Annotated in this window: 52 protein-coding genes, 2 pseudogenes, 1 riboswitch and 1 other annotated feature (1 of these 56 only partly in view); of the genes and pseudogenes, 40 read left to right on the plus strand and 14 right to left on the minus strand. The window is 30.4% G+C overall.

What is annotated here, in order from left to right:
• Positions 1 to 34 precede the first annotated feature (34 nt).
• On the plus strand, positions 35 to 748 hold the full coding sequence (locus K5V21_RS11015; protein WP_221861301.1) for a 2-phosphosulfolactate phosphatase family protein: 714 nt from the start codon (positions 35 to 37) through the stop codon (positions 746 to 748).
• Between the two features lie 43 nt (positions 749 to 791).
• The gene (locus K5V21_RS11020) at positions 792 to 1358 is read left to right on the plus strand and encodes a DUF1643 domain-containing protein (protein WP_221861302.1); all 567 of its coding nucleotides are present in this window, start codon (positions 792 to 794) and stop codon (positions 1356 to 1358) included.
• A 50-nt stretch (positions 1359 to 1408) separates the two neighbouring features.
• Here the strand turns inward: K5V21_RS11020 and rbr are convergent, their stop codons facing one another.
• Positions 1409 to 1999 carry a rubrerythrin gene (gene rbr, locus K5V21_RS11025; protein WP_221861303.1) on the minus strand — a complete coding sequence of 197 codons (591 nt, stop codon included), beginning with the start codon at positions 1997 to 1999 and terminating at the stop codon, positions 1409 to 1411.
• A 196-nt stretch (positions 2000 to 2195) separates the two neighbouring features.
• Positions 2196 to 3374, minus strand: coding sequence for a class I SAM-dependent rRNA methyltransferase (locus K5V21_RS11030; RefSeq protein WP_221861304.1), 1179 nt, complete (start codon positions 3372 to 3374; stop codon positions 2196 to 2198).
• 147 nt (positions 3375 to 3521) lie between these two features.
• On the opposite strand from K5V21_RS11030, the gene K5V21_RS11035 reads away from it, so the two are divergent.
• Positions 3522 to 4757, plus strand: a complete 1236-nt coding sequence (locus K5V21_RS11035) for an NAD(P)-dependent oxidoreductase (protein ID WP_221861305.1) — start codon at positions 3522 to 3524, stop codon at positions 4755 to 4757.
• 128 nt (positions 4758 to 4885) lie between these two features.
• Here the strand turns inward: K5V21_RS11035 and K5V21_RS11040 are convergent, their stop codons facing one another.
• On the minus strand, positions 4886 to 5041 hold the full coding sequence (locus K5V21_RS11040; protein WP_204594141.1) for a hypothetical protein: 156 nt from the start codon (positions 5039 to 5041) through the stop codon (positions 4886 to 4888).
• Positions 5042 to 5106: 65 nt separating this feature from the next.
• Complete coding sequence (locus K5V21_RS11045; protein ID WP_221861306.1) at positions 5107 to 5334, minus strand: (2Fe-2S)-binding protein; 228 nt, start codon at positions 5332 to 5334, stop codon at positions 5107 to 5109.
• Between the two features lie 661 nt (positions 5335 to 5995).
• On the opposite strand from K5V21_RS11045, the gene ileS reads away from it, so the two are divergent.
• From ileS to K5V21_RS11070, 5 genes are all read left to right on the plus strand, one after another.
• The gene (gene ileS, locus K5V21_RS11050) at positions 5996 to 9106 is read left to right on the plus strand and encodes an isoleucine--tRNA ligase (protein WP_221861307.1); all 3111 of its coding nucleotides are present in this window, start codon (positions 5996 to 5998) and stop codon (positions 9104 to 9106) included.
• Between the two features lie 164 nt (positions 9107 to 9270).
• Positions 9271 to 10269 (plus strand): LacI family DNA-binding transcriptional regulator, encoded by a 999-nt coding sequence (locus K5V21_RS11055; protein WP_204594138.1) that lies wholly within the window; start codon positions 9271 to 9273, stop codon positions 10267 to 10269.
• Positions 10270 to 10433: 164 nt separating this feature from the next.
• Entirely contained in the window at positions 10434 to 10895 is a 462-nt protein-coding gene (locus tag K5V21_RS11060) for a YbbN family protein (protein ID WP_204594137.1), read from the plus strand.
• A gap of 16 nt (positions 10896 to 10911) precedes the next feature.
• On the plus strand, positions 10912 to 12312 hold the full coding sequence (locus K5V21_RS11065) for an MATE family efflux transporter (protein ID WP_221861308.1): 1401 nt from the start codon (positions 10912 to 10914) through the stop codon (positions 12310 to 12312).
• Positions 12313 to 12480: 168 nt separating this feature from the next.
• On the plus strand, positions 12481 to 13176 hold the full coding sequence (locus K5V21_RS11070; protein ID WP_245000700.1) for a nitrite/sulfite reductase domain-containing protein: 696 nt from the start codon (positions 12481 to 12483) through the stop codon (positions 13174 to 13176).
• 80 nt (positions 13177 to 13256) lie between these two features.
• On the opposite strand, the gene K5V21_RS11075 is transcribed toward K5V21_RS11070, so the two are convergent.
• Both K5V21_RS11075 and K5V21_RS11080 read right to left on the minus strand, forming a co-directional pair.
• Positions 13257 to 13511 (minus strand): ATP cone domain-containing protein, encoded by a 255-nt coding sequence (locus K5V21_RS11075; RefSeq protein WP_221861309.1) that lies wholly within the window; start codon positions 13509 to 13511, stop codon positions 13257 to 13259.
• Between the two features lie 88 nt (positions 13512 to 13599).
• Positions 13600 to 13785: a hypothetical protein gene (locus K5V21_RS11080; protein WP_204594134.1), complete on the minus strand. Its 186-nt coding sequence runs from the start codon at positions 13783 to 13785 to the stop codon at positions 13600 to 13602.
• 124 nt (positions 13786 to 13909) lie between these two features.
• Here K5V21_RS11080 and K5V21_RS11085 point away from each other — a divergent pair, with 124 nt between their 5' ends.
• The 5 genes from K5V21_RS11085 (at position 13910) to K5V21_RS11105 (ending at position 18496) form a co-directional block, all read left to right on the plus strand.
• Positions 13910 to 14485, plus strand: a complete 576-nt coding sequence (locus K5V21_RS11085; protein WP_221861310.1) for a nucleoside recognition domain-containing protein — start codon at positions 13910 to 13912, stop codon at positions 14483 to 14485.
• Between the two features lie 12 nt (positions 14486 to 14497).
• The gene (locus K5V21_RS11090; protein ID WP_221861311.1) at positions 14498 to 15022 is read left to right on the plus strand and encodes a spore maturation protein; all 525 of its coding nucleotides are present in this window, start codon (positions 14498 to 14500) and stop codon (positions 15020 to 15022) included.
• Positions 15023 to 15069: 47 nt separating this feature from the next.
• Positions 15070 to 15795, plus strand: a complete 726-nt coding sequence (locus K5V21_RS11095; RefSeq protein ID WP_204594131.1) for an ABC transporter ATP-binding protein — start codon at positions 15070 to 15072, stop codon at positions 15793 to 15795.
• Positions 15788 to 17386: a putative ABC transporter permease subunit gene (locus tag K5V21_RS11100; RefSeq protein ID WP_221861312.1), complete on the plus strand. Its 1599-nt coding sequence runs from the start codon at positions 15788 to 15790 to the stop codon at positions 17384 to 17386. The genes K5V21_RS11095 and K5V21_RS11100 overlap by 8 nt, the downstream gene beginning before the upstream one ends.
• Positions 17387 to 17668: 282 nt before the next feature.
• Positions 17669 to 18496 (plus strand): hypothetical protein, encoded by an 828-nt coding sequence (locus K5V21_RS11105; protein WP_221861313.1) that lies wholly within the window; start codon positions 17669 to 17671, stop codon positions 18494 to 18496.
• A gap of 113 nt (positions 18497 to 18609) precedes the next feature.
• On the opposite strand, the gene K5V21_RS11110 is transcribed toward K5V21_RS11105, so the two are convergent.
• Positions 18610 to 19767 (minus strand): dicarboxylate/amino acid:cation symporter, encoded by a 1158-nt coding sequence (locus K5V21_RS11110; RefSeq protein WP_221861314.1) that lies wholly within the window; start codon positions 19765 to 19767, stop codon positions 18610 to 18612.
• 241 nt (positions 19768 to 20008) lie between these two features.
• On the opposite strand from K5V21_RS11110, the gene K5V21_RS11115 reads away from it, so the two are divergent.
• The 5 genes from K5V21_RS11115 to K5V21_RS11135 all read left to right on the plus strand — a co-directional run bounded on the left by K5V21_RS11115 (position 20009) and on the right by K5V21_RS11135 (position 26376).
• Positions 20009 to 20449, plus strand: coding sequence for an ACT domain-containing protein (locus K5V21_RS11115; protein WP_204594127.1), 441 nt, complete (start codon positions 20009 to 20011; stop codon positions 20447 to 20449).
• A gap of 18 nt (positions 20450 to 20467) precedes the next feature.
• On the plus strand, positions 20468 to 21718 hold the full coding sequence (locus K5V21_RS11120; protein ID WP_221861315.1) for an aminopeptidase P family protein: 1251 nt from the start codon (positions 20468 to 20470) through the stop codon (positions 21716 to 21718).
• 84 nt (positions 21719 to 21802) lie between these two features.
• Positions 21803 to 21976: riboswitch (Lysine riboswitch) on the plus strand.
• 119 nt (positions 21977 to 22095) lie between these two features.
• Complete coding sequence (locus K5V21_RS11125; RefSeq protein WP_221861316.1) at positions 22096 to 23808, plus strand: Na+/H+ antiporter NhaC family protein; 1713 nt, start codon at positions 22096 to 22098, stop codon at positions 23806 to 23808.
• 136 nt (positions 23809 to 23944) lie between these two features.
• Entirely contained in the window at positions 23945 to 24499 is a 555-nt protein-coding gene (locus tag K5V21_RS11130; protein ID WP_221861317.1) for an Hsp20 family protein, read from the plus strand.
• 101 nt (positions 24500 to 24600) lie between these two features.
• Positions 24601 to 26376 carry an aminopeptidase P family protein gene (locus K5V21_RS11135; RefSeq protein ID WP_221861318.1) on the plus strand — a complete coding sequence of 592 codons (1776 nt, stop codon included), beginning with the start codon at positions 24601 to 24603 and terminating at the stop codon, positions 26374 to 26376.
• 53 nt (positions 26377 to 26429) lie between these two features.
• On the opposite strand, the gene K5V21_RS11140 is transcribed toward K5V21_RS11135, so the two are convergent.
• Entirely contained in the window at positions 26430 to 26918 is a 489-nt protein-coding gene (locus K5V21_RS11140; protein WP_204594122.1) for an FUSC family protein, read from the minus strand.
• A gap of 123 nt (positions 26919 to 27041) precedes the next feature.
• Positions 27042 to 27281: a binding site (T-box leader), on the plus strand.
• A gap of 99 nt (positions 27282 to 27380) precedes the next feature.
• On the opposite strand from K5V21_RS11140, the gene metG reads away from it, so the two are divergent.
• Both metG and K5V21_RS11150 read left to right on the plus strand, forming a co-directional pair.
• Complete coding sequence (metG, locus tag K5V21_RS11145; RefSeq protein WP_221861319.1) at positions 27381 to 29327, plus strand: methionine--tRNA ligase; 1947 nt, start codon at positions 27381 to 27383, stop codon at positions 29325 to 29327.
• Between the two features lie 86 nt (positions 29328 to 29413).
• The gene (locus K5V21_RS11150) at positions 29414 to 30802 is read left to right on the plus strand and encodes a methionine--tRNA ligase (RefSeq protein ID WP_221861320.1); all 1389 of its coding nucleotides are present in this window, start codon (positions 29414 to 29416) and stop codon (positions 30800 to 30802) included.
• 205 nt (positions 30803 to 31007) lie between these two features.
• Here K5V21_RS11150 and K5V21_RS11155 read toward each other — a convergent pair whose 3' ends face one another.
• The gene (locus tag K5V21_RS11155) at positions 31008 to 31685 is read right to left on the minus strand and encodes a Crp/Fnr family transcriptional regulator (RefSeq protein WP_204594119.1); all 678 of its coding nucleotides are present in this window, start codon (positions 31683 to 31685) and stop codon (positions 31008 to 31010) included.
• A gap of 97 nt (positions 31686 to 31782) precedes the next feature.
• Between K5V21_RS11155 and K5V21_RS11160 the strand changes: the two genes are divergently transcribed.
• The 9 genes and pseudogenes from K5V21_RS11160 to K5V21_RS11200 all read left to right on the plus strand — a co-directional run bounded on the left by K5V21_RS11160 (position 31783) and on the right by K5V21_RS11200 (position 39942).
• Complete coding sequence (locus K5V21_RS11160) at positions 31783 to 32568, plus strand: TatD family hydrolase (RefSeq protein WP_221861321.1); 786 nt, start codon at positions 31783 to 31785, stop codon at positions 32566 to 32568.
• A gap of 250 nt (positions 32569 to 32818) precedes the next feature.
• The gene (locus K5V21_RS11165; RefSeq protein ID WP_221861322.1) at positions 32819 to 33874 is read left to right on the plus strand and encodes a G5 domain-containing protein; all 1056 of its coding nucleotides are present in this window, start codon (positions 32819 to 32821) and stop codon (positions 33872 to 33874) included.
• A 151-nt stretch (positions 33875 to 34025) separates the two neighbouring features.
• The gene (gene rnmV, locus K5V21_RS11170) at positions 34026 to 34586 is read left to right on the plus strand and encodes a ribonuclease M5 (protein WP_221861323.1); all 561 of its coding nucleotides are present in this window, start codon (positions 34026 to 34028) and stop codon (positions 34584 to 34586) included.
• Positions 34583 to 35434 (plus strand): 16S rRNA (adenine(1518)-N(6)/adenine(1519)-N(6))-dimethyltransferase RsmA, encoded by an 852-nt coding sequence (rsmA, locus tag K5V21_RS11175; protein ID WP_204594235.1) that lies wholly within the window; start codon positions 34583 to 34585, stop codon positions 35432 to 35434. Before rnmV ends, rsmA begins: the two co-directional genes overlap by 4 nt.
• A gap of 72 nt (positions 35435 to 35506) precedes the next feature.
• Positions 35507 to 37177, plus strand: coding sequence for a hypothetical protein (locus K5V21_RS19825; RefSeq protein ID WP_245000701.1), 1671 nt, complete (start codon positions 35507 to 35509; stop codon positions 37175 to 37177).
• Between the two features lie 114 nt (positions 37178 to 37291).
• Positions 37292 to 38044 (plus strand): prolipoprotein diacylglyceryl transferase, encoded by a 753-nt coding sequence (locus K5V21_RS11185; RefSeq protein WP_221861324.1) that lies wholly within the window; start codon positions 37292 to 37294, stop codon positions 38042 to 38044.
• An 8-nt stretch (positions 38045 to 38052) separates the two neighbouring features.
• The gene (locus K5V21_RS11190) at positions 38053 to 38892 is read left to right on the plus strand and encodes a hypothetical protein (protein WP_221861325.1); all 840 of its coding nucleotides are present in this window, start codon (positions 38053 to 38055) and stop codon (positions 38890 to 38892) included.
• 73 nt (positions 38893 to 38965) lie between these two features.
• Positions 38966 to 39718, plus strand: a pseudogene (locus K5V21_RS11195) (Mrp/NBP35 family ATP-binding protein); the annotation flags it as partial.
• Positions 39719 to 39753: 35 nt separating this feature from the next.
• The gene (locus tag K5V21_RS11200) at positions 39754 to 39942 is read left to right on the plus strand and encodes a ferredoxin (protein ID WP_204594112.1); all 189 of its coding nucleotides are present in this window, start codon (positions 39754 to 39756) and stop codon (positions 39940 to 39942) included.
• 47 nt (positions 39943 to 39989) lie between these two features.
• Here K5V21_RS11200 and K5V21_RS11205 read toward each other — a convergent pair whose 3' ends face one another.
• The 4 genes from K5V21_RS11205 to K5V21_RS11220 all read right to left on the minus strand — a co-directional run bounded on the left by K5V21_RS11205 (position 39990) and on the right by K5V21_RS11220 (position 42724).
• A complete protein-coding gene (locus tag K5V21_RS11205) occupies positions 39990 to 40190 on the minus strand; it encodes a hypothetical protein (protein ID WP_204594111.1) in 201 nt (66 codons plus the stop codon).
• An 87-nt stretch (positions 40191 to 40277) separates the two neighbouring features.
• The gene (locus K5V21_RS11210) at positions 40278 to 40730 is read right to left on the minus strand and encodes a PadR family transcriptional regulator (protein ID WP_221861326.1); all 453 of its coding nucleotides are present in this window, start codon (positions 40728 to 40730) and stop codon (positions 40278 to 40280) included.
• 6 nt (positions 40731 to 40736) lie between these two features.
• Complete coding sequence (locus K5V21_RS11215; RefSeq protein ID WP_204594109.1) at positions 40737 to 41582, minus strand: DegV family protein; 846 nt, start codon at positions 41580 to 41582, stop codon at positions 40737 to 40739.
• Positions 41583 to 41713: 131 nt separating this feature from the next.
• Positions 41714 to 42724: a DUF3048 domain-containing protein gene (locus K5V21_RS11220; protein ID WP_221861327.1), complete on the minus strand. Its 1011-nt coding sequence runs from the start codon at positions 42722 to 42724 to the stop codon at positions 41714 to 41716.
• 249 nt (positions 42725 to 42973) lie between these two features.
• Between K5V21_RS11220 and nrdD the strand changes: the two genes are divergently transcribed.
• From nrdD to K5V21_RS11270, 10 genes and pseudogenes are all read left to right on the plus strand, one after another.
• Positions 42974 to 45091 (plus strand): anaerobic ribonucleoside-triphosphate reductase, encoded by a 2118-nt coding sequence (nrdD, locus tag K5V21_RS11225; protein ID WP_221861328.1) that lies wholly within the window; start codon positions 42974 to 42976, stop codon positions 45089 to 45091.
• A gap of 286 nt (positions 45092 to 45377) precedes the next feature.
• A complete protein-coding gene (nifV, locus tag K5V21_RS11230) occupies positions 45378 to 46541 on the plus strand; it encodes a homocitrate synthase (RefSeq protein WP_221861329.1) in 1164 nt (387 codons plus the stop codon).
• Between the two features lie 13 nt (positions 46542 to 46554).
• Positions 46555 to 48477, plus strand: a complete 1923-nt coding sequence (locus K5V21_RS11235; protein ID WP_221861330.1) for an aconitate hydratase — start codon at positions 46555 to 46557, stop codon at positions 48475 to 48477.
• Between the two features lie 344 nt (positions 48478 to 48821).
• Complete coding sequence (nrdG, locus tag K5V21_RS11240; RefSeq protein WP_221861331.1) at positions 48822 to 49340, plus strand: anaerobic ribonucleoside-triphosphate reductase activating protein; 519 nt, start codon at positions 48822 to 48824, stop codon at positions 49338 to 49340.
• 29 nt (positions 49341 to 49369) lie between these two features.
• On the plus strand, positions 49370 to 49516 hold the full coding sequence (locus K5V21_RS11245) for a hypothetical protein (protein WP_221861332.1): 147 nt from the start codon (positions 49370 to 49372) through the stop codon (positions 49514 to 49516).
• Positions 49470 to 49718 (plus strand): annotated as a pseudogene (locus K5V21_RS19755) (4Fe-4S cluster-binding domain-containing protein); the annotation flags it as partial. The gene K5V21_RS11245 and the pseudogene K5V21_RS19755, both read left to right, overlap by 47 nt.
• Positions 49719 to 49747: 29 nt before the next feature.
• A complete protein-coding gene (locus K5V21_RS11255; RefSeq protein WP_221861333.1) occupies positions 49748 to 51235 on the plus strand; it encodes a leucyl aminopeptidase in 1488 nt (495 codons plus the stop codon).
• 142 nt (positions 51236 to 51377) lie between these two features.
• Positions 51378 to 52436, plus strand: a complete 1059-nt coding sequence (locus K5V21_RS11260) for a CdaR family transcriptional regulator (protein ID WP_221861334.1) — start codon at positions 51378 to 51380, stop codon at positions 52434 to 52436.
• Positions 52437 to 52546: 110 nt separating this feature from the next.
• Complete coding sequence (locus K5V21_RS11265) at positions 52547 to 53803, plus strand: GntP family permease (protein WP_221861335.1); 1257 nt, start codon at positions 52547 to 52549, stop codon at positions 53801 to 53803.
• Between the two features lie 30 nt (positions 53804 to 53833).
• Entirely contained in the window at positions 53834 to 54955 is a 1122-nt protein-coding gene (locus K5V21_RS11270; protein ID WP_221861336.1) for a glycerate kinase, read from the plus strand.
• Between the two features lie 127 nt (positions 54956 to 55082).
• Here the strand turns inward: K5V21_RS11270 and K5V21_RS11275 are convergent, their stop codons facing one another.
• Positions 55083 to 55916: an AraC family transcriptional regulator gene (locus K5V21_RS11275; RefSeq protein WP_221861337.1), complete on the minus strand. Its 834-nt coding sequence runs from the start codon at positions 55914 to 55916 to the stop codon at positions 55083 to 55085.
• A 274-nt stretch (positions 55917 to 56190) separates the two neighbouring features.
• On the opposite strand from K5V21_RS11275, the gene K5V21_RS11280 reads away from it, so the two are divergent.
• Positions 56191 to 57671 carry the 5' portion of an amino acid permease gene (locus K5V21_RS11280; RefSeq protein WP_221861338.1) on the plus strand. Its footprint extends 55 nt past the window's final position, so the window shows 1481 of its 1536 coding nt (coding positions 1-1481); it begins with the start codon at positions 56191 to 56193; its stop codon lies beyond the right edge, outside the window.

Consider the following 57671-nt stretch of genomic DNA (forward strand, 5'->3'; position numbering starts at 1 on the left):
TTTGTGTTATATAGATTTAAAGTGGAGGCGTTTTATGAATATAGATATTATTATTTCAGCAGATCATATAGAAGAGAATTTATTAAGGGATAAGGTCGTAGTTGTTATTGATATGCTTAGAGCAACAAGTGTTATAACAACTGCATTTATGAATGGATGTAAGGAAGTAATACCTTACTTAACTGTTGAAGAAGCAAGAGAGAAAAGCACAGAATTTAAAAGTGGACAATGTGTCCTTGGGGGGGAAAGAAAAGCAGTTAAAATAGAAGGCTTTGATTTATCAAACTCTCCTTTAGAATATACAGAGGACGTAGTTAAAGGTAAAACAGTAATAATGACAACAACAAATGGTACTAGAACACTAACAGAATGTTCTAAGGCTAAAAGAGTATTGGTTGGAGCTATGATTAATGGAAAAGCGGTAGCTAAAAAATTAATAGAGCTTGGAGATGATGTTGTTATAGTAAATGCAGGAACAAATGGACAATTTTCAATGGATGACTTCATATGTGCAGGATATATGATTAATAAGATGCTTAAGATGAGTTCTAAACTATATCTTACTGATATAGCTAAAACTGCAAATTATATATATGAAAATAATACCGGAATAGAGAGTTTTATAAAGAATGCAAGACATTATGGAGTAATGGAAGATTTAAACCTTATGGATGATATCTTATATTGTATGAAAAAAAATATTACTGATATTGTTCCAGAATATAAAGATGGACATATTATAGAATAAATTAACCCTATAAAGGGTAGTAAGAATTTTTGAGGGGAAAGGTATGGGTAGGTGTAAGTATCCTAAGTGTATCAAAAAAAATAATATAAAAGTGTTAGAAGACTCTTCTGAAAGCAATTGTTATAAAATAAGTATTGATGTTTCAAGTGAGGGGGATACCATACTTATAATTTCTAATTATCCTAAAAGAATAGATAGTAGAGGATGTAGTAAAACTTTTAAGAAAATATTGAAATACCTTAATGAAAAATCTTATAAAAGCTTTATAAATGGAGTAAATAAGATAGTTATAGCTAATTTATTTTCAGCATATGAAGTTGATATAAGGGATGAAAATTATACAGAAAACTTATATATAAACAATGATATTATTAAAGAATGTATAAGTGAGAGTGATATAATAATTGCTGCATGGGGAGAGCCTTGCATTACAAATAAAAAGGTTTACAGAGACAGAGTTAAAGATATATTAGAATTAATAAGAGATGGATTTTTAGATTCTAATTCTAAAAAACAATTTTTAAGAGTTGGGGATTTAACTAAGTTTGGATATCCAAAGAACTGTTTAGCATGGGAATTTAAAGAAGAGCTGAATCCTTTCTATAATTAAAAAAGCTACCCTAAATTAGGGTAGCTTCTTTAATTAAATATATTTATATTTTAGTAGTTTTCTACAAATAATTCAAAGTATGATTGAGGGTGTAAGCAAGCTGGACACTTAACTGGAGCTTCAGCACCTTCAAATATGAATCCACAGTTTCCACATTTCCATAAAGTTTCAGCTGAGTCTCTCTTAAATACTTTTCCATTTTCTATGTTTGCAGCTAATTTTCTGTATCTAGTTTCATGTGCTATTTCTGCTTTAGCAATCATTCTAAATGCAGCAGCAACTTCAGGGAATCCTTCTTCTTCAGCTACTTTAGCAAATGTAGGATAAAGATTTGAGTTTTCATCATGTTCACCTTCAGCTGCAAAGATTAAGTTTGTCTTTGTATCAGCAGGTAATTCTACTGGATATGATGCATTGATTTCAATTCCTTCTCCTTGGAAATCATCCTTTAAGAATTTATAGAATCTCTTAGCATGTTCTTTTTCATTTTCAGCAGTTTCCATGAAGATATTTGATATTTGGTGATAACCTTCTTTTAATGCTGCACTAGCAAAATAAGTATATCTTGTTCTAGCTTGACATTCCCCTGCGAAAGATTTCATTAAATTTTCAGCTGTTTTTGTTCCTTTTAAACTTTTCATAACTAACTCCTCCTTAAATATGTACAATTAATATTAACGGATAATCATTTTCCGAAAAAATCTTATGAATTAATTATACCCCGATAAAAGCCTATAATCAATTAACATACTGTTAACAAAATCGTTGTTATTATAATTATCTATTAAAAATATGTAATTATTAAAAATTGTAAATATTAATCATGAATATAATTTATTAAACTACTTGGAACACAAAGAATTTTAGATAATATGATTCATCAGAATTCCAAAGTATTGGGTGATCTGATGATTGAGTTCTAAACTCTATTTGTCTTAATGTTCTATGTGAATCATGCGCAGCTTCAGCAATTGTAGATTTTAGTAAATCTTCTGCCATGTAGTGAGAGCATGAGCATGTAACAAAATAACCACCCGGTTTAACCATTTTTAATCCTCTAAGGTTAATTTCCTTATAGCCTCTTTTTGCACCACTTATTGTATCTCTTGATTTTGTAAAGGCTGGAGGGTCCAATATTACAACATCAAATTTTCTTCCTTCTTTTGACCAAGAAGATAATACATCAAAAGCGTTATGACATTCAAATTTAACTGTATCTTGAAGTCCATTAAGTTCAGCATTTCTAGTTGCACAATCAACTGCATGCTGTGATACATCAATACCAAGTACTGACTTTGCTCCAGCTATTCCAGCATTTAATGCAAATGATCCAGTATGAGTAAAGCAATCTAGAACATCTTTTCCTTTGCAAATTCTATGTATTGCAGCTCTATTTTCTTTTTGGTCTAAGAAGAAACCAGTCTTTTGACCATTTTCTAAATCTACAATATATTTAACTCCGTTTTCTATAATTTGAATATTAGTATCAAAAGGTTCTGTTAAAAATCCTTTAGTCTGTTCTAACCCTTCTATTTCTCTAGTTTTAAGGTCGCTTCTTTCGTAAACACCTTTAGCATTATATTCTTCAACTAATATTTTTGTTACTATATCTCTGTATTTATCCATACCTAAAGTAGAAATTTGTATTACGTAATAGTCTTCAAATTTATCAACTGTAAGTCCTGGAAGGAAATCAGCCTCTCCAAATATAAATCTACAAGATGATGTATCAATTACAGTTTTTCTATAATCCCATGCAGCTTTAAATCTTTTTTTGAAGAATTCTTCATTTATTTCTTCGTCTATGTCTCTTGTCATTATTCTTATAGCAATTTTACTTGCATCATTTATGTATCCTTTACCTATAAAGAAATGTTTGTGGTTATAAACTTCAACTATGTCTCCATTTTGGTATTCACCATCATATTCTTTAATTTCATCTGTATATATCCATGGTCTGCCTTGTTCAGCTTTTGCCTTTTTGCTTAACTTTTCTAAGTAGAATTTACTAGCCATTTAATTGTAGCTCCCTTCAAATTAATTCTTTTAAGATTATAACACAACTTTTTTAATGTTATTCCAATAAAAATAACTTGTTTTTTTATCGTATTGATAATATATTATAAAAAAGATTTACTGAAGAATAGTTTTTAGGAGGACGTTATGAATTTATTTTTAAATGAAGAAGCAAATAGATGTTTATTATGTAAAAAACCAAGATGCAAAGAGTTTTGTCCTATAAGTACTCCGATTCCAGAAATTATAGAACTTTATAGAGAAGGCAAACTTAATGAGGCAGGAGAGATATTATTCCAAAATAATCCTCTTTCAGCTGTGTGCGCTATAGTTTGTCCACACGAAGATCAGTGTGCAGGACATTGTATAAGGGGGATTAAAGGTGAACCAATTCACTTTTATGAAATGGAAGAAGAAATATCAAAAGATTACTTAAATAATGTTAAGTTTGAGAAGCCGGTAGCTAATAGGGATAGAATTGCAATAATTGGTGGAGGGCCAGCTGGAATAACTATTGCATTTACATTAGCAAAGAGAGGGTTCAAAGTTACTATATTTGAAGCGCATGAAAAAATAGGTGGAGTTTTAAGATATGGGATACCTGAATATAGACTTCCAAATACAATGGTTGATAAAATCGCAGAAAAGCTACAGGAATTAGGAGTTCAAATAAGACCTAACATAATGATAGGACCAGTTATTACATTAGATAGATTATTTGAAGATGGATATAAATCAGTATTTATAGGAACTGGTGTATGGAATGCTAAGAAGTTAAATATAAAAGGTGAAACTCTTGGAAATGTTCATTATGCTATAGATTATTTAAAAGCACCAAATGTCTATAATCTAGGCGATACTGTATGTGTTATTGGCGCTGGAAATGTTGCTATGGATGCTGCTAGAACAGCTAAGAGAAATGGCGCAAAAAATGTATATGTAGTATATAGAAAGCATTTCGATCAAATGACAGCAACAAAGAAAGAAATAGAAGAAGCTAAAGAAGATAATGTAGAGTTTAAATTATTTAGAGCTCCAGTTGAGATATTAGAAGATGGTATTAAGGTAGTTAAAACTGAAAATATAGAAGTTGATGGAAGGATTCAAACTAAAACATTAGACGGTCAAGAAGAAATAATACCATGTGATTCAACAATAATAGCTGTAAGTCAGGAGCCAAGATCAGTTATTGTTTCAAGTACGACAAGATTAGAAACAAATAAGTGGGGACTTGTTATAACAGATGAAGAAGGTCATACAACAAGAGAAGGTGTATTCGCTTCAGGCGATGTTGTTACAGGGGCTAAAACTGTTGTTCAAGCGGTTGCTCATGCAAAGCATGTTGCAGATGCAATGGAAAGATATTGTGAAGAGAACAAATAAAAGTATATATAATAAGCTATGATAAGTTTAAGTTTTAATTTTAAATTATAGCAATAAATTATATTTAATATTTAAAAATATAATAATAAATAAAAGGATATAGCAAATGCTATATCCTTTTATAATTCTTATTTTTCAGTATTTTTAGCTGGATTTTTATTTGTAGAAGTCCACTCATTATTTCCTTCAGTTTTTTCTTTATGACAATCAGATGAAAAACCTTGAGATTCTACTGGAGTTGAAATCCATTGGTTATTAGTTGCAGTTTTTTCATTTTTATTCATAATAAACGCCTCCTTTTTTATAACACTATTAGTTTTAGCATTATAAAAAATTTAATCCGAGGAATTTATTTGTATTCACCATTTTCAAATTGCTCTATTAAACCTTGAATCTTAAATACACATCTAGCGCCGCCACAGCATCCAGTTCCAGCACCAGTTTCTTTTTTAACATCCTCCATATTTCTAGCACCATTTCTTATAGCATCCTTTATAGTAGCTCTATTAATAGCCTTACACACACATACTTTAGTTAATTTATCCATTATTTCTGGATTTGCATTGTTATTTTCCATAGTTACTCCTCCTAATATTAAGTAATTTATATCTTAAATTTTCAACTAAATTTCATATTTATTTTTCTATAAGACAATTTAATCATTCTTTAATATAAAAATCAATACTAAGTAATAAAAATTATTATTTAAATTGAGAAAATTTATAAATTTATGTTTAATTGACTTTTTTAGGGGCATAATATATAATGTTTTTAATAAAGACAATGATTAGGAAAAGTAGTTAATAGACTTGCTTAAAGAGAGTAGCTGTTTGGTGAGAAGCTATAGTAAATATTAATGAAAATCACCTAGGAGTCGGTAGCCTAACGGTAATAAATTTACTTACTAAGTTAACCCGTAATCTTGCGTTAAAAGATAGAGTATGTTAGTACTTGAATCTCACAATATCAAGTTAAATAGTAAAGGAGAAAATTTACTATTATAAAAGTGTTGGTGTTTTATTAATACTATTGATTATTGTATTACCATGGGTGGTATAGCGAGTTATTTACTTCGTCCTATAGTTTGGATGAGGTTTTTTTATATTTAAAAAGAAATTATAAAGTGTCATATATAGTATTAAATATTTTAATTAATAAAATACAAAAGATATTATAAGATGCTTATATATATAAATATTTTAACAAAAATAAATATATAGTAAGAAAGGAGTTTTGACATGTACAAAAAAGTAGAACTTACAAATGGATTTGTAGGTATGGAAAATGAAGTTGCTGACCTTTGGAAAGCAAGAAATGTAATCAAGAAAAATTTTGACATGAATCAAGATGGTGAATATTTCACATTTTATGATGGACCTCCAACAGCAAATGGAAGACCTCACGTAGGACATATCTTAACAAGAGTTATGAAGGATATTATCCCAAGATATAAAGTAATGAAGGGATATAAAGTTATAAGAAAAGCAGGTTGGGATACTCATGGATTACCAGTTGAACTTGAAATTGAAAAGAAACTTGGAATTTCAGGTAAAGAACAAATCGAAGAGTATGGTGTTGAAAAATTCGTTAAAGAATGTAAAGAAAGTGTTTTCACATATGTTAACATGTGGGAAAAAATGACTGATAAAATAGGATACTGGGTAGATATGGAAGATCCATATGTAACATACCATAATCCATATATTGAATCAGTATGGTGGGCATTAAAGCAAATGTGGAATAAAGATCTTTTATACAAAGGTCACAAAGTTATGCCATATTGCCCAAGATGTGGAACAGGACTTTCATCACATGAAGTATCTCAAGGATACAAAGATGTTAAAGACTTAACTGCAGTTGCTAAGTTTAAAGTTTCAGGAGAAGAGAACAAATACATACTTGCATGGACAACAACTCCTTGGACATTACCTTCAAATGTAGCTTTATGTTTAAATAAATCATATGATTACATCGAAGCTAAGGTAGGAGATGAAACTTATATTTTAGCTAAAGAATTAGCTCCAAAGGTTCTTGGAGAAGACTACGAAGTAGTTAAAGAATTTAAGGGTGCAGATCTTCTAGGAATGAAGTATGAGCAGTTATTACCATTCCATACTCCAGAAGGAAGGGCATTTGAAGTAATCCACGGAGACTTCGTAACACTTTCAGACGGTACTGGAATAGTTCATATAGCACCAGCTTATGGTGAAGATGATAGCTTAGTTGCAAAGAAAAATGGAATGGCATTTATAAACTTAGTTGATGCTGCTGGATGCTTTACTGAAGAAGTAACTCCATGGGCTGGCAAGTTTGTTAAGAAGTGCGACCAACAAATTTGTGATTACCTAGAAGCTGAAAATAAATTATTTAAATCAGAAAAACATACTCACTCATATCCACATTGTTGGAGATGTGATACACCACTTCTTTACTATCCAAAAGATAGCTGGTTTGTCGCTATGACAACTTTAAGAGATAAGTTATTAGAAAATAATGATAAGATTAACTGGTTACCGGATAACATTAGAACTGGTAGATTTGGTAAGTTCTTAGAGAATGTTATTGACTGGGGTATTTCAAGAGACAGATACTGGGGTACACCACTTCCAATATGGGAATGTGAATGCGGACATAGAGAATGTATTGGAAGCATATCAGAACTAAAAGAAAAGGGAATCGATGTTCCTGATGATATAGAATTACACAAACCATTTATAGATAAGATTGATTTAACTTGTGAACACTGTGGAAAGAAGATGAAGAGAACTCATGAAGTTATTGACTGTTGGTTCGATTCAGGATCAATGCCATTTGCTCAACTTCACTATCCATTTGAAAATAAAGAGTTATTCGATCAAAACTTCCCAGCTCAATTTATATCAGAAGCTGTTGATCAAACAAGAGGATGGTTCTATACATTACTTGCAATTTCAACTGCAATATTTGATAGAAATCCATTTGAGAATTGTATAGTTTTAGGTCACGTTCTTGATAAAAAGGGATTAAAGATGAGTAAGTCAAAGGGTAATGTTGTAGATCCATTTGATGTACTTGATTCACAAGGTGCTGATGCTACAAGATGGCATTTCTATACTGCAAGTGCACCATGGCTTCCAACTAGATTCTCAATAGATGATGTTGCAGAAGCTTCAAGAAAGTTCTTAAGCACATTATGGAATGTATATTCATTCTACGTGTTATATGCAGATTTAGATAAGTTCAATCCAAGCAAATATGCTGATTTTGAATCAGATAATGTAATGGATAAATGGATATTATCAAAATTAAATACATTAATTAAGACAGTAGAAGATGGATTAGATGAGTATGATATAACAAAATCAGCTCTTGCTATTGAAGATTTTACAGATGAGTTATCAAACTGGTATGTAAGAAGAAATAGATCAAGATTCTGGTCATCAGAATTAACTGATGATAAGATTGGAGCGTATGTAACACTAAACAAAGTACTTGTTACTTTAGCTAAAGTTGCTGCACCATTTGTTCCATTTATAACAGAAGAAATCTATCAAAATTTAGTAGTTAACTTAGATCCTGCTGCACCAGAAAGTATTCATTTATGTGGATGGCCAAAAGTTAATGAAAAAGCTATAGATAAAGATTTAGAAAAAGATATGGATTTAGCCTACACAATAGTTAAATTAGGAAGAAGTGCTAGAAATGGAGCTAATGTTAAGAATAGACAGCCACTTTCAAAGATACTTGTATCTACAACATCACTTCCAAACTATTATGGTGATATCATAGCAAATGAGCTTAACATCAAGGAAATAGAATTTGGAGCAGACCTTTCAAAGTATGTTAACTTTGAAATTAAGCCTAACCTACCTGTTTTAGGAAGAGCTTATGGTAAGTTAATACCAGGAATAAGAAAAGAAATTGCTTCAAGAAACCAAATGGAATTAGCTCAAAAGATTCAAAATGGTGGAGTTGAAGTTATAAACGTTCAAGGAACTGAAATAGAGCTTAACTCAGATAGTATCCTAGTAACAATGCAAGGTCTAGATGGATTTGCATTTGCAGGTGAAGGAGATACTGGAGTAGTTTTAGATACTCATATTACAGAAGAATTAAGAGAAGAAGGTCACGTAAGAGAAATTATATCAAAAATTCAAAATATGAGAAAAGAAAAAGGTTTCGAGGTTGCGGATAATATAACACTTTATGTTGCAAATAACGACATGTTAATTGATGTTATAAAGAAATTTGATGATACTATTAAGAAGGAAACTTTAACTAAGAATATAGTATTTAATGGCGAATTTGATTATACAGAAGTAACAATAAATGGCGAAACGTTAGATATGACAGTGGAAGTTGTTAGATAAAATTTTCTTAAGACTAGGAATCGTAAAGATTTCTAGTCTTTTTTAAGAATTAATATATATTTACATAAATTTTAGGAAAACTATAATTAAAGAAGGTATTTTATTGAAATAAGGCGAATATATTAGTATAATAAATTATCAAATATGATTAGGAGTGATAAATTATGGCTACTTCTATTAAAGATGTTGCTAGAGAAGCGGGCGTTTCAATTGCTACGGTTTCTAGAGTTTTAAATGACATAGATGTTGTAAACGAGGACACAAAGAAAAAAGTTTTAGATGCAATAAAGAAATTAGGATATAGACCAAACATAGTAGCAAGAAGTTTAAAGACACAAAGAACAAAGACAATCGGAATATTAATACCAGACATATCAAGCCAATTCTATCCAGAGATAGTTAGAGGAGCTGAAGACGTATCTAATATATATGATTATAATATAATACTTGGAAATTCAGATTTTGATGTAGAAAAAGAAAAAGAGTACTTAAGAGTATTAAAAGAAAAAATGGTAGATGGAGTTATTTACATGAGTAGCTCTCTTCAAGATGAAATTTTAGATTTAATAAATGAATTAGATTTAAAAACAATTCTTGTTGAAACTAAAGATAAGGAAGGAAAACTTCCAAGTGTAACTATAGATAACATAGATGCAGCTTATGAAGGAACAAAGTACTTATTAAATAAAGGTTTAAAGAACATAGCGTTTATCGGAGTTAAGAAAGATGAGATGAATGCATGGAGCGATAGATATGTAGGTTTCGAAAAAGCTATGAAAGAATCAGGTGTAGCTATTAATAACGAATTAATTCATTTAGCAGACCTTAAAGTTAGCAGTGGATATAAGGCAGCTGAAGGTTATGTGAAATTAGGCAAAAAAGTAGACGGTATAGTTTGTGCAACTGATGAGCTTGCAATGGGAGCAATAAACGGATTAAGAGATAATGGGGTAAGTGTACCAGAAGATGTTAGTGTTATTGGATTTAATAATAACTATGTTGGAGAAATATTCTATCCAAAACTTACTACTGTTGGTCAACCAAGTTATGATATGGGATCAGTTGCTATGAGAATGTTAATAAAACTTCTTAATAAGCAAGAGCTAGAGCAAGCACATTATGTATTACCACATAATATAATTGAAAGAAATAGCGTAAAATAACAGAAATTATAAAGATAGCTTCATTAGAAATTTTTAATGGAGCTATTTTTAATTTGGAATATTTATCCTTAGTTTGCAATGTATTTTTAATTTTTATAAGGCAACAATTATATTTTATTTATGATATAGTATATCTATGAAAAGACTATAAAGGAGGAGTATTTTTGAAGAAAAAACAAATAATAATTATTAGTATTATTATTGCTATTGTAGTTATAGCTGCGAGTACTTTCGCTATTATTCACATAAATAATAAAAATAAATATGATGCTATAAAATATGGTAGAGCTGAATTTGTAACAAGTATGAAGGATATAAATAAGGATTTGCCAACAATAATACTATTTAAAAGTTCACTTGTAGAAAATAGTGTTAAAGCTGAGAGAAATTTAAAGCTTCTACATGATGAATATGGTAGTCAATTTAATATAGTACATGCTAATTCAGATGCTTTAGATAATGAAGAAGCAGTAGAACTTGCAAAAAAGTATCAAGTTACAGGAGTACCAACATTAGTAGCATTAGATAGAGATGGTGATTTCATAGAGAAGAAATCAGATATTTCTTCAATGAATGGAATTAAAGGTATGCTCAAAGATATGGGCGTAGATATAGAGAATAAATAAATATAAGGGGTATAAAATGAATAAACAAAAAAGATTGGGAGAAGAAAAAATTTCAAAATTACTATTAACATTTTCAATACCTGCAATTGTAGGTATGATGGTTAATACTTTATACAATATAATTGATAGAATGTACATAGGTAATATTGAAGGTGTTGGACAATTGGCTATAACTGGTGTGGGAATAACTATGCCGATAATGACTATAATATTAGCCTTTGGGATGTTAGTTGGAATAGGAACAGCCGCTAGAGTATCATTAAAGCTTGGGCAGCATGATAAGAAAGCTGCAGAAAAACATTTAGGTAATGCATTTACTTTAATAATTATAATTAGTATTGTGATTACTATTGTTGGTCTTATATTTTTAGATCCAATACTTAATGTTTTTGGGGCAAGTGAAAATACAGAAATTTATGCAAGGCAATATATGCAAATAATATTTATTGGAACGATTGTAAATATGCTAAGCTTTGGGCTCAATCACTCAATTAGAAGTGATGGAAGTCCTAAAATTGCTATGTTATCAATGTTAATTGGAGCAATTACTAACATAATATTAGATCCAATATTCATATTTGCTCTAGATATGGGTGTTAGGGGAGCAGCTATTGCTACAGTAATTTCTCAAGTATTAACAACAATTTGGATACTTCAGTATTTTACTAGAGGTAAAAGTATTATAAAGCTTAGAGTAGAGAATTTAATGTTAGAGAAATCTACTATTATTAGTATATTCTCAATAGGTATGAGTCCTTTTAGTATGCAACTTGCAGCAAGTATTGTTCAGGTTCTTGCAAATAATTCATTAAAAGAATATGGCGGAGATTTAGCCATTGGTGCTATGACTATAATATCAAGTATTTCTATGATTTTCTTAATGCCTATCTTCGGTATAAACCAAGGGTCACAGCCTATAATAGGATATAATTATGGTGCTGGTAAATATCATAGAGTAAAAGAGACTGTTAAATATGGAGCAATAGCTGCGACGATAATCGTTGTTTTAGGATGGATTGCAATACAATTTGCACCTCATTTATTAATAAGAATATTTAATAATGATCCAGAGCTTGTTTCTATAGCGACTACAGGAATAAGAATATATCTATTTATGTTACCTGTTATTGGATTCCAAGTAATAAGTTCAAATTACTTCCAATCAGTAGGTAAGGCAAAAATATCAATGTTCTTAAGTTTATTAAGGCAAGTTATTCTTTTAATTCCATGCCTTGTAATCCTTCCAAATATTCCGGGATTAAATGGAGAAGTTCTTGGACTTACAGGAATATGGCTTTCAGGGGCAATAAGTGATGCACTTTCATCATTAATTACAGGGATTATATTCTATAATTCAGTAAAGAAATTAAAAGAAATAGTAACCGTGGATGGTAAAGAAGAATTAGAGCTATGTTAATATAAATTAGATATTAATTGCCATAGTAAATATATGGTGATTAATATCTTTTTTTTATTTTTGTAACTTTGGTTACAACTTAATTTAGAAGGGTAATATATAATAAGATTATAAAATGGAATTATTATAGTTTATTTAAATAGATATTTTAAAAGAGGAGGAGAACTTATGAGCGATATAAAAAATACAGTTCCTAATATGCCTACTATGGTAAGTGGAGCGCATCATGGCAATCTTCAAAAGATTAGAAATGGTAGAAGGACTTTTGGTATAACACCTCATATTCCAGGAGGGTTTATAACTATAGAAACTCTAGAGAAGATAACAAAAGTTGCAAAGAAGTATAATGGAGTAATTAAAATAACATCAGGGCAAAGATTATTAATAACAAATCTTGAAGGTGATGATTTGCCTAAGATTTGGGAAGAGCTTGGAATGGAACCGGCTGTAAAAAAGCAAAATACAGTTAAAAATGTTGAAATGTGTCCAGCTGGATATTGCAAAAGGTCTAAATTTAATACAATAGGAACAGGAATGAAGCTTTCAAAGAAGTATCAATATATGGAAGTCCCTTGTAGAACTAAAATTGGAGTAGCGGGATGTAGAAATGCATGTGGTGGTGTATATTCAAAAGATGTTGGAGTTATAGCTGATAAGACAGGGTTTCTTGTAACTGCTGGTGGATCAGCAGGACATAATCCGAGGATGGCAGATATAATCATACAAGATGTAGATGAAAAGGAAGCTATGAAAATAGTAGATAAAATTTTTGGAATCTATAAAGAAGAAGGTATGCCAGGAGAAAAACTTGGTGATTATATAGACAGGATTGGACTAAAAGAATTTAAAGATAAAGTATTATAAAAAAAGGACTATAGAAATATTTAAAAAATATAATTATTTCTATAGTCTTTTTTAAGATAAATTATAATTTATAGATCTTTTCATATGCTAAAAGCTATACTTTTAAACCCATTATTATTTAATGATTTAACTACAGAGTTAATTAATTCATCATAAGATGCAGATCTACAATCATTAGTAATCTCTTTTAATATATCTTCTGCACCTTTTGAAACTAAGTCTAAGTCTCCTTCAGTGTATGAGAAATTTGCATCTTCAAATGCGCCAAAGATACTCTTTCTTAATTTTTTAAAATCAAATGGGACAACCTCATTATGTTTATTTACTACTCTCATTTTAAATTCCTCCCTTGTATAAATATTAAAAATGCACAAAAGAAGCTTATAGGATAAGCTTCTTATATTTTCTAGATACTATTAAATTTTATAATATGCCTTCATTCTTTAAGATATCTTCTAATTGTTGAAGTCTATCGCTTAATGATATGAATTTTTCTTTTATATCATCTTTTGACATATTGTCATTATCGATTCCATTTTCTAAATCCTCTACAGTTTTTAATGCTTCTTCAATATCTTGTTGTGCTATTTTAAGATTTTCTTCTTTCATTCAAGCTTCTCCTTTAACATATCATATTTAACTTATGTTTATATATATTTATCCTATCACTACTAAAACCCTTACGCAAGGCATATATTTAAATGTTAACAGTACTTATTTTATGGAGGGTAATATGATTAATTACATTTGGTTTTTGATGATATTTTTTGGAGTGATATTTGCACTCTTTACTGGAAACGCAGATAAGATAACAGAGGCTATTGTAAATGGTAGTGGAAGTACGGTAACTTTTATTATTGAACTTGCTGGAATAATGTGCTTTTGGTGCGGAGTTATGAAGGTAGCGGAAAAGAGTGGACTTACAGCACAATTAGCTAAACTTTTAAGACCTGTCCTTAGGATGTTATTCAAAGATGCAGCCAAAGATGAAAAAGCCCTTGGTGCTATAGTTATGAATCTAACTGCAAATATGATGGGACTTTCTAATGCAGCGACTCCTTTTGGAATAAAAGCAATGGAGGAAATGGAGAGATTAAATAAAGGTAGTAGTATAGCGTCTAATGATATGTCATTATTTTTAGTGATGAATGCAGCTTGTATACAGTTACTTCCTACGACTATTATTTCAATAAGGGCGGCTGCAGGTTCTAGTAACCCTGGAATAATTATAATTCCAGCGATGATATCTACTGGAGTAGCAGCAATAGTTGGGATAACTTGCTGTAAGATATTACAACGATATTTTTAAGGGGGATGTATCATGTTTGATTATATGACAAAAAGTATAATCCCTGTAGTTGTTGCAATAATACTATTTTATGGGATGATAAAGGGAAGAAAGGTTTATGAATGGTTTATAGAAGGTGCTAAGGATGGTCTTGGAGTTTGTATGAGAATATTTCCGTGTCTACTGGCTATGATAGTTGCAGTTCAAATACTTAAGAGTTCAAATCTTTTAGATTTATTAAATAAAGGAATTTCACCACTTTCAGGGGCCATAGGACTACCTGAGGAAGTTGTGCCTTTAGTATTAATAAAGCCAATTTCAGGGAGTGGAGCAGTTGGAATGTTTACAGAGATAATTAAAACATATGGAGCAGATACATTTATTGGACTTGTTGCATCAGTAATTATGGGAACTACAGAGACTATATTTTATACAATAACAGTTTATTTTGGAGCAGCAAAAATTAAAAAGATAAGACATACCCTTTGGGCAGCTATAATAGCTGATATAACTGCCATAATAACAGCTATTATAGTGGTTAATTGGATGTTATTGTAATAGGTAATACATTATGGTAACATTTAACTAAAAAAGGGGGAATTAAGTTGATTTGTATTAAAGATGTAAGCAAAACGTACAATGGGACTTTTAAGGCGGTAGATAATATTAATCTACAGGTTAAAGATGGAGAAATATTTGGACTTTTAGGGCCAAATGGAGCAGGTAAAACAACTACTATAAAAATGATAACAGGTATATCAGAAATAACTGATGGTAATATTACAATCAATAATGTGGATATAAATAAAGAGCCAGTAAGGGCAAAGGAACAATTTGGATATGTGCCTGATAATCCAGATATGTTTTTAAGATTTACAGGGATTGAATACTTAAATTTTATGGGAGATGTATATGGAGTACCAAAGGAAGAGAGAAAGGATAGAATAGAAGAGCTATCAAAAAGATTTTCAATGGAAGGTGCTTTAGGAGATAAAATTCAAAGTTATTCTCATGGTATGAGACAAAAGATGATAATAATGGGAGTTTTACTTCATAAACCTAAAGTGTGGATATTGGACGAGCCGTTAACTGGACTAGATCCTAAATCATCATATATATTAAAAGAGATGATGAGGGAACATGCCGATGAAGGTAATACAGTATTATTTTCAACTCATGTATTAGAGGTAGCAGAAAAAGTTTGTGATAGAATTGCAATTATAAATAAGGGGAAATTACAGTTTGTTGGAACTTTAGATGAAATGAGAGAAGAGTTTAAAGAGAGTGAGTCATTAGAAAAAATGTTCTTGGAGATGACAGAACATGAATAGGATTAAGATGGCAACAAAATTCTTTTTAAAAAATGCTCTTGGAGAGATGTTTAATAACAAAACGTCAGGTAAATTAATGATGGCTCTTATGCTTGGATTAGTTCTTTTATTTTCAGCACCTATATGCATGATGGTTAGTACAAATTATGAGGGTTTTAAGGCAATAAATCAAGAAGGATATCTTATATCACTTATATTATTTATGGGAAGTGCAACAACATTTCTTATGGGTATTTACACTGTGCTTAATGTCTTTTTCTTCTCAGAAGATATAGAAGTACTTATGCCAATGCCATTTAAAGCTAGTGATATTATGATAGGTAAGTTTGCAGTTACTTTATTAAATATGTATGTTTATACATGTATAATAATTTTACCTCTTATAGCATATGGTATAGAGGCTAAGATGGGAGTGCTATATTACTTATTCGCAATTATAGTTATAATAGTAAATCCAATATTACCACTTATGTTATGTTTACTAATTTCATTAATAATTATGAGATTTACTAATATATCAAGACATAAGGATATGTTTAAAACAATTTCAGGTGTAATAGCACTAGCTTTTATTGTGGCAATTAATTTCTTTTCAAATAGAGGTGCTAGTGCTACAGGTACAATTGAAGGATTATTGAAGAAAAGTAATGGGCTCATGGAGACTATGAATGGGGTATTCTTTACAAATATATTTGGTGCAAATGCATTATTATATAGTAATGAAGGTAAAGGAATAATCAATTTAGTATTATTAATTGTAGCAACTTTAATACTTACTCTTATCCTATATTATATTGGAGATAAGTTATACTTTAAGAGTATCGTTGGAATGTCAGAGACTGTAGGTAAGAGAGAAAAGATATTAGAAAATAATAAAGAATATATAAAAGAAAAATCACCACTGATAACACTTGCTATTAAGGATGTAAAGATGATATTTAGAACACCAACATTTTTTATAAATTGTGTTGTTATGATTATATATATGCCAGCAATATTTTTTATTGCCTTTACAACTGAAGGATTGCCTTTTGGTAATGAAGCCTTAGGAAGCGCAGTTATAGTTGGAGGATCTGTTTTATTTATGGCATTAACAATAGCTGGTGGCAGTGCTGCCTCTACTTGTATAAGTAGAGAAGGCAAAAACCTGATGGTATTAAAATATATTCCTATTGATTATAAAACGCAAATAAAGTCTAAAATACTTTCATCAATAATGATAAATTGTATAGGATTTTTAATTGGAGTATTTATACTTATATATTTTGATGCTCCTATAATAGCATTTATTATGAGTTTAATATTACAAGCTTTAACTATAGTTATGGTTTCTGTAATAGGTGTATATATGGATTATAGCTCTCCAAAACTTAACTGGGAGGATGAAAAGGCTTTATTTAATAAGAATTTTAAGCCTCTTATAATGTTTTTAATCTTTATTCCTATTGGAGGAATACTAACATGGCTTGCATTTAAGATAGTAAATATATATTTAATATTTGCTTTAAATGTAGCTGTAATATTATTAGTTACTATAATTGCATATAAGATGTTGATGAAGAATGGTCCTAAAGTATATGATAAAATTTAGAGAATAAATCCATGCTTGTTGAGTTTATTAAAAGATAAAGTATAAAAGTAGAGATGGCAATTAAGCTATCTCTACTTTTGTTTTAATAAAATTTAATTTACTAAAAAAATAATAAGATATTATATACATATATACTTTATAAGCATTAGAAATAGTAAAAATATAGAATAATAACGTTAATATACTAAGGTTTTTTTTAGAAATATACATACAAAATTATACATAATATAAATATATTTCATGATAAACTATTTATAATAAGATGTATTAGGGGGATTAGAGATGAAAAAGAGAGGGATTATAATACTTACTGCAACTTTAGCTATGGCAGCCACATTATCATTAATGATTAAAGATGTAACTAGTAGTGCTAATGCAACTAGCCAAGTACATACTAGTTATGGGGGAGGTTTCGGGTTTGGACTAGTTAGAGATGGGGAGGGTGAATCTGATTTATATAGTTTTAGTGATGAAGAATTTAACTCTGGAAAGGTAAATATATCAATATTTTATGAAGGGGCAGGTGAGAGAGAATTTACTATAACGCCATTATTAAACGGAGAGCCTATAAGCGTTAATTTTAATAATGAAGGGTTTAGATATGAGTATAATATTGATATAAGAAATGGACAAAATATAGTAGAAATAGAAACAGATAATATAGGTGATGGTGTATTAAGTTTCATAGCAAAAGGTGATGATACTGTATTTGGAATATATGGGTATAGTAATTATGAAAATATAGATATGGGCATAAGAAAAATAAAATATGATAGGTTAAATGATGCTAATAGTAAATTCAATTATGATATTGTAGGATATAGAGGAGAAGAGACAGAATACTCTTTTAAGGTAAAATTAGATGAAGAGAGATTTAAAGGAGATAACTATGGGTATAAGGTATTTATAGATAATAAGCTTGTAAAGATAGATGGAAAGTGGGGCAAGATATTTAAAAGAAATAAAGATGTATTACAAGATACATTTAAATTTAATCTCCCAAAAGAGAGAGGACAATACGATTTATATATAGTAAGGACTATAAATCCAATTAGTAATGTTAATCCACATGAAGAAATAATTTTTAAGTCAAAAATTATTGTTAACTAGATGTAATAATAAAGCTTTATTTTTCATAAATTATATTAACTTATAAAGAAATACAAAAATATATATTAATATAGAAAAACAGTATCAATATTAAATATTGATACTGTTTTACTCTACTTAAATTTAAATCTATCGACTATTAGTGCAATTGCATTATCTCCTGATACATTACAAGCAGTTCCGAAGCTATCTTGTGTTATATATAGTGCTATCATTAAAGCAAGCTGTGCTTCACTAAAACCTAAATTAGCTTGAAGCACTCCAAGTGCTGCCATAACTGCACCTCCAGGAACACCAGGGGCAGCAACCATAGTTATACCAAGCATTGCTATAAATCCAGCAAATTGAGGAAAAGTAAAATTCATACCGTTTAGAAGCATTACTGCTATTGAACAGCAAGTAAGAGTTATAGTACTACCTGATAAGTGAATAGTTGCACAAAGTGGAACAACAAATTCTCTAACACCTTTTGATACACCATTTTTTTCAGCAACATCAAGATTCACAGGTATAGTTGCAGCTGATGATTGAGTACCAAGAGCAGTTAAATAACCAGCAACCTGATTTTTTAGGAGAACAAAAATGTTCTTTTTACTAGCAGCACCAGCTATTAAAAATTGGAATAGTATTATACAGAATTGAATAGCTAGTATAATTAAAAATACCTTCCAAAATACAGAGAAGATAGTTTGAACTTCGCCTGTATATGTCATATTTGCAAATATCCCTAAGATATGTAATGGGATTAATGGAATAATAATTACTTTAATAACTTTTTGAACTATTTCTTGAAATTCTAAAGCCATATTATAAAGAGTACGACCTTTTTTTAATGATGATATACCAAGCCCTAAAAGAAAAGCTAAAAGTAAAGCTGTCATAACAGGCATTATAGGTGGCATATCAACTATAAATAGAGATGGTAGAAGTCCTTTTTCTGGATTACTTGCACTAAAAGATTCAGCCGCAGTAATAAACTTTGGAAAAATATTTGAAGAAACAAAAAAAGCAAAGAATCCTGATAAAAGAGTTGATCCATAAGCTAATAATGTTGTAAATCCAAGCATTTTACCAGCAGAGCCACCAAGGTCTGCGATACCACAAACCACAAATCCTAATATGATAAGTGGAATTATAAATCCAAGAAAATTACCGAATAAGGAATTAAAAGTAGCTAATACTCTTATAAATCCTTCGGGCATAAAGTTTCCAATTAATAAACCTAATATAATTGCTATTATAAGCTTAGGAATTAAACCTAATTTTTTCATATGTATTCCTCCTATGGACAAGTGTATTTTATATGATATTATAAGAATATAGAAAAGATGTCTATTTATTTAACATAAAAGTATAATATAAGGAGGAAATAAGAATAAAAAGAAGAATAACAATAATTATATGTATATTAGGAGATAATATGCCTATAAATTAGAGTAATAAGCATAAATTAAATTATACTAAAAAACAGATTGTGGGATTTGTTTTTAAAAGTACAGGGGGACGATATATATGTCAGAAGAAAAATTCTACATAGTTAATGAGAATGTATTACCAAACGTATTTTATAAGGTTATTGAAGTAAAAGAATTATTACACACAGGAAAGGTCAAGGATATTTCAGAAGGGGTAAAGAAGGTTGGTATAAGTAGAAGTACTTATTATAAATATAAAGATGCCGTTTACCCAATGGCTGAAGGAGTTAATAGCAAAAAAATAACAATTGTACTATTGCTTTCTCATGAATCAGGAGTATTATCAAAGGTATTAGACTTTATTGCAACTAGAAAACTAAATATATTAACAATAAATCAAGATATACCAATAAACATGACAGCTAATGTTACTATAACTCTAGATGTTTCTAAGATAAAAGGCGATGTTAAAAGGTTTTTATATAAAATGAGTGAAATAGATGGAGTAATAAAGGTTAGGGTATTAGCTGTTGAATAAACATTTGGAGGGATCAATATGAAAAACGAAGTATTTGAATTAAATAGGAAAAGGTTAGCAGAAAAGCTAGAGGATAATGATTTAGTAATTCTTTTTGCTGGTAATGCACCAAAGAAAACAGCAGATGAAAAATATGATTTTACACCAAATAGAAATTTTTATTACTTAACAGGAATAGATGAAGAAGATCATATACTTGTCATGGAAAAGAGTAATGGAAGTATAACTGCAAAGATGTTTATAAAGGAAATTGATGAAGAAAAAGAAAAATGGCTAGGCAAAACTATAAGAAAAGAAGAAGTATATGAAATAAATAAGATTGAAGAAGTTTTATACTTAGGAGAGTTTAAGGGTTATTTGAATAAAATTTTAAATGAGAGTGTAGAAAAAACTATATACTTAGACTTAGAAAGAGATGGTTTTAATAGCCTTCCTTCAGTAAGCAATACTTTCTGCAATGAATTAAAGAATAGATATTCACAAGTAACTATAAAAAATATATTTCCTATATTAGCTCCTTTAAGATTAGTAAAGAGTCCTGGAGAAGTAATAGAAATGCAAAAAGCTATTGATATAACAATTAAAGGCGTTAAATCAATAATGAGAAATATAAAACCAGGTATGAAAGAATATGAGCTTGAAGCGTACTTTGAATTTGAATGTAAGAGAAGGGGAGTGCGTGATTATGCATTTAAGACTATTGCAGCAGCAGGTAAAAATGCCACAATTCTTCATTATGTAGATAATGATTCAGAGGCTAAGGATGGAGATTTAATATTATTTGATTTAGGAGCACAAGTTAATTATTATAATGGGGATATTTCAAGAACCTTCCCTGTAAACGGAAAATTTACAGCTAGACAAAAGGAAGTATATGAGGCTGTTTTAAGAGTTAATGAAAGAGTAATAGATGAATTAAAATCAGGTGTGAACTTCTTAGATATTAATAAGAAGTCAAGGGATTGGATTGCTGAAGAATGCATAAAACTTGGTCTTATAGAGGATAGGAAAGATGTATCAAAATACTACTGGCATAGTATAGGTCATAGTCTTGGACTAGATACTCATGATGTTGAAAATCCAGGAAGAAATACTACTCTAGAAGCAGGTATGGTATATACAGTAGAACCTGGAATATATATAGCTGAAGAAGGAATAGGAGTAAGAATAGAAGATGATGTATTAATAACAGATGGTGGACACGAGGTTCTTACTAGAGATATGATTAAGAGTGTAGAAGATATAGAAGCATTCATGAGCAGATGTTAATAAAATAAAGATAAAGTATTAATAAATTATTGACAATAATTTGAAAATAATGTATAATAGCATTAATTTAATAAGTGAATAATGAGAAGAGGTAGAGGCGCGATATTTAAGAGTACTATCATTGAGGTAAGCACTTAGAGATGATAGAAAAGGAGATGTCGCCGAAGGATATAGCTAATGCTTTAATGCTATAATCCTGGGCTTATGTAGAATATGCATAAGACTGTCACAATTATATTGTGGTGAGCTATCATTCAACGGATTTTTACGTATATAGTAGAACCTTGAGTGTTATCTCAAGGTTCTTTTTTGCATTAAAGAGCAATAAATGATGGGCCTCTAATATTCACAAAAATTATTTTGAGGGGGATTCAATCATGAAAAAAAGAAGTTATTTAGTATTTTTATTAACATTCATCTTAATGATGAGTATGTCAACAGTTGCTTTTGCAGCAGAGGTTGATCCTGGAACTATAAATGCAGATAAATTTGGTATCTGGACGATAATTCCACCATTAGTTGCAATTGTATTAGCATTTATAACTAAAAATGTTGTTATTTCGTTATTCGTTGGGGCATTAGCGGGGTGCTTTATGCTTCAAATAGTAGATAATAATGCATTTACGTCATTAATTCAAGCATTTCTAGACTTTATCCAAAGGGTTCTAAATTCACTTGCAGATCCTTGGAATGCTGGAATTATACTTCAAGTATTAGCTATAGGTGGTGTTATAAATCTAGTTTCTAAGATGGGTGGGGCAAGAGCCATAGCAGAGGCATTAGCTAAGAGAGCTAAGACGCCAAGAAGCGCTCAAATGACAACTTGGTTCTTAGGATTATTAGTATTTTTTGATGATTATGCAAATTCACTAATTGTTGGACCTATAATGAAACCTGTCGCAGATAAATTAAAAGTCTCAAGAGAGAGACTAGCTTTTATAATAGATGCTACAGCAGCTCCAATTGCTGGACTTGCTATTATATCAACGTGGATTGGGCTTGAAGTTGGACTTATAAATGATTCATTTACTCAAATAGGAGTAGAGGTAGATGCTTTTGGAGTGTTTTTAGACACTATACCATTTAGATTTTATAATATATTAATACTTGCTTTTGTTGTAATTACAACACTTATGCTTAGAGATTTTGGACCTATGAGAAAAGCAGAGATTAGAGCAAGAAAAGGAATTAAAGATAAAAAAGCAGAGCTTGAAAGCATAACTGTAAATGAAGAGATGGAAGTTAAAGCAGGGGTAAAGCTAAGTGTATGGAATGCAATAATTCCAATTGGAACATTAATAATTTCAGCGCTTGTAAGCTTTTACTATAGTGGATATTCATCAATAATGGCAGGAAATGATGTAGCTCTTCAAGGAGTACTTACTAATTCACCATTTTCATTCCAAGCTATTCAGCAAGCATTTAGTGCAGCAGATGCATCAACAGCACTTTTCCAATCAGCAGTATTTGCATCAATAGTTGCTATATTAATGGCTGTTTGCAAAAAGATATTTACAATTTCAGAAGCCATAGATGTATGGATTGATGGAATGAAAGGTCTTATAATCACTGGTGTAATACTTTTACTTGCTTGGTCATTAAGTTCAGTAATAAAAGATTTAGGCACAGCTAAATACTTAGTTACATTACTTTCAGATTCAATACCAGTTTTCTTACTTCCAAGTATTATATTTATTCTAGGTGCAGTAATATCATTTGCAACTGGAACTGCGTATGGAACAATGGGAATACTTATGCCACTTGCAATACCTCTTGCACATTCAATATCACCAGAAATGGGGTATATCGTAATAAGTACAAGTGCTGTACTTACTGGAGCGATCTTTGGAGATCATTGCTCACCTATATCAGATACAACCATTTTATCATCCATGGGAGCGGGATGTGATCACATAGAACACGTTAAGACACAAATGTGGTATGCATTATTTGTTGGAGGAGCGACGATTTTACTTGGGTACATTCCAGCAGGATTAAATATACCAGTGTATATTATCTTACCAGTTGCTATATTAGTACTTACAGTGGCAGTAAGGTTTATAGGAAAACCTGTTGATAATGTAGAATAAAATTATTTTTAATAATATAGAATCCCACGGAAGTAAAGCCTGTGGGATTTATTTATAATTTATAAATTATTTGTGTCATCATATGTGTAAATATAATAACTTATATAGAGGAAAAATTTATATTAGGAGACGTATAATGAATAGAAATATTATGAATGGTGGGAATGACCTGACTAATATATTTACTCAAACATTTAATGCGGTTATAAACAATACTGATTTAATTGATGGAATAGTTAATAGCTTATTTAATTCGAATTTTTTGGAAGAGGTTAATGAGACTTTTAGTGAAGGATTCAATGGAGGTTATAATAATGGGGATAGTATAATAAAAGTTAATATAAGAGACGAAAACGATAAATACTTAATAGAAGGAGAATTTCCAGGAATAGATAGACAAGATATAAAAATAGATTATAAAGATAACTATATATATTTAAATGTTAAAAGAAAACAAGTATTTTCTAACGGATGTAATATGGCCATGATGGTAATGCAATTTGGAGATGAATTTAGTAGAGAATTCTTTGTACCTAATGCTGATGCTACAAAGCTTAGAGCTTCATACAAGAATTATAGATTAAGGCTAGAACTTCCTAAGTATAGGAAAGAAATAGTGGGAAATAAGAATGATAACTTAACAGAGAATGAAGATAATATTATTGATGTTGTTGATTACGAAGAAGAATAAATCTGAGATGCTTTGCATTCTCAGATTTTTTTGTTTTGGATAAGCTTGATATAAAAGTATGTATATGGGAAAATATAGTATAAGAAAAAGGGGGCAATATTATGGATATATTAAAGAGAATAGAGTCATTAAGAAGTCTAATGAAAAAAAGAGGAATAGACTATTATATTATTCCAAGTGGTGATGCTCATCAAAGTGAATATGTATGTGAGCACTATAGAGGAAGGGAATATATGTCAGGGTTTACAGGGTCAGCAGGTACTTTATTAGTGGGGCTAGATAAAGCTATACTTTGGACTGATGGAAGATATTTTATTCAGGCTGAAAAAGAACTTAAAGGTTCTAATATAGAATTATTTAAAATGAGAATACCTGGATGGCCAAGTTTACAAGAATGGCTTATGGATAATATGAATTCTGATGAAGTGCTAGCTTTTGATGGAAAGGTGTTCTCAGTAACTGACTATAAGCAATTTAAAAATATAGAACATAAAAAATCAATAAAGATAGAGAGTGATTATGATTTATTAAATGATGTATGGATAGATAGACCTAAGCTACCTATGGAGAAGATATTTATACATGATATTAAGTACTGTGGGAAGAGTACAAAAGAGAAGGTTAGCGAAGTTAGAGAGAAGATGAAAAGCTTAGGAGTGTCAAATTATATAATAGCTTCATTAGATGATATAGCATGGGTTTATAATATTAGAGGAAATGATGTCGAATGTAATCCAGTTGTAATAGGCTATGCATTAATTAAGGAAGATGAAGCGATTCTTTATGTTGATAATTCTAAAGTGTTAGATGATGTAAGAAATAAGCTTAATGAAGAAGGCGTAATATTAAAAGAATATGATGATATAAAAGGGGATGTTAATGATATTAAAGGAAGTGTATTAATAGATCCAAATAAGATAAGTTCATTTATATATACTAATGTAAATGAAAATGTAGATATAATTGAAGGATTAAATATAACAACATCACTAAAGTCTATAAAAAATGATATTGAAATAGAGAATCTAAAAAGATGTCAAATAAGAGATGGTATAGCAATGGTTAGATTCACTAAATGGCTTAAAGAAAATATAGGTAAAATTGAAATAAGTGAGATATCAGCTTCTGATAAATTACAGGAGTTTAGGGCTTTAGGAGAATTATTTAAAGGAATAAGCTTTAACACAATTGCAGGACATAAAGATCATGGTGCAATGATGCATTATTTTGCAACAGAAAAGACTAATTATAAGTTAGAAGAAAAAGGATTTTTACTAGTAGATTCAGGTGGTCAATATTTAGATGGAACTACTGATATAACAAGAACCTTTGTACTTGGAAGGCTTACAGAGGAAGAAAAGAGAGATTTTACATTAGTTTTAAAAGCTCACATAAGTTTAATGAATACAAAATTCTTAAAGGGAACAACTGGATCAAACCTTGATATTAAAGCTAGGGGACCATTATGGGATGAAGGTATAGATTATAAATGCGGAACTGGCCATGGTGTAGGTTTTTTCTTAAATGTACATGAAGGCCCACAAAGTATAAGCCCAGTTCCAAATAAAGTTTCATTAGAGCCAGGAATGATTTTAACAAATGAGCCAGGAATTTATAGGGAAGGAAAACATGGTATAAGAACTGAAAATACTATGCTTGTAGTTAAAGATACATCATCAAAAGAATTTGGTGAATTCTATAAATTTGAAGTAATATCACTATGTCCAATAGATATACAGGGAATAGATATTAAATTACTAGATAATAAAGAAAAGGAATGGATAAATAATTATCATAAATGGGTGTATGATACACTTTCAGTTTATTTAAGTGATGATGAAAGAAAATTCTTAAAAAAAGAAACCAAAAGCATATAATAAAAAACCCGATTAAATAAATCAATTATTTAACCGGGCTTTTTTCTATATTTTTACTCTTTTTCTTCTGGTGGATTAAAATATTTATTAATTAAAATCGCTACTATAATTCCTATAGCAGTATCGACACTTCTACCAATTGCGTAAGCATATGATTGTGGACCACTATAGTTTATCATGATACCTATGAGCACTATACAAGCTATAGTTACAGAACCTGGTTTGTTGAAAAGATTACATACATATATAACCCCAACAATACCAAAACCAGTGACAAAAGCATTGTAATCATATAAGAAAGGTAGCTTAATCATAATAAATATAATTATTATCCCGAATAGTCCACCTAGTATAGTTCCTATCAGTCTATTTTTACCCATTGTAAAAGAGCTTGATACAGTATCTTTCATACAGATAACCGCAGCTATACAAGCATAAAAAGCATTTTCTCTTCCAATAAGCTGAAAAATAACCATACATACAGTAACTGCTAGAGCCGTCTTTATATTACGTAAACCCACTCTATGCACATTTAGCTTCATACTTATTCCCCTCTCTAATTAAGTATTTTAATATTATATCATATGAAATAATATTATGTTAAACTAATAAAAGTTAAAAGTAATTGACATATAAAACTATATGGAATATTATATACTTGAAATGTAAATGCTATGAAAAGAAGAGTAATAAAAGTAGATTTCTAAAGAGAGCTAACAATAGCTGAAAGTTAGCGTTATGGACTTTTATGAAGATGGACTTTGAGCATATCTTTTGAGCTTATAAGATTTAGTAAGGAAGATACGGGAGCAACCGTTATATTGCATGGTGATAATTCACCTAGTGAGTTTCTTATTGCGAGATAAGAATGAAGTAGAGTGGTACGCGTATATAACGCCTCTATGCAGTATATTGCATAGAGGATTTTTTATTAAAGGAAACTATAAAAATTTTAAAATAGTAGAAAATACATTTAATATGTAAATAAAAAGGAGGATTTTAGGATGTGTAAAAAACCATACTATATAACTACACCAATATATTATCCATCAACGAAACTGCATATAGGTAATACCTATACAACAGTTGCAGCAGATGCAATTGCAAGATTTAAGAGATTAACAGGATATGATGTTATGTTCTTAACAGGAACAGATGAGCATGGCCAAAAGATTCAAAGAATTGCAGAAGAAAAAGGAATAAAACCAATAGAGCATGTAGATGAAATCGTTGCAGGAATCAAAGAGCTTTGGAATATAATGGACGTAAGCTATGATAAATTCATAAGAACAACAGATGATTATCATGTAGAAGCTGTTCAAAAGATATTTAAGAGATTATATGATCAAGGCGACATATATAAGAGTTCATATGAAGGATTATACTGTACTCCATGTGAATCTTTCTGGACAGAAAGCCAACTAGTAGATGGAAAATGCCCAGACTGCGGAAGACCAGTTGAAACTTCAAAAGAAGAAGCATACTTCTTCAAGATGAGTAAATATGCTGATAGATTAATAAAGTATATTGAAGAACATCCACACTTCATTCAACCAGAATCAAGAAAGAATGAAATGCTAAATAACTTCTTAAGACCAGGACTTCAAGATCTTTGTGTTTCAAGAACTAGCTTTGATTGGGGTGTACCTGTAACATTTGATGAAAAGCACGTAGTATATGTTTGGATAGATGCATTATCAAACTATATAACTGCATTAGGCTATGGTAGTGATAATACAGAATTATTTGATAAATACTGGCCAGCAGATGTTCATTTAATAGGTAAAGATATATTAAGATTCCATACAATTTATTGGCCAATAATGTTAATGGCACTTGACTTACCATTACCAAAGCAAATATTTGGCCATGGATGGTTACTTGTTGATGGTGGTAAGATGAGTAAATCAAAAGGAAATGTAGTAGATCCAGTTGCACTTGTTGAAAACTTTGGTGTAGATGCTGTTAGATATTACTTATTAAGAGAAATACCTTTTGGAGCAGATGGATTATTCAATAATGAAATATTTATAAAGAAGATAAACTCAGATCTTTGTAATGACCTTGGAAACTTACTTTCAAGAACAGTTGCAATGGTAGAAAAATACTTCGATGGAGTAATACCTGCACCATTAGAAAAAGAAGAAGTTGATGATGAGTTAATAAATCTTGCATTAGATACTCCAAAGAATGTTGAAGAAGCTATAGGAGAACTTAGAATTCCAGAAGCTTTAGAATATATCTTTGATTTAGTTGGAAGAGCTAACAAGTATATTGATGAAACAACTCCTTGGATATTAGCTAAGGATGAAGATAAGAAAGGTAGACTTGGAACTGTACTTTATAACTTAGCAGAATCTTTAAGATTTGCATCAGTTTTAATATCATCATTCTTACCAACAACATCAGAAAAGATAAATGAACAATTAGCAGTAACAGCTAAAGATTGGAGTTCATTAGAAGGCTTTGATGGTACAGCGCCTGGAACAACAGTTAAAAAGGGAGATAGTTTATTCCCAAGAATAGATGTTGAAAAGAAGCTTGCTGAACTTGAAGAATTAAGAAAAGCTCAAGCTGAGGCTATTAAACCTCAAGAAGAAGTTAAAGAAATGAAGCCAATAAAAGAAGAAATTACAATAGATGATTTTGAAAAACTTGACCTAAGAGTGGTTAAAGTATTAGAATGTGAACCAATAAAGAAGGCAAATAAACTACTTAAATTAAAAGTAGATTTAGGTGGAGAAATTAGACAGGTTGTCTCAGGAATAGCAAAACATTTTAAACCAGAAGAATTAGTTGGGAAAAATGTTGTTCTTGTAGCAAACCTTAAGCCAGTTAAGTTAAGAGGAGAATTATCACAAGGTATGATACTTGCTGCATCAAATGATGATGATAGCGTATTAAACTTAGTGGATCCTGGTAAATTACCAACTGGAAGCGAAGTAAGATAGTAATATAAAATAAACACTAAAGAGGAAGTCAGCTTAGATTATAAGTTGACTTCCTTATTTATATCAATAATAGAGGGGGAGAATTTATGAATATAGTAATAGGAAATGCATGGCCTTATGCAAATGGAAAATTGCATTTAGGTAGAATAGCAGTATTCCTTCCAGGAGATATTCTAGCTAGATATCATAGAATGATGGGTGATAATGTCTTATTTATATCTGGAAGTGATGCACATGGTAGGCCAGTTAAGGTGAAGGCGGAAGATCTTAATATAACTCCAAAGGAAACTCTATTAAAGTATCATGAAGAATTTTTGGAATGCTTTAATAAGCTTAAATTTTCCTTTGATTTATTTACTAATACTGATACAGATTATCATAAGAAAATGGTAATGGATTTTATTATAAGCTTATATGATAAAGGATACATATATGAAAAAAAGTCTTTAGAGAGAGAAACAGGACGTGAAAGTAATCATCTATTTTTAGCTCTTTCAAGGTTCCAAAATGATGTTAAGAGGATATTTATAAAGCAACAAGGTTGGAGAGAAAATGCTCAAAGTATAACTAAAAAATATATAGATGAAGGACTAAGAGATAGAGCAGTAACTAAAGAAATTGATTGGGGCGTAGATGTACCCTTAGATGGATTTTCAGACAAAAAAATATTCGTATGGATTGAAGCTTTAATGGGCTATATTACAGCAACGGCAAAATGTCTTGAAGGTACCAATGAAGTTATAGAAGATTATTGGAATGATGAAGATAGTAGAATTTACTTAGTTCATGGAAAGGATAATATTCCATTTCATACAATAATATTTCCGGGATTATTATCAGCATTAGGTTTTAAAAATGTAAATTTAAGTATAATGTCTAGTGAACATTTAAGGCTAGAGGGTAAAGATTTTTCTACTAATAAAAATTGGGCTATTTGGGTTGATGAGATATTAGAAAAATATAATGTAGACTCTTTAAGATATTATTTAATATCTAATGGACCTGAAAATTCAAATACTGATTTTAAGTGGAGGAACTTTATAAACTCAAATAACTATGATTTAGTATTGGAATTTGATAAATTATATAAAAATATTATTATAAATGGAGATTTAAAAGAACTAGATTTAAGTGAAAAAAAGAAAATATTAGATTTATATTTTAGTGTAGGGGATAAGATTGAGGAAGGTGAATTTAAGGCTGCATTAAAAGATGTTTTTTCATATATAAAGGAAGAAAGTAAGAAGAAAGGCCCTTCTATTAATGTGCTAATAAATATAGCAAATATACTAGAGCCGTTCATGCCAAATACATCTTCGAAAATAAAGGAACAATTTAATATAAAAGAAAGTATATGGAACTTAATAGAGGTAAAAGAATTGCCTAAAAAGCTAAGGTATAAGCCTATTTTTGAAATGATAGATAAGAAAAATATAATGGAAGAAATAAAGAGGTTAAAAGATAATAAGGTTTAAAGACAAAAAAACCTAGAATATCTACAATAGGGGGACGAGATATTCTAGGTAACCAATCAATTAAGATGGTTATAAGGGGTAAATAATAATGCTTTAACTACTTTACAATTACATGATAACTTAGTAATATGTCAGTTATGTGTCAAAAAATATAATAAAGTATTAAGAGATAATACTTATCAAGTTAAATATCCTAAATAAGGAATTATTGTATATAAATCTTATCGAAATTTAGTATTTTTATTGTTTTTCTGTCATAATCTATCATTTTTTCCTGCTTCATATTGATTAACTCCCTAGAAAGAGATGGTCTTTGAACTCCAAATGAATCTGCTAATGATTGTTTTGTCATAGTCAATTTTATTGTGTCACTGTTTTGCTTCTTTGCTTCTTTTATTAAAAAATCGCAAATCATGTGCCTTAAAGATTTAGAACTTACTTGTCTTAATTTATTACTAAGTATCATGGCTTTATTTGATAATAGTTTCAAAAATGCTAATAAAAAGGTTTGGTTTGATTGAAGTAACTTAGTTACTTCTTTTTTGTTTATGTGGATTACTGTACTATTTTCTTTACTTACGACATCCATTGGATATGTATTTTTATCACCAAATAAAAGGTTTTCGCCAAACATATTTGCTCTATTTAAGGTGGTTACCACTAAAGTGTTTCCATTAGCATCATTTTGTTGTATTTCAACTTTACCTGAAATTAAAATGCTTAAATCATTACAAGTATCATTATGAAAGAAAATGGTTTCTTCTTTTGAATATTTTTTTATGTGAACTAATGGATTATTAATCATTGAATCTAAATCATCTTTAGAAAAGTTATTGAATAGAGATGATAAATTTAAAACATCAATTATTTCACTATTTGTCATATGTTTCACATCCTTCAATTTGTATTTATTTTTTGTCAGTTGTTTATAATGTATAATAATATATATTATTAATTATTTAAAGAGGGAGACAGAAGATATGGAGAAAAAATATAGAATTTTTGATACTCATGCACACTATGATTCAGAAGATTATGATATAGATAGAAATGAGGTATTTAAGGAGTTAAAAGAGAATGGAGTTATAGGAATATTAAATTGTGCATCATCATATGACAGTGTAAAACTAACTGATGAACTTACAAAAAAATATGACTTTATTTATGGTGCGTTAGGGGTTCATCCTGAGAATGCTGATGAACTTACAGATGAAAGATTAGAAATAATAAAAGAAATGATTAAAGCAAATGATAAAATAGTTGCTGTTGGAGAGATAGGACTTGATTATTACTGGGAAGAAAATCCTTCAAGAGAGATACAGAAAAATGCTTTAAGAGCTCAAATGAATTTAGCTAAAGAACTTAAAATGCCGGTAGTAATTCATGATAGAGATGCACATAAAGATACTCTTGATATATTAAAAGAATTTCCTGAGGTTAATGGAGTGGTGCATTGTTTTTCAGGTAGTGTTGAGTTTGCTAAAGAATGTATAAAACTTGGATATTATATAGGGTTCACAGGAGTAGTAACATTTAAAAATTCTAGAAAGATAGTAGAAGTTGCTAAAGAAATACCAGTTGACAGAATGCTTGTAGAGACTGATGCACCATTTATGGCGCCAGTTCCAAACAGAGGAAAAAGAAATAGATCTGATTACATAAAAGAGATTATAGAGAAAATCGCAGAAATAAGAAGTATAAATCCAGATGAATTAAATATTCAACTAAATACCAATTTTTTCAATTTGATTAAAAAAGATATTTAAGATAAAATGAAATGGAATTAATTGTATATTGAGAAATATCAATTGATTTAAGGAGACACTTCACTAAATATACCATGGACGCAAGGATACCCCATAAAGAACTGAAAATATACAATTTATAAATTTTGTTAATTATGCATAGAACTGCATTTATTGTATCAGTTCAAGCAAGCAAGAGGCTTTAAATTTGACAAAATGTCAAAAAGTAATATATAATGCAAAAGACACTCTTGCCAAAGGAGGGAATTAAATGGTAGAAAAATTTAAAACTTTTATTAAGAAAAGTTTTTCTAACGGTCCGAAGGCAAAAATAGTGATATTAGCCACGGCATGTGTTGTGGCAGTAGCAGCAACAACCGTTGCTACAATGAGAAAGACAGTAAATTTAAGCATCGACGGAAAAGAAGAAACATTTATCACATATAAAGGGACTGTTAAAGATGCGTTGCAAGAGAAAGGTATAGAAATATCTAATCACGATAAGGTGCAACCATCCTTAGAATCCAAAATTGAAGAAGCTGAGGAGATTACAGTTAAGAAGGCCGTGCCTATCAAAGTTAATTTTGCAAAGAAGGATGTTACAATTCTTTCAGCAGAAGATAACGTTGAAGATGCCTTATTAGCTAGTAATGATCAACTTAAAAAAGAAGGAGTGGAATATGTTCATGGTGTTGATGAAGTTCAGCCAGGACCAGAAACTCCAGTTAAAGAAAACATGGATGTTGACGTCACAAAGGTAGAGACTAAGAGTGTAACTGAACATAAAGTTATACCTTTTGACACTGTAACTAAGAGTGATGCAGAACTTGAAAAAGGGAAGAAAAAAGTTGAAGCTGAAGGTAAAAACGGAAAGCAAGAGGTTACTTACCAAGTAGTGTATAAAGATGGCAAGGAAGCTTCAAAGAAAGAAGTTAGCAGCAAAACTGTTGCTACCCCAGTAAATGCAATTGTTGTACAAGGTGCTAAGAATCCAGTTAAATATATACCAAATAGAGGGGATTCAGTACAGTATAAGAAACACTTAGTTATGGAAGCAACCGCATATTCAGGACATAATATTACTGCTACTGGAGTTAAGCCAGTGTACAACCCTGGTGGTACTAGTACTATAGCAGTTGACCCAAGAGTAATACCATTAGGTAGCCTAGTATACGTAGAAGGATACGGATATGCTAGAGCATCAGATACAGGTGGAGCAATAAAAGGAAACATTATAGACGTTTTCTTAAATAGTGCGGAAGCGTGTACTCAATGGGGAAGAAAATATGGCGTAGATGTTTATATAGTGTCTTATCCGGGAGAATGATAGAATTTTTTTTAAGAGATAACAATTTTGTTATCTCTATTTTTTTGTGATAAAATAAAACCTTGATATTTGACACAGGGTGTATATACAGGTAAATTATTTATATAGAAACTGATAAGGAAAAATAGAATTTGCGAAAGGATGTAGTCGCGTGAGTAAAAAAGTCATAAAAGAGGTCATAGTTGTAGAAGGTAGAGATGATATAGATGCAGTAAAAAAGGCAGTAGATGCTGAGCTTATTGCTGTTGGTGGATTTGGAATAAATAAGAGAGTTATAGATAGAATAAAAGAAGCTCAAAAGAGAAAGGGTGTTATAGTACTTACTGATCCAGATTTTGCTGGAGAAAAAATAAGAAGTATTATAAGAAAAAGAGTTAGTGGAATAAAACATGCATATATCGCTCAAGAAGATGGATTAAAAGATGGAGACATTGGTGTTGAGAATGCTTGTCCTGAAGTTATAATAAGAGCTCTAGAAGGAGCAAAAGTAACATTAGAAGAAAAGCAATCTACATATGGAATGGAAGATATGTTCTTTTTCAAATTAACAGCTGATAGTAAGGCTAGAGAAAGAAGAATGGCACTTGGAAAAGAACTAGGGATAGGATATGGCAATGCAAAGCAAATGGTATCTAGATTAAATAATTACGGAATAGATAAAGATGAGTTTGTAAAAGCTATACAAAAGGTAGAGAAAGAAGTAGGAGAATAATTATTATGGAAATAAAAGATTATAAAACACAAGAGCTTGTAAAGAAGTATAACTTCAGATTTTCAAAAAGTCTAGGACAAAACTTCCTTATAGATGACTCAGTACTTAATGATATAGTAAAGGGTGCTGACGTAAATAGTGAAGATTTAGTAATAGAAATTGGTCCAGGGGTTGGAACTTTAACAGCTCAATTATTAAATAAAGCAAAAAGAGTTGTTTCAATTGAGTTAGATAGTGACCTAATTCCTATATTGCAACAAGAACTTGGGGAACATCCAAATTTCTCACTTATACATAAAGATGCATTAAAGGTAGATTTTAATGAAGTAATTGGAGATGAAAAAAGCGTAAAATTAGTTGCTAACCTTCCATACTATGTTACAACTCCAATAATAGTTAATCTTTTAAAGGAAGGATATAATTTTAAGAGTTTAACTATTATGATTCAAAAAGAGGTTGCAGAGAGAATAGATGCTGAGCCAAACTGCAAAGAGTATGGTTCATTATCATTATTAGTACAATATTATTGCAATACTGAAATTATAAGGAAAGTTGCACCAAGTTCATTTATGCCAAGACCTAAGGTTGAATCTATAGTAATAAGATTAGATAGATTAGAGGAGCCAAAAGTTAAAGTTAAGGATGAGAAACTTATGTTTGAAATCATTAGAAGTTCATTCAATATGAGAAGAAAGACTTTATGGAATGGTGTAAAAAATATTGGATTAGATAAAGAGGATTTAAAGAAAGCTTTTGAAGAAGCCGAGATTGATCCTAAAAGAAGAGGGGAAACTCTATCATTAGAAGAGTTTGCAAGACTTAGCGATAAGATTTACGAATATAAATAAATTAATATTATCATAATAGTGACCTTCACGCATATACTATATGGAATAAATATATGTGGAGGTAATGGAGACTTGGCACATAATAAATTATATAGAAACTTTATAATATTACAGGAAGATGATAAGTCAAAATCTTCTTCAAATGATAAAGCTTTATCAGGATATGCAAAAATCGAGGCAAAGGGGGAAAAGTGTAAAATAACCTTTTATGCTCAGAACTTAAAAAAGGATGACGATTACGCCATAGTACTTATTTGTTATAAAAAAGATATGAAACAGATAATTGACATGGGACCACTAACTGTCAATGAAGTTGGTAAGGGAGAGGCTTGTATTGAGTACTATTCTGATAATATAGCGGGTCTAAGCTTAGGATACGATAAGATTTCAGGAGCTGGCATATGTAAAAAGAAAAGTGGAAACTTAGACTTTTCAATGTATGGTTTTATGAACGGAGAAAAGATCGATGATGGCTGGAAGAAGATGAAAGTAGTAAACTGTTATGATAAGAGTGGTAGTACAAAGTCAAAAGAGTACTACAAGAAAGATGATGTTAAAAAATACGAAAGTAAAAAAGATAAAGATAAGAAGTGCGAAGAGAAAAAATATGAAAAGAAGCATGAGGACGGGATGTATTGTGAAAAGATGCATGAAGAAAAGAAGTCTCATGATAAGGATGATCATAAACATAAGTGTGATGATAAGAAAAGGGATATAGATGAAGATGATACTATAAACGAGAATGATATTAGAGATGATGAAATTCAAGAGCATAATGGTGAAATTCAAGAGCATCATGATGAAGACCATGATAATGAGAATTACAGCATTGATGATGAGATTAGAGGTCATAAAAAATATTGCTCGGGTAAGAAAAGTTACAAAAAACATGATAAGAAGATGCATTGTGGAAAGATGCACGGAGAAAAGATGTATGATGATAAGATGCATTGTGAAATGATGCATGGAGAAAAGATGCATGACGATAAGATGCATTGTGGAATGATGCATGGAGAAAAGATGTATGATGATAAGATGCATTGTGGAATGATGCATGGAGAAAAGATGTATGATGATAAGATGCATTGTGGAAAGATGCACGGAGATAAGATGCATTGTGGAAAGATGCATGATAGAGATGAAGATTATACTTTAGAAGAAAATGATATTAAGGATTATGAAATCAAAGATTACCATAATGAAGACTATAACATTGATGATGAGATTAGAGATAATAAGTACTATTGTGGTAGAGATGACTTAGCAAATAATTTTGAAGAGTATGAAAGAAGAATAGAAGAACAAAAAATAGATCCTTATGATTTTAGTTTAAGAGGTGGAGTTGGAAACTTCTTTGAGAATTTAGTAAAAGAATTTGAAGAAGTAAAAGGTGGCTTTAAAGAAATATCTTACTGTAAGTGGTTTAAAATTCCTGTACGTGATATAGAAGATATGTGTAATTCAAAAGATTATAATAAATATTCAATTATATATTATCCAATGTTAAACTATTATCCATATATCAAGAAATATGGTTACTTTATGATGGGATATAAATGTGATTCAAAAGGTAACTTAAAGTACTTAGTTTATGCAATTCCAGGAAAAAGAGATAGAGAAGAACAACCTTATTGTGGAAAATCGGGCTTTGTAACATGGTGCAAGAGAGAGTGTGATCGTAATGGATTCTGGTTAATGTTCTATGATTACAAAAATTCAACAGTTGTAGTACCTTCAAAGTAATAAAATCGTAATATACAATTGTTTGCCAATGATAAGTTAAAGTATTATAATTTAGATATAATTAGGAGAAGCATATGCTTCTCCTAATTACTTATATAAGGTTTGGGAGGGCATATGAGATTAGTATTATTTCAAATAGGGGATTTTAAGGTTTATAGCTACGGGCTCATGATAGCTATAGGGATAATTGTAGCGGCTACATTATTCATAAGGAGAGCAAGGAATGCTGGATATAATGAAGATAAATTATTAAATTTAATAATAGTAACAGTTATATCAGGGATCTTAGGTGGAAAATTCCTATTTATATTAACAGAATTAAATAACATAATTAATGATCCGTCAATTCTTTTAAACTTTGGAAATGGATTTGTTATATATGGAGCTATAATGGGTGGTGCATTAGGTTTATATTTATATTGTAGAAAAAATAAATTTAATTCATTAAGAATATTAGATTTTGCAGCCCCTGGAGTTGCATTAGCTCAAGGATTTGGAAGAATTGGATGCTTTTTAGCGGGATGTTGCTATGGAAGAGAGACTACACTTCCTATAGGGAGTACATTTCCACAAGATTCATTAGCTCCAAGTGGAGTGAGTTTACTTCCAACACAGCTTTTTAGTTCAGGCTTTGATTTTATATTAGCTGGAATATTGCTCTGGTATAGCAGGAAAAATAGCAAAGATGGAAGAGTGTTTGCTTTATATGTAATAATATATAGTATAGGTAGATTTTTTATTGAGTTTTTTAGAAATGATCCTAGAGGTAATGTTTGGATTTTAAGTACATCTCAATTTATAGCTATTTTTACATTAATACTTGGAATTGTAGTATACAATTTAGATAAACTAAAAAAGGAGAGGTAAGCAGGTTTATGAAAAAAAGAATAACTAAACTATTAATGCTTGGCATTATGCTTATTATTGGATCATCTATGGTTGGATGTGCACCAGTAAATGATATTATGGTTAAACTTGGATTTAGAAATAATGATTTTGACTATATGAAAACAAATAAGGTAGATGAAATTACAATTGAAAGCACTAGAGATAGTGGTTTTAGGTTTAAAGTTACTGATCCAAAAGCCATTGATGAGATATACAATACTTTAGCAGCTGGTAATCCAGAGTCAGAGAAGAGTTCCTTAGATCCAGATTACATATTTGAGATTCACTGTGGAGATGAAATAAAAAAATATGAGTATGTTGTTGGAGTAGATGAAAGCGGCAAAGGGAACTTTTATGATGGAGAAAAATCATATAAGGTTCCTAAGAATTTAGATCAAACAATAATAAACAACTTATCATTTATAAGAAGACCTAGAGATTTTAATTCAATTTATTATGGAACAATAATGGATGTATTAAAAATGAATAAAGATCAATTAGGAGATGGAAAACATAAAGTTGGGATAGATATACTTGGAGATCTAGATTGTGTTAAATACTTATTCTCAGTTGAATTACAAGGGTTCCAAAATGAACTTCAAAAAATTATTCCAGGAGCCGAAATTATAAAGAATAATGCAGAAGATTATAATGTTATTGTAACAGTTCAAAATAAAGGATATGACAGTGATACATTTAGAACAATTATTACTATAGATAATAAAGTCGATAATGTTTATGAAAAGTATTATGTTGTAGGACATTATGAATTTAAGAAGTGGGAAATAACAGTTGGTAAAGATGGAAAGAAGCCAGAAAATTGGTAAGCGAGGAGGAGAAGGAATGAATGAATTAAAAACTAAAGGTACACCTATAGGAGAGTTTAAAAAGAAACCTAGATACGGAAAGATAAGAAATGTAATTGGTGTTATAAGTGGTAAAGGTGGAGTTGGTAAATCAACAGTAACTGGAATTATGGCAACTATGCTTAGAAAAAAGGGATATAAAGTAGGAGTTTTAGATGCTGATATAACAGGACCATCAATGCCAAGATTTTTTGGTATAAATAATGAAAGAGCGCAAATAATATCATTAGATGAACAAAATATAAAGTTCATCCCAGCTACTACTAAGAGTGGAATAAAGGTAATGTCAATGAATCTTTTAACAGATGTAGAGGACGATCCAGTTATATGGAGAGGTCCAGTTATAACTGGTGTATTAAATCAAATGTACTTTGATACTGAGTGGGAGGAGTTAGATTATCTATTAATAGATATGCCACCAGGTACAGGTGATATAGCACTTACAGTTATGAATGATTTCCATTTAAAAGAGCTAATAATAATTTCTACACCACAAGATATGGTTTCAATGATAGTTAAAAAAGTGGTTAAAATGGCTCAAAAGGTAGGGGTACCTATAAGAGGAGTCGTAGAGAATATGGCTTATATAGTTTGTGATGGATGCGATAAGAAGTTAAGAGTATTTAGTAAAAAGTCAGCTGAAGAGCATGCTGAATATCTTGGGTTACCACTTTTAGGAGAACTTCCAATCAATTTAGAGCTTACAGAAGCTTTAGAGGAAGGTAGAGCTGAGGAGTATGTATTAGATAATCCTCTGTACTCATTAATTTTTGAAGGGTTATACTAAGATATACTCTCTATAAAAGAGAGGAGTAACTTAATATGAAAGCACATGTAGATAAGGATACTTGCATAGGATGTGGATTATGTCCTTCAATTTGCCCAGATGTATTCTCAATGGATGATGATGGAAAGGCAGTAGCTATCGAAGGAGATGTACCATCAGAACATGAAGATGGAGCTAAAGAAGGCGAAGAGAGCTGTCCAGTTAATGCCATCGAAGTAGAATAATTAAGTAATTAATAAAAATAGCAAGCTTAAATTTAAGCTTGCTATTTTTATTGAAAGAAATCATTCATAAATGGGTTTACATTACATTCGGATAAATTATGATTATTGGGTGAAATAGAATTAGATAAATAAATACTATCACCTATAGAGGCACCAGATAATTGATGAGTAGGTACAGAAACTAGACTACCGCCATCAAGTTCAACAAATGCTTCTAGACCGTTTATATCGATTATTTGTCCATGCATACACTAACCTCCTTATTGTTTATTAGTTAGTGTTATCAAAATTAGCAATATCTATACAAAATTAGGCGCTAACATATGTTAGCGCCTTTAATAAATATCATTGTATATAATTTTAAATACTTCTAAAGCCTCTTCGATTTTAGATTTAAGTAGATGTTTTTTCCTTAAATATTCTTTTTTTCCATCTGGTGTAAGGGAGTAAATTTTTCTAAACTTTTTCTTAGGATCATCCCAAGTACCAATAACAAGACCATCTTTTTCTAAGCTTTTTAATAAAGGGTATATACCACCGGTACTAGGAACCCATTTGCCCTTTGTACGCTCTCCTATATCATGAGATATATAATTGCCTGTAGTTGGTCCTATATTGAGTATATGAAGGACGTAAATCGGTAAAAGTCCTTTAGTAAAAACTTGACCTACTGCATCATTTTCTTTTTTTACTTTTTTAAGTTCAGAAACCTTCTTTTTATACTCTTCATAAAGACGCTTTTCCTCAGCCCTTATATCATTTGAATTAGAGAAATTTAAATTATTCATCAGTTATTACACCTCTTGAACTACAACTCCTAATAAGCCAGGGCCAGTGTGTACACCAAGAGCTGGTCCGATTGTTGCAGGAGCTATTGATTCTATATTATCAAGCCCTGAAATTAATTTGTATAAAGAGTCAAATTCTTCACTAGAACTTCCTCCGTTTAGAACCCAAATTTTACACTTTGACTTTTCAAGATGCTCTTTTGCTATCTTATATATTCTATTCATTGATTGTTTTCTACCACGTACTTTTGCGTAAGTGTAATAAACACCTTCTTGATCAACAGAAATAATAGGTTTTAAGTTTAAAATTTCACCTATTGTACCTGCTACTTTTCCTATTCTGCCACCTTTTTTTAAATACTCTAATGTACTTATAGTAAAGTATCCATAAGTTTTTTCTCTAAGCTTTGGAAGTTTCTCAATAATTTCCTCAAAGCTTAGACCTTCTTTAACCATTTTGGCAGTATTTAATACTAAAGCACCTTCTGCCATACTAAGTATCTTAGTATCATATACATAAGAAATTAATTTCGGGTGATCTTCAAGAGCAAGTCGTATTGCGTTTCCAGTACCTGAAAGTCCACTTGAAATTGTTACTGCAATTAAATGAGTATAGCCTTCATCCTCTAATTTATTCAGAATATTTTCAATTCTAGCTGTACTAGGTAGTGATGTTTTTGGAATTTCTTTCTCTAAAGAATCGTAAACTTCTTGAGGACTTAAATCTATTTTATCTTCAAATTCACCATATGAATATATAATTTTAAATGGCGCAAATTCTAGGTTATTCTCTCTTAATTCTTCTAATGTTAAATCTGATCCACTATCAGTTAAAATAGCGATTTTTTGCATTAATGATTCCTCCTAATTTTAGATTGTAATTATGAAATCTTTATCACTTATGATAATATAAACTATATCACTGCTGATATAGTTTAGCAATAAAAAAAGAAATTATTGTAAATAATTTCTTTTTTTATTGATTAATATGTGATCACAGATTGAGAGTCTACTATATTCCATATAGTATTACCTTCTGATAAAGATATTTCTTTTCCATCTAAATCATAAAGCTTAGTATCACCATATTCTGAATCTTTAGACCATTTTATATCTAGTACTTTTCCGTTAGAGAATACATAACCCTCTCCACTGTTAACCAAGTCAATATCTAGATGAGAGTTATCAGTTTGGAGAGTTATATCAGTCTTTTGAATAACTATATTAGTAAATGTTAATGGAGAATTTGTTAAAGCGTCCTTAGCAATTTTGCCATCCATTAATTTAGTATAAACGCCGTTTTCGAATGCATAAGAAGTCTCATATATGTTATTTGGTTTAACAGTTATGTTTAAAGCTTCTCTTAAATCATTTTTATTGAAAAATTCTTTATCAAACTTTAATGATGACTCTGCTTTTAGGTTGTACTTCTTATCTTTTGTAGCTTGTATTATATTCTCACTAGAAGTATACAGATTATGAGGGGCTTTTCTATTTTTATCTCTATTATAATATTTCCCGTTAGTCATTTCATTAAGACTCATAATAGAATTATCTTTTTTTACTTCATTAAGAGCCTCTTTAGATCCACCACAATGAGCTATAGGAAGTGCATATTCTTTAGATATGGTCAAAAAGTAGGGTCTAATGCTTCTAACAGGACCAATTTTATTAGCTGTATTACTATGATACACTGCTATAAACCTTGGAATACCACCTTCAGCAGATGTTTCATATACTATATCAGCAAATGATAAACCGCTTTGTGGTCTTGCAGCTTTTGAATTTTCAACAACGACCATATATGGGATTTTATCTTCAGGATTTTCTTTAGTTTCAAGTCCTGTAAATGGATATTTATATATTTGTTCTGTTTCTTTAGAAATAGATTCTGTAGTTTCGGAATCTGGTTGCATAGATTCTAACGAATTGCAGGATACTAATGATGAAATAACAAAAATTAAAAGTATAGATAATAATATTTTTTTTCTCATAAATTCCTCCTAAAATTAAATGCTTTCTACTTAATATATATTAATGGTTTAGGAGAAATCATGCCTAATATAAAAATTATTTTAATAGCAAAAGTACAATAAAAACCAAAAAAGAGAGATAAATAGACATAGAGAGAATTATATCTAAAAATTTAAAAATAAAATGTAATTGCACTAGAATATCTTTTGAAGTATAATAATACGGTACGAAAAAACGGTACTATATATTGTGTAATGGGGGTAGTTTAAATGCTATATGTTGTAAAAAGGGACGGTAGAGAGGTAGAATTCAATGCCGAAAAAATTGGTAACGCTATAAAGAGTGCGGCAGCAGAAATAGGCGTAAATTTAAAGACAAGTAAGACTTTGGATATCGTTCAAAAAGTTATCAAATATATAGAAATGTCAGGAGACAGTAGAATTACAGTAGAGCAAGTTCAAAATCTTGTAGAAAAAGCATTAAAGGATTCAGAACTTAATGATGTAGTTCTAGCATACCAAAATTATAGAAAAGAAAGAACTAAGGTTAGAGAAATAAAATCAGATCTTATGAGAGCTATAAGTAAAATTGGAGTTGAAACTGATAGAGATAATGCTAATGTAGGTAATAATTTTAGTTCAAAATTATTAAGAATAGCATCAGAATCAAATAAGTGGCACAATTTAGCTTCAATGCCAAAGCATTTATCAAAAGGTCATGAAATAGGAGATCTTTACTATCATGATTTAGATAGTTATAATCTAACAACTAACTGTCTTCATATACCAACTAGAGAAATATTAGAAAATGGATTCAATACAGGATATGGAACAATCAATGCTCCAAGAAGAATAGAAACAGCAGCTGAATTATCATGTATATTATTACAATCAACTCAAAACGATATGTTTGGAGGACAATCACACCCAGACTTTGATAATGATATGGCTGTATTTGTAGCACCAACAAGAGAAGAAATAATAAGTGAATTAAAAGAGCTTGAAGTACCAGCAGAAAAAATAGAAGAATTAGCTGAAAAAAGACTAAGAAAGAGAATACATCAAGCAATGCAAGGAGTTGTATATAACTTAAACACAATGCATTCAAGAGCGGGTTCACAGGTTCCATTTAGTTCAATAAACCTTGGAATTCCTGAATCAGAAGATGCTGCATTAGTTTGTGAAATATTCCTATTAGAATATGAAAAGGGATTAGGAAAAGGTGAGCAACCAATATTCCCTAATATAATCTTTAGAGTTAAAGAAGGTGTAAATAGAGAGACAGAGGATCCATACTTCTATTTATATGAATTAGCTTGTAGAGTAGCAGCTAAGAGGATGAATCCTACATTTATGAATATAGATGCAGATTTCAATAAAAAATATTATGATATGGGCATAACTCCAGCAACAATGGGTTGTAGAACATACCTTATGAGTAATGTGAATGGAGAGCCAGGAGTTAAAGGTAGAGGTAATATAGCACCAACTACAATAAACTTACCTAGAATAGGAATACAAGCACAAGGTAATATAGATAAATTCTTTGAAATATTTGATACTAGATTAAATCTTGCAAAAGAGGCTTTAATGCATAGATATGGAGTATTAAAGAATTTAAGAGTTAAAGATCTACCATTTGTAGCAGGACAGCACTTAATGAAAGGTGCAGAAGGATTATCACCAGATGATTCAATTGAACCAGTATTAAAGCAAGGAACTTGGGGAATTGGATTTATAGGACTTGCTGAAACTTTAGTTGCTTTAACTGGTAAACATCATGGCGAAGATGAAGAAGCTAGAGCACTTGGTTTAAGAATAATTGAGCATTTAAGAGCTTATTGTGATAGATTAACAGAAGAAACAAAACTTAACTGGAGTGCATATGCAACACCAGCAGAAGGCTTATCAGGTAAATTTATAAAACAAGACCAAAAGGTATTTGGAATCATTGAAGGCGTAACTGATAAAGAATATTATACTAATAGTTATCATGTTCCGGTTGGATGTGCTATTTCAATAAAAAATAAGATAGAGATTGAAGCACCATACCATAAGTTATGTAATGGTGGTCATATAAGCTACTTAGAAGTTGATGACTGTCCATCAGGTGAAGCTATAATGGATATCTTAAATTTTGCATATAAGAAAACTAACATCAGCTATTTGGGAATTAACTTCCATATAAGATATTGTAAGGACTGTGGAACTTACCTACAAAATCACGAAAAGAGTTGCACTAATTGTGGAAGTACAGATATACAAGGAGTTTCAAGAGTTACTGGATACCTAAGCTTAGATGAAAGATTTGGACCAGGAAAATATCATGAAAGACAAGATAGAGTAACTCATACAGGAACAAAACTAAATCACTATCAAGAATGTTAGAAATATTAAAGGCCGCTATAATAGGAAACTAATTATAGCGGCCTTTTTTACTTGTAAATAAATTATGTAAATTAGGTATGTTAATAAGGTACTTAAATAGACCTGAAAGTTAAAATGAATAATATATAAAAAAACTTGCAAAAAAAGTCGATTAATAATAAAAAAATATAAAATATAGCTATAAAATGAATGGGGAATTTATATTAATTGCAAAAATACTTGTTCGGCAAGTTGGCTTGTGGTAAAATTAGGATATTGGGGAATTTGATATAAAGGGGGCTATAAAATGACTATTAGAAAGCTAGATAATGGAAAGCATATATATGTTGTAGATACAACCTTAAGAGATGGAGAGCAGACCGCAGGAGTTGTTTTTGCAAATGATGAGAAAGTAGCTATTGCAGAACTTTTGAATGATTTAGGAATTGATCAATTAGAAGTTGGCATTCCTACAATGGGTGGTGATGAAAAAGAAGCTATAAAAAAAATAGTGAAAAGAAATTTAAAAAGTAGCATAATGGCATGGAATAGAGCTGTAACTTCAGACATTGATCAATCAATTGATTGTGGAGTAGATGCAGTTGCAATCTCAATATCTGTATCAGATATTCATATAAAGCATAAGCTTAAGACATCGAGAGAATGGGTAATAGAGAATATGTGTAAGGCAGTTGAGTATGCAAAGAGAAGTGGTCTTTATGTATCAGTAAACGGGGAAGATGCATCAAGGGCAGATAGAGACTTTTTAGTTAAATTCATTGAATCTGCAAAAAACTCAGGTGCAGATAGATTTAGGTATTGCGATACAGTTGGTATAATGGATCCGTTTAAGATCTATACAGATATAAAGTACCTAGATGAAAAAACTAATTTTGATATAGAGATGCATACCCATAATGATTTTGGAATGGCAACAGCAAATGCGGTGGCTGGAGTAAAAGCTGGGGCAAGTTATGTTGGAGTAACTGTAAATGGTCTTGGGGAGAGAGCTGGTAATGCAGCACTTGAAGAGGTAATAATGACATTTAAATATCTATTTAATTATGATGTAGATATAGATACAAAGAAATTTAGAGAGGTTTCAGAGTATGTATCAAGAGCATCAGGAAGAGTACTTCCTGCATGGAAAGCAATAGTTGGAGATAATATGTTTGCTCATGAATCAGGAATACACGCAGATGGAGCTATAAAAAATCCTAAGAATTATGAAGCTTTTGATCCTGATGTTGTAGGTCTTGAAAGACAAATAGTAATAGGAAAACATTCAGGAAAGGCAGCTATAATAAATAAGTTTAAAGAGTATGGTATGGATCTTACTCAAGATGAATCTGATGGTATATTAAATCTTGTACGTGCCACATCAGTAAGACTTAAAAGAAGCCTTTTTGATAAAGAATTAGTTAAGCTTTATAAAGACTATAAAGAATCCTTAAAAGCAAGAGTTAATTAGGGGGCTTAAATAAATGGGAGATAATTTAGTAATTAAGATTTTAAGAAATCATCTAGTTAGTGGAATAATTGAGGAAAATGGATCTATTGGTATAAAAATAGATCAAACATTAACACAAGATTCAACAGGAACAATGGCATACCTTCAACTTGAGGCTATGGATATAGGTACTGTTAAAACAAAAAGATCTGTGGCTTTTGTTGATCATAATATGTTACAGCAAGGATTTGAAAATGCAGATGATCATAAATTTATTCAAACTGTTGCATCAAAATATGGGGTGTATTTTTCAAAGCCTGGTAATGGGATATGCCATCAAGTATTTTTAGAGAGATTTTCAAAACCAGGGGAGACTTTAATAGGATCTGATAGTCACACGCCAACGGCTGGTGGAGTAGGAATGCTTGCTATGGGTGCTGGAGGTTTTGATGTTGCGCTTGCCATGGCTGGTAGTGAGTATAATATCAATGTTCCAAAGGTATGCAAAATAAATCTTATTGGAAAGTTAAATAAAATGGTATCTGCAAAAGATATAATATTAGAAGTTTTAAGGAGATTATCTGTTAAAGGTGGAGTTAATAAAGTTTTTGAATATGGAGGAGAGGGTGTAAGAACTCTTTCAGTTCCAGAGAGAGCCACAATAACTAATATGGGGGCTGAACTTGGAGCAACTACATCAATATTTCCTAGTGATGAAAGAACATTAGAATTCTTTAAAGCTCAAGATAGAGAATCAGATTATATTGAGTTAAAGGCCGATGAATATGCTACGTATGATGAGGAGATTACAATAAATCTAAATGATCTTAAGCCTATGATAGCAAAACCTCATTCACCTGATAATGTTATAGAAGTTTTAGATATATCAAAAACTAAGGTGGATCAAGTAGCAATAGGCAGTTGTACTAATTCATCTTATGAAGATTTAATGAAAGTTAGCAAGATATTAAAGGGTAAAAAAGTTCATCCAGATGTTAGCTTAGTTATTGCACCAGGATCAAGGCAGGTAATGGAGATGTTAGCTAGAAATGGTGCTCTTGCCGATATTATAAGCTCTGGAGCTAGGATACTTGAAAATTCATGTGGACCATGCATTGGAATGGGTCAAGCACCTGGTACAGATGGTGTATCTCTTAGAACATTTAATAGAAATTTTTATGGAAGAAGTGGAACTTTATCTGCTAAAGTATATCTAGTAAGTCCAGAAACTGCTGCTGTTTCTGCAATAAATGGAGTACTTACAGATCCAAGAGAAATGAATGTTGATTTAAGTATTGATATGCCAAAGAAGTTTTTAATTGATGACTCTATGATATTAAAACCAGCAGAAAATAATTCAGATGTTATAGTATGTAGAGGACCCAATATTAAACCATTTCCTATTAATAAGCCATTAGGTAGAGATATAAAAGGGAAAGTTCTTATAAAGGTTCAAGATAATATTACAACTGATCATATAATGCCATCTAATTCAAAGCTTTTACCATTTAGGTCTAATATACCATATCTTTCAGAGTTCTGTTTTAATACAGTAGATGCAGAATTTCCTAAAAGAGCAAAAGAAAATGATGGAGGTATTATAGTCGCTGGAACAAATTATGGACAAGGATCAAGTAGAGAACATGCGGCACTTGCACCGTTATATCTTGGTGTAAAAGCAGTTTTAGCAAAATCATTCTCTAGAATTCATAAAGCAAACCTTATAAATAATGGAATATTACCATTAGAATTTAAGGATGAGGGGAGCTATAATAGTATAGAGTTAATGGATGAAATAATATGTGATAACATACAAGATGCCTTAATCAAAAGAATAGTTAAGTTTAAAAATATAACTAATAAGAGTGAATTTAATACTATTTTAGATTTGACAGATAAGGAAGTAGATATAATTAGAGCTGGTGGAAGGCTAAATTATGTAAAAAATAATAGTTAATATTTATATATTGAAGGGAGTAATAGAGACAATCTATTATTCCTTTTAATTTTAAAATGTAATCATACTAAATATGTAAATTCAAAAGAAATATAATTAATTCTAATAAGAGTATAAACAATATAAATTTATATATAGGTAAAATATATCTTAACATAGGAAACTTTAATTATATTTAATTTAGGTTTTAGCTTATAATATATTTAATGAAAAGAATAAATTATAAATACATAAGTAGTATGTGATAAATATATTAATAATTTAAATTAAGTAATAAAAAGTATCTATAAATATATGATAATAGTTATCATAGTGATATAATAATTAATTAAAGGAGTGAGCTTATGGGCAAAAAGATTAGACTTGCTGGCATAGCTTATGAGAGCTTAGTAAATGGACCAGGTATGAGAAGGGTATTTTTCTCACAAGGGTGTAAACATAATTGCAAAGGATGCTTCAATCCTGATACTCATGATTTCTCAGGTGGAGAAGAAAGAGATATGGATGAACTTATAGAGGATGTATTAGAAAATCCTATTATTAAGGGTGTTACATTTAGTGGTGGAGATCCAATGGAAAGAGCAGAAGAATTTGCTTATATGGCAAAGAAATTCAGAGAAAATGGATTAAATGTTTGGTCATTTACAGGCTATACCTTTGAGTATATCTTAGAGCATTTAGATGAAAGATTAGGATGGGGAGAGTTTATAAATAATATAGATGTTCTTATAGATGGTAGATTTGATGAAACGAAGATGGGTGATGGCATAAGATTTAGAGGTTCAAGTAATCAAAGAATTATAAATGTCAAAGAAAGCCTAGATAAAGGAGAAATAGTTTTAGTACATGAATACATGAACTAATTTATTTGTATATGAAGGGAGAGAATTATATGGACGTAAGTGCAAAGGCAAAAAAATGGACAGAAGTTCAAGGTGTAATCATTTCTTTATTTGAGGATAATTTAGAATTAAAAACTCCTGAAATAAATAAGAGAAAATGGATTAAATGTTTGGTCATTTACAGGCTATACCTTTGAGTATATCTTAGAGCATTTAGATGAAAGATTAGGATGGGGAGAGTTTATAAATAATATAGATGTTCTTATAGATGGTAGATTTGATGAAACGAAGATGGGTGATGGCATAAGATTTAGAGGTTCAAGTAATCAAAGAATTATAAATGTCAAAGAAAGCCTAGATAAAGGAGAAATAGTTTTAGTACATGAATACATGAACTAATTTATTTGTATATGAAGGGAGAGAATTATATGGACGTAAGTGCAAAGGCAAAAAAATGGACAGAAGTTCAAGGTGTAATCATTTCTTTATTTGAGGATAATTTAGAATTAAAAACTCCTGAAATAAATAAGATGATAAAGCATTTAGAAAAGAGTGGTAAGTTTAGCGGAAAAGAAGGAGAAGTTTATACTTTCACTCAAGAGGTTGAAGGAAATATAGAGGATATAGTTCTATTAGGTCTTGGAAAAGAAGAAGATATAAATTTAGAAAAGATAAAAGTTAACTTATCAAAAGCTTATAAAAAGATGAAAGAACTAAAAAATGATGATATTATTGTAAGAATGATAGAAACTGAGAATTTAGATTTAAAAGAAATGGCTAAAGCTATGACAATATCTTTAATGCTTTCAGATTATGAATTTGATAAGTATAAGAGCGATAAGAAAGAGGAACAAAAAGATGTATTTGTTTCAATTTCATGCGCTAAATTAAATGATTCAATGATAGAAGAAGTTGAGGAATATATAATTGAAGGAAAAGATATAGCAGAAGGAGTAACTATAGCTAGAAACTTAGTTAATGAACCTGCAAATGAAATGTATCCAGAAGTCTTAGCTGATGAAGCTAAAATATTAGGTAATAAGTTTGGATTTGAAGTTGATATCTTTGGAAGAGAAAAGATTGAAGAGCTTGGTATGGAAGCATTTATGTCAGTTGCGAAGGGATCAAGTAAAGAACCAAAGCTTATAGTTATGAGATACTTTGGAGATAAACACAATAAAAAAGATGTTCTAGGACTTGTTGGTAAGGGATTAACTTATGATTCAGGTGGATACTCAATCAAGCCAACTGCAAGCATGGATACAATGAAATCAGATATGGGTGGTGCAGCAGCTGTTATAGGTGCCATGGCGACTATCGCAAAAAGAAATTTAAGAATGAATGTAATAGCCGTGGTTGCAGCTTGTGAAAATATGATATCAGGAAATGCATATAAACCAGGTGATATTATAGGAAGTATGGCAGGTAAGACAATTGAAGTGTTAAATACAGATGCTGAAGGTAGATTAACTTTAGCAGATGCAGTAACTTATATAATAAGAAAAGAAAAGGTAAATGAAGTTATTGAAATGGCTACACTTACAGGGGCCGCTCTTGTTGCACTTGGAGAAACAACAACAGCTGTTATAACTAATGATGAAGAATTATATAAAGAGTTAGAAGGTGTATCAGAATATACAGGAGAGAAAGTATGGAAGTTACCAACATTTCCTGAATATAGAGAATTAATAAAATCTGATATAGCTGATATTAAAAATATAGGTGGAAGAAATGCAGGTACAATAACTGCTGGATTATTTATAGAAGAATTTGTAGATGATGGAGTATCATTCTTACATTTAGATATTGCAGGAACTGCTTGGACAGATTCAGCAAAACCTTATAAAGTAAAAGGTGGTACTGGAGTACCTGTTAATTCAATATATGAATTAGCCAAGGGAAGAGAAAACCTATAATAAATATTTTCCTATATTAAAAAGTAGCTTTTTAGCTACTTTTTTTTATGTAAGAAGATATAAGTGTATGATAAAATGTATTAAAGAAAATAATATTATAAAATATGTTAAGTTAATAAACTTATTATTAGGAGGAGTCTATATGCTTAGCAAAGAATTGGCTCAAAATATTTCAAAAAAGATGATGGAAGTAATTCCGTATAACGTTAATATAATGAATGAAAATGGCGTTATTATTGGAAGTGGAGATAATAATAGAATTGGTGATATTCATAAAGGTGCAGTTGAGACATTAGAGAAAAAATGTATTACTGAAATAGATAAAGAAGTAGGAGGCGTTAAACCTGGTGTTAACACTCCTATATTTTTTAGAGGTAAGGTAATAGGTGTTATAGGAATAACTGGAGATCCAGAAGAGGTTAGACAGTTTTCAAAACTTGTATCTGTTACAGCAGAACTTTTAATAAATCAAGAATATACATTAAATCAATATCTTATAAGGAAGCAATTGGAGGAAGAGTATATATATGAATTATTGTATTCAAATAAGGAATATGATAATGATTTTATACAAAGGGGAAAATCATTAGGTATAGATTTAAGTAAAAGGAGAGCTGTTATAATTTTAAATTACCAAAGGGAAAATGAAAGTGCAATAAAAACAAAGCTAGATAAAATTATAAATAGCAATGAGTATTTTATAAATATATCAAATAATAGATTTGCAATAATTACTGTAGTTGATGATAAGTTTAATGAAAAGGTAATCAGGATAGATAAGAGCTTAAGCAAATATAAAATATCAATTGGAGTTGGAAATCCCCATAAAATATTACAAAACTCTTTGATAGAAAGTATTGAAGCGCTAAATATTGGACAAAAAATATATGAAAAAGATAGAGTGAATTTTTATAGCAAAATAAAACTTTTTTATTATATGGACGACTTTTTCTTTCAAGATGAGAATAAAGAAGTAATGTATAAAATTAAAAATGAAGGAGAAGAATTATTTGAAACATTTATTACTTACTTTGATATGAATGGAGAAAAAAATAAAGTGGCAGATAAACTTCACATACACAGAAATACATTAAATTATAGATTAAATAAGATAGAGGAAGCAACCGAGTTAAATTTTGAAAATTATATTGATTTATTTCAATTTTTATCAAGTTATATAAGTTATAAACTTAAGAATTAATTGTGCATTTGAACAAAAATATTTAACGAAGTTTGTTTTAAGTAATAATGAAATTGATTACTAAAACATTTACAATAAGTAAATAACATAAGATGAAAGGAGAGATAGTGATGAATGTTACAGTTACGGCATTAGGAGCAGTAGTTGCATTGATAGTAGCTATCGTATTAATTGTAAAAAAAGTTCACCCAGCTTATGGATTAATTCTTGGAGCAATTGTTGGAGGATTAGTTGGAGGTGCAGGACTTACAGGAACAGTATCATTAATGATGGATGGCGCTAAGGGAATGATTCCTGCGATACTTAGAATATTAACAGCTGGAGTTTTAGCTGGTGTACTTATAGAATCAGGGGCCGCAGCTAAAATAGCAGAAACTATTGTTGAAAAAATAGGGGAATCAAGAGCACTTATGGCATTAACAATTGCCACAACAGTACTTACAATGGTTGGGGTATTTGTAGATGTAGCAGTAATAACTGTTTCACCTATAGCACTTGCTATAGCGCAAAAATCAAAATTAAGTAAAACAGCAATATTAATAGCAATGGTTGGTGGAGGAAAAGCAGGAAACATAATGTCACCAAATCCAAATACTATTGCAGCAGCAGATAATCTTGGAGTTCCATTAACTTCAGTAATGCTTGCAGGTATTATACCAGCTATTTTCGGAATTATAATAACATGTATTATTTCAAAAAGATTAAAACAAAAAGGAACCTTCGTAAATGAAGATGATAAATTAAAAGAAGTAGAGAATATGCCTAGTTTCTTTGCAGCTATTCTAGGACCTATAGTTGCAATAGTACTTTTAATGTTAAGACCAATAGCAGGAATAGCTATTGATCCATTAATAGCACTTCCAGTTGGAGGAGTATGTGGGATATTAGCAATGGGTAAAATAAGATATTTAAATAGATATGCCACATTTGGATTATCAAAGATGACAGGCGTTGCAGTTCTTTTAATAGGAACTGGGACATTAGCTGGAATAATAGCAAATTCAGGACTTAAAGATGTAATAATACAAGGAGTTAATGCACTAGGATTACCAAGTTTTGCATTAGCACCTATATCAGGTATATTAATGTCAGCTGCAACAGCTTCAACAACATCAGGTACAGCAGTTGCAGCATCGGTATTTGGACCTACAATCGTTGGACTTGGAGTAACACCACTTGCAACAGCTGCAATGATTCATGTTGGAGCAACAGTATTAGATCATTTGCCACACGGTAGTTTCTTCCATGCAACTGGAGGAAGTGTATCAATGGATATGAAAGAAAGATTAAAACTTATACCATATGAATCATTAGTTGGGTTGACAATGACAATTGTATCAACAATAATATTTGGATTCATACTTTAAGATATAGTTAAAGGAAGGAGAAAAGTTACCATGAAATTTGTATTAGCACCCGATTCTTTCAAAGAGAGCATGACTTCAAAGGAAGCGTGCGATGCGATGGAGCGAGGAATAAAAAAAGTAATAAAAGATGCAGAATGTATTAAGGTACCTATGGCAGATGGAGGAGAAGGAACAGTTGAAGCTTTAGTTTGGGCTACAAATGGATCAATTTCAAAAGTCATGGTAAAGGGTCCTTTAGGAAACGACGTTGAAGCTAAGTTTGGAATGCTTGGAAACTCAAAAACTGCAGTAATTGAAATGGCAGAAGCAAGTGGAATCGCACTTGTAGATAGAGATAAAAGAAATCCTATGATTTCAACAACATACGGTACTGGACAGATAATAAAAAGAGCATTAGATTTAGGTGCTGAAAGAATTGTTATTGGAATTGGAGGAAGTGCTACTAATGATGGTGGAGCTGGTATGATCCAAGCATTAGGAGTAAAATTACTTGATGAAGATGGTAATGAACTTTCTTTTGGAGGAGGAGAGCTCGGAAAACTTTCTAAAATAGATATATCAGAATTAGATAAAAGATTAAAGGATATAGATATAGAAGTTGCTTGTGATGTAACTAATCCACTTTGTGGAAAATTTGGAGCATCTCATATTTTTGGACCACAAAAAGGAGCAACAGAAGAGATGGTCTTACAACTTGATAAAAATCTAGAGCATTATGCAGAAAAAATTAAAGAATATTTAGGCAAAGATATAAAGGATGTAGAAGGAGCTGGAGCGGCTGGAGGCCTTGGAGCTGCACTTCTAGCATTTTTGGATGGCAAGCTTAAAAGAGGAATTGATATTGTAATAGAGCATACTAGATTAGAAGAAAAATTAGAAGGTGCAGACTTCTTGCTTACAGGTGAAGGTAGTATTGATGATCAAACTATTTATGGAAAGACTCCTATGGGCGTTTCAGTAGTTGCAAAGAAAAAATGTGTAAAGTCAATTGCTTTTGGCGGAAGGGTATTAGAAGGATCTGAAAATCTTTATAATATAGGAATAAGTTCTATATTCTCTATTACTCCTGGAGTTATAACATTAGATGAAGCACTAAAAGATGGAAGTAAGAATTTAGAGAAAACAGTTGAGAATGTTATAAGACTTTTATAAGATATCCATAGAAGTTATACACAAATATGTGGATAAATAGCCAATAGAATTTAATATTGTGGATAAAATATAAGCACCAGATTTTTGTATATAGCTTAATAAAGCTTGTATAAAAATCTGGTGTATTTTATTTATTTTTTATAAATTTATTTCTATAATTAATAGGTGATAATCCATTATACTTTGTAAATATACGTGAAAAATATGATGGACTACTAAAGCCAGTTAAGTATGCTATTTCATTTATAGAAGAAGTACTCTTTCTTAAAAGTTCACAAGCTTTATTTAATCTATAATTTATAAGATATTGCTGTGGACTCATTGTCATATTTGATTTGAAAAGTTTAAATAAGTGACTTCTATCGATATTTACTTCAGTAGCTATATCTGCAACAGATATTTCTTTATCATAATTTTTGTGAATGAAATCTAATGCCTCAGTAACGTAGGTAGCTGAATTACTAACGTTATAATTACTTGTCTTATTATCATATTCGCTTATAAGAGTGCCTAAAAATAAATAAAGATAACCTATAGCAAGAAATGGATCACCAGTATTACAATATTCAAATATTTTATCAAAATAAGAATTAATGGATTTGTCTTTCTGATAATTAAAAACATAGTTATCATTTGAAAAACCACATAATTTAAGCAATGACTTGCATTCAGTACCATTAAATCCTATCCATTTATATTTCCAAGGATTATCTTCACAAGGAAAGTATTTATTTTTAACTTGAGGTGGAATTAAAAAGCCATTACCTTTTTTTAAGTGATATTCTATTCCATCTATAGTTGCTATGCCTTCACCTTCTACAATATAGTGAATTAGATAGTAATCTATAGGTACATATTCAAAGGGCTTTGTGGCTTTACAATCTTCATAACCACACTCGTAAATAAATAGTTCTTTGCTAGGTCTGTTGTTAGTCTTAAATAATCCAACAAAATCTCCCATGATGAAAACCTCCTTAAAAGATGCAACAAAAGTGAAAATTAATACAACAAAATGTAATCGAAAAAATCTTTGATAGAATATAAAATTTAATTAGAAAAAATATTCAATACAATATAATTTTACCATCTAGTAAATATATTTACAAATAGATGCAAAATAGTATATACAGGATTCTATTATTTTTTACATCATTTGTAAAGGTTTACCGAAGTGGTTAGGATATTGACTTTGGATTATGGAATAATTAAAAGGTTATAAATAAGGAGGAATTAACATGGAGGATTCAAGAAGAAGGATGAGCTCTAAGGCATTAATGCTTATGACATTTACTGCTGTATTCTCATTCAACAGCATAATTAATAACAGTATAAATATAGGGCTTGCATCAATACCGACTTATGTATTTGCAACGATATTTTACTTTTTCCCATTTGCACTTATGATCGGGGAGTTTTCATCAGCAAATCAAGATTCAGAATCAGGGGTTTATAGTTGGATTAAAACAGCGTTAGGTGAAAAATGGGCATTCTTAGGATCTTGGGCATATTTCTTTGTTAACTTATTTTTCTTTACATCATTATTACCACAAACTTTAATATATGCTTCATACACATTCTTAGGAAGGAATATATTCCAAGGAAGTAATATGACAGTTATTATATCAATTGTATCAATAGTACTATTTTGGATTTCAACATATGTATCTACAAAAGGTGTAGATTGGATATCGAAAATAACTAATATATCAGGGATAGCTAGAATAGTAATTGGTATTGGATTTATAGTTTTAGCTTTTGGAGTGACTTTTGTATTAGGAGAAAGTCCAGCACAAGACTTTACAGCAACTACAGTAGCTCCAAAATTTAATTGGGCATACTTCATGACACTTGCATGGATACTTCAAGCAGTTGGAGGGGCCGAGAGTATTGGGGTATACGTCAAAGATGTTAAAGGTGGAACAAAAGCTTTTGTAAGAACTATGTTATTATCTACGGCTGCAATAGGATTAATTTATAGCTTAGGTTGTGTAGCTGTTGGTTTAATAGTTCCTGAATCAACTTTAAGTGGGAATTTCTCAAATGGATTATTTGATTCATTCGTGATTTTAGGTAAGTACTATGGAATAGGTAACTTCATTACTAATATAGTTGGTTTAATAATGCTGTTAAGTAGTATAGGATCACTTGTTATATGGACTGCTGCACCAGCTAAAATACTTTTCTCAGAGATTCCAGAAGGAATTCTTGGAAAGTGGATTGCAAAAACAGATAAGCAAGGAACTCCAGTAAATGCATTATATATGCAAGCTATTATAGTAACTATTCTTTTAATAATACCTGCACTTGGCATAGGTTCTATGGATACATTCTTAGAAACTTTAATAAATATGACAGCAGCAACATCATTAATACCAGTATTATTCTTACTTTTTGCTTATGTAGTTTTCAGAGTTAAGAAAGATCATATAAAGAGAGATTTTAGACTTGGAAGTAGGAATGTAGGTATAGGGATTGGGATAATGATATTTGTATTATTCACATTATCATTTGTAATTTCAACAATTCCGGAACCTTCAGTAATTATTGATTATTTAAAAGGAGTACCATTAGCAGAAGGTGTTGCAAATCCAATGTTTGTACTTGGTTACAACATATTAGGGATAGTAATATTTATGGGTGTCGCATTATTCTGTTGGAATAGATATGAAAAGAGTATAAATGTTTCAAATACTATGGAAAGAAGAGGTAGAAAATC

It is taken from the genome of Clostridium sardiniense (genome assembly GCF_019753795.1).
GTDB lineage: Bacteria > Bacillota > Clostridia > Clostridiales > Clostridiaceae > Clostridium > Clostridium sardiniense.

Excerpts from the sequence above, each read along its gene's own strand:
- K5V21_RS11055 (WP_204594138.1), top strand. The coding sequence starts at position 9,271 with ATGGCTACTTCTATTAAAGATGTTGCTAGAGAAGCGGGCGTTTCAATT.
- K5V21_RS11080 (WP_204594134.1), bottom strand. The coding sequence starts at position 13,785 with ATGAAAGAAGAAAATCTTAAAATAGCACAACAAGATATTGAAGAAGCA.
- K5V21_RS11120 (WP_221861315.1), top strand. The coding sequence starts at position 20,468 with ATGAAAAACGAAGTATTTGAATTAAATAGGAAAAGGTTAGCAGAAAAG.
- K5V21_RS11260 (WP_221861334.1), top strand. The coding sequence starts at position 51,378 with ATGCTTAGCAAAGAATTGGCTCAAAATATTTCAAAAAAGATGATGGAA.
- nifV (WP_221861329.1), top strand. The coding sequence starts at position 45,378 with ATGACTATTAGAAAGCTAGATAATGGAAAGCATATATATGTTGTAGAT.
- K5V21_RS11075 (WP_221861309.1), bottom strand. The coding sequence starts at position 13,511 with ATGAGAGTAGTAAATAAACATAATGAGGTTGTCCCATTTGATTTTAAA.
- K5V21_RS11090 (WP_221861311.1), top strand. The coding sequence starts at position 14,498 with ATGTTTGATTATATGACAAAAAGTATAATCCCTGTAGTTGTTGCAATA.
- K5V21_RS11085 (WP_221861310.1), top strand. The coding sequence starts at position 13,910 with ATGATTAATTACATTTGGTTTTTGATGATATTTTTTGGAGTGATATTT.
- K5V21_RS11020 (WP_221861302.1), top strand. The coding sequence starts at position 792 with ATGGGTAGGTGTAAGTATCCTAAGTGTATCAAAAAAAATAATATAAAA.
- K5V21_RS11115 (WP_204594127.1), top strand. The coding sequence starts at position 20,009 with ATGTCAGAAGAAAAATTCTACATAGTTAATGAGAATGTATTACCAAAC.
- K5V21_RS11245 (WP_221861332.1), top strand. The coding sequence starts at position 49,370 with ATGGACGTAAGTGCAAAGGCAAAAAAATGGACAGAAGTTCAAGGTGTA.
- metG (WP_221861319.1), top strand. The coding sequence starts at position 27,381 with ATGTGTAAAAAACCATACTATATAACTACACCAATATATTATCCATCA.
- K5V21_RS11220 (WP_221861327.1), bottom strand. The coding sequence starts at position 42,724 with ATGAGAAAAAAAATATTATTATCTATACTTTTAATTTTTGTTATTTCA.
- K5V21_RS11200 (WP_204594112.1), top strand. The coding sequence starts at position 39,754 with ATGAAAGCACATGTAGATAAGGATACTTGCATAGGATGTGGATTATGT.
- K5V21_RS11100 (WP_221861312.1), top strand. The coding sequence starts at position 15,788 with ATGAATAGGATTAAGATGGCAACAAAATTCTTTTTAAAAAATGCTCTT.
- ileS (WP_221861307.1), top strand. The coding sequence starts at position 5,996 with ATGTACAAAAAAGTAGAACTTACAAATGGATTTGTAGGTATGGAAAAT.
- K5V21_RS11110 (WP_221861314.1), bottom strand. The coding sequence starts at position 19,767 with ATGAAAAAATTAGGTTTAATTCCTAAGCTTATAATAGCAATTATATTA.
- K5V21_RS11190 (WP_221861325.1), top strand. The coding sequence starts at position 38,053 with ATGAAAAAAAGAATAACTAAACTATTAATGCTTGGCATTATGCTTATT.
- K5V21_RS11160 (WP_221861321.1), top strand. The coding sequence starts at position 31,783 with ATGGAGAAAAAATATAGAATTTTTGATACTCATGCACACTATGATTCA.
- K5V21_RS11265 (WP_221861335.1), top strand. The coding sequence starts at position 52,547 with ATGAATGTTACAGTTACGGCATTAGGAGCAGTAGTTGCATTGATAGTA.
- K5V21_RS11070 (WP_245000700.1), top strand. The coding sequence starts at position 12,481 with ATGAGCGATATAAAAAATACAGTTCCTAATATGCCTACTATGGTAAGT.
- K5V21_RS11255 (WP_221861333.1), top strand. The coding sequence starts at position 49,748 with ATGGACGTAAGTGCAAAGGCAAAAAAATGGACAGAAGTTCAAGGTGTA.
- K5V21_RS11125 (WP_221861316.1), top strand. The coding sequence starts at position 22,096 with ATGAAAAAAAGAAGTTATTTAGTATTTTTATTAACATTCATCTTAATG.
- K5V21_RS11030 (WP_221861304.1), bottom strand. The coding sequence starts at position 3,374 with ATGGCTAGTAAATTCTACTTAGAAAAGTTAAGCAAAAAGGCAAAAGCT.
- K5V21_RS11205 (WP_204594111.1), bottom strand. The coding sequence starts at position 40,190 with ATGCATGGACAAATAATCGATATAAACGGTCTAGAAGCATTTGTTGAA.
- K5V21_RS11040 (WP_204594141.1), bottom strand. The coding sequence starts at position 5,041 with ATGAATAAAAATGAAAAAACTGCAACTAATAACCAATGGATTTCAACT.
- K5V21_RS11135 (WP_221861318.1), top strand. The coding sequence starts at position 24,601 with ATGGATATATTAAAGAGAATAGAGTCATTAAGAAGTCTAATGAAAAAA.
- nrdG (WP_221861331.1), top strand. The coding sequence starts at position 48,822 with ATGGGCAAAAAGATTAGACTTGCTGGCATAGCTTATGAGAGCTTAGTA.
- K5V21_RS11210 (WP_221861326.1), bottom strand. The coding sequence starts at position 40,730 with ATGAATAATTTAAATTTCTCTAATTCAAATGATATAAGGGCTGAGGAA.
- K5V21_RS11045 (WP_221861306.1), bottom strand. The coding sequence starts at position 5,334 with ATGGAAAATAACAATGCAAATCCAGAAATAATGGATAAATTAACTAAA.
- rbr (WP_221861303.1), bottom strand. The coding sequence starts at position 1,999 with ATGAAAAGTTTAAAAGGAACAAAAACAGCTGAAAATTTAATGAAATCT.
- K5V21_RS11105 (WP_221861313.1), top strand. The coding sequence starts at position 17,669 with ATGAAAAAGAGAGGGATTATAATACTTACTGCAACTTTAGCTATGGCA.
- K5V21_RS11015 (WP_221861301.1), top strand. The coding sequence starts at position 35 with ATGAATATAGATATTATTATTTCAGCAGATCATATAGAAGAGAATTTA.
- K5V21_RS11130 (WP_221861317.1), top strand. The coding sequence starts at position 23,945 with ATGAATAGAAATATTATGAATGGTGGGAATGACCTGACTAATATATTT.
- K5V21_RS11035 (WP_221861305.1), top strand. The coding sequence starts at position 3,522 with ATGAATTTATTTTTAAATGAAGAAGCAAATAGATGTTTATTATGTAAA.
- K5V21_RS11270 (WP_221861336.1), top strand. The coding sequence starts at position 53,834 with ATGAAATTTGTATTAGCACCCGATTCTTTCAAAGAGAGCATGACTTCA.
- K5V21_RS11140 (WP_204594122.1), bottom strand. The coding sequence starts at position 26,918 with ATGAAGCTAAATGTGCATAGAGTGGGTTTACGTAATATAAAGACGGCT.
- K5V21_RS11065 (WP_221861308.1), top strand. The coding sequence starts at position 10,912 with ATGAATAAACAAAAAAGATTGGGAGAAGAAAAAATTTCAAAATTACTA.
- K5V21_RS11215 (WP_204594109.1), bottom strand. The coding sequence starts at position 41,582 with ATGCAAAAAATCGCTATTTTAACTGATAGTGGATCAGATTTAACATTA.
- K5V21_RS11275 (WP_221861337.1), bottom strand. The coding sequence starts at position 55,916 with ATGGGAGATTTTGTTGGATTATTTAAGACTAACAACAGACCTAGCAAA.
- K5V21_RS11155 (WP_204594119.1), bottom strand. The coding sequence starts at position 31,685 with ATGACAAATAGTGAAATAATTGATGTTTTAAATTTATCATCTCTATTC.
- K5V21_RS11185 (WP_221861324.1), top strand. The coding sequence starts at position 37,292 with ATGAGATTAGTATTATTTCAAATAGGGGATTTTAAGGTTTATAGCTAC.
- K5V21_RS11165 (WP_221861322.1), top strand. The coding sequence starts at position 32,819 with ATGGTAGAAAAATTTAAAACTTTTATTAAGAAAAGTTTTTCTAACGGT.
- K5V21_RS11235 (WP_221861330.1), top strand. The coding sequence starts at position 46,555 with ATGGGAGATAATTTAGTAATTAAGATTTTAAGAAATCATCTAGTTAGT.
- nrdD (WP_221861328.1), top strand. The coding sequence starts at position 42,974 with ATGCTATATGTTGTAAAAAGGGACGGTAGAGAGGTAGAATTCAATGCC.
- K5V21_RS11150 (WP_221861320.1), top strand. The coding sequence starts at position 29,414 with ATGAATATAGTAATAGGAAATGCATGGCCTTATGCAAATGGAAAATTG.